At 65.3% G+C, this 55,758-nt stretch carries 58 protein-coding genes (2 of these 58 running past the window's edge); 37 read left to right on the top strand and 21 right to left on the bottom strand.

Features of this window, described 5'->3' with window-relative positions:
* The 3 genes in view from IC762_RS14510 to IC762_RS14520 are tightly spaced (at most 44 nt apart) and all read left to right on the top strand, a layout consistent with a single transcriptional unit that may run on beyond the window.
* On the top strand, positions 1-1,359 hold the 3' portion of the coding sequence (locus IC762_RS14510; RefSeq protein WP_195789451.1) for a class II 3-deoxy-7-phosphoheptulonate synthase. Its footprint begins 30 nt before the window's first position; the window shows 1,359 of its 1,389 coding nt (coding positions 31-1,389); its start codon lies off the left edge, out of view; it ends in the stop codon at positions 1,357-1,359.
* Between the two features lie 44 nt (positions 1,360-1,403).
* Positions 1,404-1,757 carry a diacylglycerol kinase gene (locus IC762_RS14515; protein ID WP_195789452.1) on the top strand — a complete coding sequence of 118 codons (354 nt, stop codon included), beginning with the start codon at positions 1,404-1,406 and terminating at the stop codon, positions 1,755-1,757.
* 44 nt (positions 1,758-1,801) lie between these two features.
* Complete coding sequence (locus IC762_RS14520) at positions 1,802-3,553, top strand: NAD+ synthase (RefSeq protein WP_195789453.1); 1,752 nt, start codon at positions 1,802-1,804, stop codon at positions 3,551-3,553.
* 18 nt (positions 3,554-3,571) lie between these two features.
* Here IC762_RS14520 and IC762_RS14525 read toward each other — a convergent pair whose 3' ends face one another.
* Positions 3,572-4,738: a DUF2865 domain-containing protein gene (locus tag IC762_RS14525; protein ID WP_195789454.1), complete on the bottom strand. Its 1,167-nt coding sequence runs from the start codon at positions 4,736-4,738 to the stop codon at positions 3,572-3,574.
* A gap of 153 nt (positions 4,739-4,891) precedes the next feature.
* A complete protein-coding gene (locus IC762_RS14530; protein ID WP_195790134.1) occupies positions 4,892-5,200 on the bottom strand; it encodes a hypothetical protein in 309 nt (102 codons plus the stop codon).
* Positions 5,201-5,495: 295 nt separating this feature from the next.
* On the opposite strand from IC762_RS14530, the gene cysS reads away from it, so the two are divergent.
* The 4 genes from cysS to IC762_RS14550 all read left to right on the top strand — a co-directional run bounded on the left by cysS (position 5,496) and on the right by IC762_RS14550 (position 9,475).
* Entirely contained in the window at positions 5,496-6,896 is a 1,401-nt protein-coding gene (gene cysS / locus IC762_RS14535; protein ID WP_195789455.1) for a cysteine--tRNA ligase, read from the top strand.
* Positions 6,893-7,399: a GNAT family N-acetyltransferase gene (locus IC762_RS14540; RefSeq protein ID WP_195789456.1), complete on the top strand. Its 507-nt coding sequence runs from the start codon at positions 6,893-6,895 to the stop codon at positions 7,397-7,399. Before cysS ends, IC762_RS14540 begins: the two co-directional genes overlap by 4 nt.
* Positions 7,396-8,994, top strand: a complete 1,599-nt coding sequence (cimA, locus tag IC762_RS14545) for a citramalate synthase (protein ID WP_195789457.1) — start codon at positions 7,396-7,398, stop codon at positions 8,992-8,994. The genes IC762_RS14540 and cimA overlap by 4 nt, the downstream gene beginning before the upstream one ends.
* A 103-nt stretch (positions 8,995-9,097) precedes the next feature.
* A complete protein-coding gene (locus tag IC762_RS14550) occupies positions 9,098-9,475 on the top strand; it encodes a VOC family protein (RefSeq protein WP_195789458.1) in 378 nt (125 codons plus the stop codon).
* Between the two features lie 214 nt (positions 9,476-9,689).
* Here the strand turns inward: IC762_RS14550 and IC762_RS14555 are convergent, their stop codons facing one another.
* On the bottom strand, positions 9,690-10,295 hold the full coding sequence (locus tag IC762_RS14555; protein ID WP_195789459.1) for a TIGR00730 family Rossman fold protein: 606 nt from the start codon (positions 10,293-10,295) through the stop codon (positions 9,690-9,692).
* Positions 10,296-10,508: 213 nt separating this feature from the next.
* On the opposite strand from IC762_RS14555, the gene IC762_RS14560 reads away from it, so the two are divergent.
* From IC762_RS14560 to IC762_RS14575, 4 genes are all read left to right on the top strand, one after another.
* Complete coding sequence (locus tag IC762_RS14560) at positions 10,509-12,497, top strand: ABCB family ABC transporter ATP-binding protein/permease (RefSeq protein ID WP_246801567.1); 1,989 nt, start codon at positions 10,509-10,511, stop codon at positions 12,495-12,497.
* Between the two features lie 52 nt (positions 12,498-12,549).
* Positions 12,550-13,248: a phosphatidylserine decarboxylase gene (locus IC762_RS14565; protein WP_195789460.1), complete on the top strand. Its 699-nt coding sequence runs from the start codon at positions 12,550-12,552 to the stop codon at positions 13,246-13,248.
* A gap of 216 nt (positions 13,249-13,464) precedes the next feature.
* Positions 13,465-14,352 (top strand): CDP-diacylglycerol--serine O-phosphatidyltransferase, encoded by an 888-nt coding sequence (gene pssA, locus IC762_RS14570; protein WP_195789461.1) that lies wholly within the window; start codon positions 13,465-13,467, stop codon positions 14,350-14,352.
* 324 nt (positions 14,353-14,676) lie between these two features.
* Positions 14,677-15,396, top strand: a complete 720-nt coding sequence (locus IC762_RS14575) for an RraA family protein (RefSeq protein WP_195789462.1) — start codon at positions 14,677-14,679, stop codon at positions 15,394-15,396.
* A gap of 139 nt (positions 15,397-15,535) precedes the next feature.
* Here IC762_RS14575 and IC762_RS14580 read toward each other — a convergent pair whose 3' ends face one another.
* The 4 genes from IC762_RS14580 to IC762_RS14595 form a co-directional block, all read right to left on the bottom strand.
* The gene (locus tag IC762_RS14580) at positions 15,536-16,159 is read right to left on the bottom strand and encodes a TerC family protein (RefSeq protein ID WP_195789463.1); all 624 of its coding nucleotides are present in this window, start codon (positions 16,157-16,159) and stop codon (positions 15,536-15,538) included.
* A gap of 279 nt (positions 16,160-16,438) precedes the next feature.
* A complete protein-coding gene (locus tag IC762_RS14585) occupies positions 16,439-16,633 on the bottom strand; it encodes a hypothetical protein (protein WP_195789464.1) in 195 nt (64 codons plus the stop codon).
* On the bottom strand, positions 16,630-17,874 hold the full coding sequence (locus IC762_RS14590; protein WP_210338447.1) for a radical SAM/SPASM domain-containing protein: 1,245 nt from the start codon (positions 17,872-17,874) through the stop codon (positions 16,630-16,632). Before IC762_RS14590 ends, IC762_RS14585 begins: the two co-directional genes overlap by 4 nt.
* 71 nt (positions 17,875-17,945) lie before the next feature.
* Entirely contained in the window at positions 17,946-18,146 is a 201-nt protein-coding gene (locus IC762_RS14595; protein WP_195789465.1) for a hypothetical protein, read from the bottom strand.
* Positions 18,147-18,381: 235 nt separating this feature from the next.
* Between IC762_RS14595 and IC762_RS14600 the strand changes: the two genes are divergently transcribed.
* Positions 18,382-19,206, top strand: coding sequence for an SDR family NAD(P)-dependent oxidoreductase (locus tag IC762_RS14600; RefSeq protein WP_195789466.1), 825 nt, complete (start codon positions 18,382-18,384; stop codon positions 19,204-19,206).
* Positions 19,207-19,309: 103 nt separating this feature from the next.
* Here IC762_RS14600 and IC762_RS14605 read toward each other — a convergent pair whose 3' ends face one another.
* From IC762_RS14605 to IC762_RS14615, 3 genes are all read right to left on the bottom strand, one after another.
* Entirely contained in the window at positions 19,310-19,900 is a 591-nt protein-coding gene (locus IC762_RS14605) for a DUF2889 domain-containing protein (protein ID WP_195789467.1), read from the bottom strand.
* Positions 19,901-19,994: 94 nt separating this feature from the next.
* A complete protein-coding gene (locus tag IC762_RS14610; protein WP_195789468.1) occupies positions 19,995-21,551 on the bottom strand; it encodes a long-chain-fatty-acid--CoA ligase in 1,557 nt (518 codons plus the stop codon).
* Positions 21,481-22,263: a TetR/AcrR family transcriptional regulator gene (locus IC762_RS14615; protein ID WP_195789469.1), complete on the bottom strand. Its 783-nt coding sequence runs from the start codon at positions 22,261-22,263 to the stop codon at positions 21,481-21,483. Before IC762_RS14615 ends, IC762_RS14610 begins: the two co-directional genes overlap by 71 nt.
* A 96-nt stretch (positions 22,264-22,359) precedes the next feature.
* Between IC762_RS14615 and IC762_RS14620 the strand changes: the two genes are divergently transcribed.
* From IC762_RS14620 to IC762_RS14640, 5 genes are read left to right on the top strand one after another with little or no spacing between them, the layout of a single operon-like run.
* Positions 22,360-23,544 carry a lipid-transfer protein gene (locus IC762_RS14620; RefSeq protein ID WP_195789470.1) on the top strand — a complete coding sequence of 395 codons (1,185 nt, stop codon included), beginning with the start codon at positions 22,360-22,362 and terminating at the stop codon, positions 23,542-23,544.
* Positions 23,545-23,553: 9 nt separating this feature from the next.
* Complete coding sequence (locus tag IC762_RS14625; protein ID WP_195789471.1) at positions 23,554-23,985, top strand: MaoC family dehydratase N-terminal domain-containing protein; 432 nt, start codon at positions 23,554-23,556, stop codon at positions 23,983-23,985.
* Positions 23,982-24,389: a MaoC family dehydratase gene (locus IC762_RS14630; RefSeq protein ID WP_195789472.1), complete on the top strand. Its 408-nt coding sequence runs from the start codon at positions 23,982-23,984 to the stop codon at positions 24,387-24,389. The genes IC762_RS14625 and IC762_RS14630 overlap by 4 nt, the downstream gene beginning before the upstream one ends.
* Before the next feature lie 9 nt (positions 24,390-24,398).
* Complete coding sequence (locus tag IC762_RS14635) at positions 24,399-25,226, top strand: SDR family NAD(P)-dependent oxidoreductase (protein WP_195789473.1); 828 nt, start codon at positions 24,399-24,401, stop codon at positions 25,224-25,226.
* A gap of 13 nt (positions 25,227-25,239) precedes the next feature.
* Positions 25,240-26,385 carry an acyl-CoA dehydrogenase family protein gene (locus IC762_RS14640; RefSeq protein WP_195789474.1) on the top strand — a complete coding sequence of 382 codons (1,146 nt, stop codon included), beginning with the start codon at positions 25,240-25,242 and terminating at the stop codon, positions 26,383-26,385.
* A 91-nt stretch (positions 26,386-26,476) separates the two neighbouring features.
* Here the strand turns inward: IC762_RS14640 and IC762_RS14645 are convergent, their stop codons facing one another.
* From IC762_RS14645 to IC762_RS14655, 3 genes are read right to left on the bottom strand one after another with little or no spacing between them, the layout of a single operon-like run.
* Positions 26,477-27,247: an amino acid ABC transporter ATP-binding protein gene (locus IC762_RS14645; RefSeq protein ID WP_283816358.1), complete on the bottom strand. Its 771-nt coding sequence runs from the start codon at positions 27,245-27,247 to the stop codon at positions 26,477-26,479.
* Positions 27,244-27,906 (bottom strand): amino acid ABC transporter permease, encoded by a 663-nt coding sequence (locus IC762_RS14650; RefSeq protein ID WP_195789475.1) that lies wholly within the window; start codon positions 27,904-27,906, stop codon positions 27,244-27,246. The genes IC762_RS14645 and IC762_RS14650 overlap by 4 nt, the downstream gene beginning before the upstream one ends.
* Before the next feature lie 11 nt (positions 27,907-27,917).
* Positions 27,918-28,757 carry a transporter substrate-binding domain-containing protein gene (locus IC762_RS14655; RefSeq protein ID WP_195789476.1) on the bottom strand — a complete coding sequence of 280 codons (840 nt, stop codon included), beginning with the start codon at positions 28,755-28,757 and terminating at the stop codon, positions 27,918-27,920.
* Between the two features lie 303 nt (positions 28,758-29,060).
* Here IC762_RS14655 and IC762_RS14660 point away from each other — a divergent pair, with 303 nt between their 5' ends.
* Genes IC762_RS14660 through IC762_RS14690 form a run of 7 tightly spaced genes read left to right on the top strand, consistent with a single transcriptional unit; the run spans position 29,061 to position 36,031 of the window.
* Complete coding sequence (locus IC762_RS14660) at positions 29,061-29,978, top strand: NAD(P)-dependent oxidoreductase (protein ID WP_195789477.1); 918 nt, start codon at positions 29,061-29,063, stop codon at positions 29,976-29,978.
* Between the two features lie 27 nt (positions 29,979-30,005).
* Entirely contained in the window at positions 30,006-30,359 is a 354-nt protein-coding gene (locus tag IC762_RS14665) for a RidA family protein (protein WP_195789478.1), read from the top strand.
* Between the two features lie 20 nt (positions 30,360-30,379).
* Positions 30,380-31,600, top strand: coding sequence for a pyridoxal phosphate-dependent aminotransferase (locus IC762_RS14670; RefSeq protein ID WP_195789479.1), 1,221 nt, complete (start codon positions 30,380-30,382; stop codon positions 31,598-31,600).
* A complete protein-coding gene (locus IC762_RS14675; protein ID WP_195789480.1) occupies positions 31,597-33,261 on the top strand; it encodes a thiamine pyrophosphate-binding protein in 1,665 nt (554 codons plus the stop codon). The genes IC762_RS14670 and IC762_RS14675 overlap by 4 nt, the downstream gene beginning before the upstream one ends.
* A complete protein-coding gene (locus IC762_RS14680; protein WP_195789481.1) occupies positions 33,261-34,529 on the top strand; it encodes an NAD(P)/FAD-dependent oxidoreductase in 1,269 nt (422 codons plus the stop codon). Before IC762_RS14675 ends, IC762_RS14680 begins: the two co-directional genes overlap by 1 nt.
* 10 nt (positions 34,530-34,539) lie before the next feature.
* Entirely contained in the window at positions 34,540-35,283 is a 744-nt protein-coding gene (locus tag IC762_RS14685) for an aspartate/glutamate racemase family protein (protein WP_195789482.1), read from the top strand.
* A 58-nt stretch (positions 35,284-35,341) separates the two neighbouring features.
* Positions 35,342-36,031: a GntR family transcriptional regulator gene (locus IC762_RS14690; protein ID WP_195789483.1), complete on the top strand. Its 690-nt coding sequence runs from the start codon at positions 35,342-35,344 to the stop codon at positions 36,029-36,031.
* A gap of 108 nt (positions 36,032-36,139) precedes the next feature.
* On the opposite strand, the gene IC762_RS14695 is transcribed toward IC762_RS14690, so the two are convergent.
* From IC762_RS14695 to IC762_RS14720, 6 genes are all read right to left on the bottom strand, one after another.
* Positions 36,140-36,373, bottom strand: coding sequence for a hypothetical protein (locus IC762_RS14695; RefSeq protein ID WP_195789484.1), 234 nt, complete (start codon positions 36,371-36,373; stop codon positions 36,140-36,142).
* A gap of 290 nt (positions 36,374-36,663) precedes the next feature.
* Entirely contained in the window at positions 36,664-36,852 is a 189-nt protein-coding gene (locus tag IC762_RS14700; protein WP_195789485.1) for a hypothetical protein, read from the bottom strand.
* A gap of 132 nt (positions 36,853-36,984) precedes the next feature.
* A complete protein-coding gene (locus IC762_RS14705; protein ID WP_195789486.1) occupies positions 36,985-37,971 on the bottom strand; it encodes an SGNH/GDSL hydrolase family protein in 987 nt (328 codons plus the stop codon).
* Positions 37,971-39,806, bottom strand: coding sequence for a carbamoyltransferase family protein (locus IC762_RS14710; protein ID WP_195789487.1), 1,836 nt, complete (start codon positions 39,804-39,806; stop codon positions 37,971-37,973). Before IC762_RS14710 ends, IC762_RS14705 begins: the two co-directional genes overlap by 1 nt.
* A 112-nt stretch (positions 39,807-39,918) precedes the next feature.
* Entirely contained in the window at positions 39,919-40,068 is a 150-nt protein-coding gene (locus IC762_RS14715; protein ID WP_195789488.1) for a DUF5989 family protein, read from the bottom strand.
* Between the two features lie 24 nt (positions 40,069-40,092).
* Positions 40,093-40,515 carry an SxtJ family membrane protein gene (locus tag IC762_RS14720; RefSeq protein WP_195789489.1) on the bottom strand — a complete coding sequence of 141 codons (423 nt, stop codon included), beginning with the start codon at positions 40,513-40,515 and terminating at the stop codon, positions 40,093-40,095.
* Between the two features lie 318 nt (positions 40,516-40,833).
* Here IC762_RS14720 and IC762_RS14725 point away from each other — a divergent pair, with 318 nt between their 5' ends.
* The 6 genes from IC762_RS14725 to IC762_RS14750 all read left to right on the top strand — a co-directional run bounded on the left by IC762_RS14725 (position 40,834) and on the right by IC762_RS14750 (position 45,314).
* A complete protein-coding gene (locus IC762_RS14725; protein ID WP_195789490.1) occupies positions 40,834-41,007 on the top strand; it encodes a hypothetical protein in 174 nt (57 codons plus the stop codon).
* A 100-nt stretch (positions 41,008-41,107) separates the two neighbouring features.
* Complete coding sequence (locus tag IC762_RS14730) at positions 41,108-41,389, top strand: hypothetical protein (protein WP_195789491.1); 282 nt, start codon at positions 41,108-41,110, stop codon at positions 41,387-41,389.
* A 364-nt stretch (positions 41,390-41,753) separates the two neighbouring features.
* Positions 41,754-42,572, top strand: coding sequence for a chromate resistance protein ChrB domain-containing protein (locus IC762_RS14735; protein WP_195790138.1), 819 nt, complete (start codon positions 41,754-41,756; stop codon positions 42,570-42,572).
* Complete coding sequence (gene chrA, locus IC762_RS14740) at positions 42,569-43,960, top strand: chromate efflux transporter (protein WP_195790139.1); 1,392 nt, start codon at positions 42,569-42,571, stop codon at positions 43,958-43,960. Before IC762_RS14735 ends, chrA begins: the two co-directional genes overlap by 4 nt.
* 13 nt (positions 43,961-43,973) lie before the next feature.
* On the top strand, positions 43,974-44,315 hold the full coding sequence (locus tag IC762_RS14745; protein WP_195789492.1) for a hypothetical protein: 342 nt from the start codon (positions 43,974-43,976) through the stop codon (positions 44,313-44,315).
* A gap of 54 nt (positions 44,316-44,369) precedes the next feature.
* Positions 44,370-45,314: a DUF1259 domain-containing protein gene (locus IC762_RS14750; RefSeq protein ID WP_195789493.1), complete on the top strand. Its 945-nt coding sequence runs from the start codon at positions 44,370-44,372 to the stop codon at positions 45,312-45,314.
* Positions 45,315-45,429: 115 nt separating this feature from the next.
* Here IC762_RS14750 and IC762_RS14755 read toward each other — a convergent pair whose 3' ends face one another.
* Positions 45,430-46,407 carry an NADPH:quinone oxidoreductase family protein gene (locus IC762_RS14755; RefSeq protein ID WP_195789494.1) on the bottom strand — a complete coding sequence of 326 codons (978 nt, stop codon included), beginning with the start codon at positions 46,405-46,407 and terminating at the stop codon, positions 45,430-45,432.
* A 275-nt stretch (positions 46,408-46,682) separates the two neighbouring features.
* On the opposite strand from IC762_RS14755, the gene IC762_RS14760 reads away from it, so the two are divergent.
* From IC762_RS14760 to IC762_RS14790, 7 genes are all read left to right on the top strand, one after another.
* On the top strand, positions 46,683-47,456 hold the full coding sequence (locus tag IC762_RS14760) for a motility protein A (RefSeq protein ID WP_195789495.1): 774 nt from the start codon (positions 46,683-46,685) through the stop codon (positions 47,454-47,456).
* Positions 47,457-47,489: 33 nt separating this feature from the next.
* Positions 47,490-48,320, top strand: coding sequence for an OmpA/MotB family protein (locus IC762_RS14765; RefSeq protein WP_195789496.1), 831 nt, complete (start codon positions 47,490-47,492; stop codon positions 48,318-48,320).
* 113 nt (positions 48,321-48,433) lie between these two features.
* Positions 48,434-50,344 (top strand): potassium transporter Kup, encoded by a 1,911-nt coding sequence (locus IC762_RS14770; protein WP_195789497.1) that lies wholly within the window; start codon positions 48,434-48,436, stop codon positions 50,342-50,344.
* 154 nt (positions 50,345-50,498) lie between these two features.
* Positions 50,499-52,424: a potassium transporter Kup gene (locus IC762_RS14775; protein ID WP_195789498.1), complete on the top strand. Its 1,926-nt coding sequence runs from the start codon at positions 50,499-50,501 to the stop codon at positions 52,422-52,424.
* Between the two features lie 121 nt (positions 52,425-52,545).
* Entirely contained in the window at positions 52,546-52,875 is a 330-nt protein-coding gene (locus tag IC762_RS14780) for a rhodanese-like domain-containing protein (RefSeq protein WP_195789499.1), read from the top strand.
* An 8-nt stretch (positions 52,876-52,883) separates the two neighbouring features.
* Positions 52,884-54,053 (top strand): aminotransferase, encoded by a 1,170-nt coding sequence (locus IC762_RS14785; protein ID WP_195789500.1) that lies wholly within the window; start codon positions 52,884-52,886, stop codon positions 54,051-54,053.
* Between the two features lie 6 nt (positions 54,054-54,059).
* Complete coding sequence (locus IC762_RS14790; protein WP_195789501.1) at positions 54,060-55,169, top strand: polyamine ABC transporter substrate-binding protein; 1,110 nt, start codon at positions 54,060-54,062, stop codon at positions 55,167-55,169.
* Between the two features lie 120 nt (positions 55,170-55,289).
* Here IC762_RS14790 and IC762_RS14795 read toward each other — a convergent pair whose 3' ends face one another.
* A protein-coding gene (locus IC762_RS14795; protein ID WP_195789502.1) for a lipid A biosynthesis lauroyl acyltransferase crosses the window boundary here: on the bottom strand, positions 55,290-55,758 show its 3' portion. It continues 467 nt past the right edge of the window; the window shows 469 of its 936 coding nt (coding positions 468-936); its start codon lies off the right edge, out of view — the gene reads right to left on this strand; it ends in the stop codon at positions 55,290-55,292.

Below are 55,758 nucleotides of genomic sequence, written 5' to 3' on the forward strand. Positions count from 1 at the left end.
CGCGCCAAGAAGGTGCTGCAGGTGCCCGACTATCCCGATGCCAAGGCATTGGCCGATGTCGAGGCGCAGCTCGCGACCTTCCCGCCGCTGGTGTTCGCGGGTGAGGCGCGCAATCTGAGGAAGGCGCTGGCGCGGGTGGCCGCGGGCGAAGCCTTCCTGCTGCAGGGCGGCGACTGCGCCGAGAGCTTTGCCGAGCACGGCGCCAACAACATCCGCGACTTCTTCCGTGTGCTGCTGCAGATGGCTGTGGTCATGACCTATGCCGGCGCGCTGCCGGTGGTGAAGGTCGGCCGCATCGCAGGCCAGTTCGCCAAGCCGCGCTCGTCGCCGACCGAGAAGCAGGACGGCGTCGAGCTGCCGAGTTATCGCGGCGACATCGTCAACGACATCGCCTTCACGCCGGAAGCGCGCATCCCCGATCCGCAGCGCCAGCTGATGGCCTATCGGCAGTCGGCGGCGACGCTGAACCTGCTGCGCGCATTCGCGACCGGCGGCTTCGCCAATCTCGGCAGCGTGCATCAATGGATGCTCGGCTTCCTGAAGGACTCGCCGCAGTCCCGCCGCTACCGGGAGCTCGCCGACCGCATCTCGGATGCGCTGAACTTCATGCGCGCCTGCGGCCTCGATCTCGAGAGCCATCCCGAACTGCGCGCCACCGATTTCTACACCAGCCACGAGGCGCTGCTGCTCGGCTACGAGCAGGCGATGACGCGGATCGATTCCACCACCGGGGACTGGTACGCGACCTCGGGCCACATGATCTGGATCGGCGACCGCACCCGCCAGCTCGACCACGGCCATGTCGAATATTTCCGCGGCATCAAGAACCCGATCGGCCTGAAATGCGGCCCGTCGCTCAAACCCGACGAGCTGTTGAAGCTGATCGACGTGCTCAGCCCCGACAACGAGCCGGGGCGGCTGACCCTGATCAACCGTTTCGGCGCCGACAAGGTCGCCGATCATCTGCCCGGCCTGATCCGCGCGGTGCAGCGGGAAGGGCGTCAGGTGGTGTGGTCGTGCGATCCGATGCACGGCAACACCATCACCTCGACCTCGGGCTACAAGACCCGGCCGTTCGACCGCGTGCTGTCCGAGGTGAAGTCGTTCTTCCAGGTCCATGCCGCCGAGGGCACGCATGCCGGCGGCGTGCATCTGGAGATGACGGGACAGGACGTCACCGAATGCATCGGCGGCGCGCGCGCCATCACCGACGAGGATCTCAACGACCGCTATCACACGGTCTGCGATCCCAGATTGAACGCCGAACAGTCGATCGACATGGCCTTCCTGATCGCCGAGCTCCTCAAGCAGGAGCGCGCCGGCAAGGTCAAACCGATGCCGGCCGCCGCGGGACTTTGATTTGGGGCAATGACCTTGAAGGTTGTGACTTTGGGGGTTGTGACTTGCTGAGGTTCTGGCGAGCCACCATCAACTCGCGCAACGGGTTGGCCTTCGCCATCCGCTCGGAGCAGGCGATCCGCGAGGAGGTGGTGGCGCTGGTGCTGTCGCTGCCGCTGGCTTGGCTGGTCGGCGCCACCGTGATGCGGCGGGTCGAGCTGGTCGCCACCGTCGTGCTGGTGCTGGTGATCGAGCTGCTCAACACCGCGATCGAGAAGCTCGCCGATCGCCTCACCACGGACCACGATCCGCAGATCGGGCGGGTCAAGGACATGGGCTCGGCCGCCGTCGGCGTCGCGCTGGTCATGGCCGGGCTGTTCTGGCTGTTCGCCCTTGCTGAGCGCATGGGCGCGTTCTGATCCCGCCGATTGAAAGTCGCTCTTGCGAGGAACAACATAAAGATATGAGCGAACAACAGATCAAGATCACGCTGGCGCAACTCAATCCGATGGTCGGCGACGTCACCGGCAACGCCGCCAAGGCGCGCGCCGCGCGCGACAAGGCGAAGGCCGATGGCGCCGACCTCGTGGTGCTCTCGGAATTGTTCATCGCCGGCTATCCGCCGGAGGATCTGGTGCTGAAGCCGGCGTTCCAGTCGGCCTGCCGGGCCGAGATCGAGCAGCTGGCGCGCGAGACCGCCGATGGCGGACCGGCTGTGCTGATCGGCACGCCCTGGGTCGAGGACGGCAAGCTCTACAATGCCTGCGCGCTGCTCGACGGCGGCCGTATCGCGGCGTTGCGCTTCAAGGCCAATCTGCCGAACTATGGCGTGTTCGACGAGAAGCGGCTGTTCGCGCGGGGCCCGGCGCCGGGTCCGGTGACGGTGCGCGGCGTCCGCATCGGGGTGCCGATCTGCGAGGACATCTGGCTCGAGGAATCCGAGGACTACGAGAACGTCGTCGAGTGCCTGGCCGAGACCGGCGCCGAGATTTTGGTGGTGCCGAACGGCTCGCCCTACGCACGCGACAAGGGCGATCTCCGGCTGTCGATCGTGGTGGCGCGCGTCACGGAGAGCGGGCTGCCGCTCGCCTATCTCAACGAGGTCGGCGGCCAGGACGAGCTGATCTTCGACGGTGCCTCGTTCGTGCTGAATGCCGATCTCTCGGTCGCGGCGCAGCTTCCGGCGTTCGAGGAGAACATCACGACGCTGGTGTGGCGCAAGACCGCCGACGGCTGGCGCTGCAACGGGCCGATCACGCCGCTGCTCGAGGGCGACAAGGCGGATTACGCCGCCTGCGTGCTCGGCCTGCGTGACTATGTCCGCAAGAACGGTTTTCCCGGCGTGCTGCTCGGCATCTCCGGCGGCATCGACTCGGCGCTGTGCGCGGCGATCGCGGTCGATGCGCTCGGCGCCGACAAGGTGCGCGGCGTGATGCTGCCGTTCCGTTACACCGCGCAGGTCTCGCTCGACGACGCCGCCAAGCTCGCGGCCGAGCTCGGCATCCGTTACGAGGTGCTGCCGATTGCCGATGCCGTGAACGGGTTCGAGAAGATCCTGGCGCCGGTATTCGCCGGGCTCGAGCGCGACATCACGGAAGAGAATTTGCAGGCGCGCGCCCGCGGCACGCTCTTGATGGCGATCTCCAACAAGACCGGCGCGATGGTCGTGACCACGGGCAACAAGTCGGAAATGTCGGTCGGCTACGCCACGCTCTACGGCGACATGAATGGCGGCTTCAACCCGATCAAGGACATCTACAAGACCGAGGTGTTCCGCCTGTCGAGCTTGCGCAACGCGTGGAAGCCGGATGGCGCGCTCGGGCCGTCGGGCGAGGTGATTCCATCAAACATCATCACCCGGCCGCCGACCGCGGAATTGCGCGAGAACCAGACCGACCAGGATTCGCTGCCGCCCTATGAGGTGCTGGATGCGATCCTCGAACGTCTGGTCGAGCGCGAGGAGCCGCTCGCCGGCATCATTGCCGCCGGCTTCGACCGCGACGTCGTGGCCCGCATCGACCGCCTGCTCAACATCGCCGAATACAAGCGCCGGCAGGCCGCGCCGGGAGTGAAGGTCACGCGCAAGAATTTCGGCCGCGACCGCCGCTACCCGATCACCAACCGCTTTCGCGATTTCGGCAAGGCGCTGCCGGCGCCCGACGACGCACTGCTGGCGCGCAGCTCGCGCGCATCGGCGGAGGCGTTCGAGGGGTGAACCCTCAAGGGGTGAACCCTATTGCGGCGGCGGCTGCTTCGGTGGAATGAAGGTCGGGCCGACCGTGCGGATGCCGTCGCCGTGCGGCGCGGCCGGGTCGGCAGGAGCGGGCTGCTGGGCCGCCGCAGCCGGCGCGCCCTTCTTGCCGGCGGCGGATTTGGTCGCCTGCTGCTGGGCGCGCTGCTGCATCTTCTTGGCGCTCTCCTCGGTGACGATGATGTCGCCCTGTTGCGCGGCGGATGCCTGATCGTCCACCGCCTTCAGCGCTTCCGCCCAGGTCTGGCCGGCCGGCTTGCAGGAGCAGGACGGATTGAACTCGGTGCGGTATTTGAACGCGGTCGGCAGCGAGGTGTAGGGCTGGCCGCCGATCGACACCGCCTGGTTGATGTCCTCGCCGGGATTGCGATAGGTGAACAGCGAGGCCTCGGCGCCGGGGCACTGCGCCTTGCAGACCTGCTCGTCGGCGCCGAAGCGCGCCTGCGAGGTTGCGAACGAGACCGGGAAATAGGCGCCGTCGCAGGTGCGGACGCAGACGGTGCGGAAGGTGCCGGACGGCGCGCCATACTCGGCGCCGGGTGGCGGCAATTGCTGGTCGGGCGAGCCGTTACCACCGCCACCGAACAGGTTCTCGATGAAATTGCCGGGACCGCGCGGGGGCTGGGCCGCGGCGGCGTATTGCGGGCCGCAATTGTTCTGCGCCAGTGCGGTCAGCACCGAGCGGCGCTGGCCCTCGCGGTCGGCGCCGCCGAGCCCGCCCGAGCGCAACCGCTCCAGATTGGCGGTCATCTGGTCGAGATTGGCGCGCATCTGCTGGATCTGGTTGTTGACCGGACCGCACTGTGCCGAATTGTTGTTGAACAGCGAGAAGAAGCCGGAACTGTCGCAGCCCATGCGCCGCGCCTGCGAAATGACGCGGTCGAGTTCGGCCTGCTGCCTCGAGGCGGAATCCTGATAGCGGCGGATCTGATCGTCGCGGGCGGGATCGCCGGTGCCGCCGCCGCGATCGATCACCGCCAATTGTCCCTCGAGCCGGCTGCAGACCGGATTGGCCTGCGCCTGCGGCGGCGGGCCGGGCGGGCCCGGGGGCATCTGCGCGGATGCTTCAGATGCCGTCAGGGCCGCGCCGGCAACCACGGCGCAGGTCAGAAACCAGCGGGCAAAACCAAGATCGGGGGTACGGGGCATATCCAGCCATCAAAACGACGCCGCGCAGCGATCAACGCCGAATGCGCGCGGCCAAGGCTGCCTGCAATAGCCGGTTCTCAGGGCAGCGTCACGTCGTTTCCGGGGCACCGATGTGGCAAAAATCCCCGGTGCGGCCAGCGGTTTGGCGCGATTTCAGCGCTGGCAGGTGATGGCGACGTATTCGCCGCAGCCGTTCCCGCTGCATTTCTCGTGCGCCGCGCGCGGAACCGCGCCGGTGATCTCGTCGGGATCGACGCGGCGGTAATTGCTGGCCTGCGCAAAATCGCGTGACTGGCAATAGGCACGGGCGGCGGAGGCGCCGCATTTGTCGCCGCGCGCCAGGCACTGGTCGATGCCGTAGCCATCGGCCTGGTTGGCGATGATGAAGACCCGGCTGTCGGCGAACGCGGCCGACGGAGCGAGGAGGATCGTGCAGGCAATCAATGCTGAAATGGACCGCATGGGGCACCGATGAAAATTGCGGGAATCTGCAAGCACACCGGATACGCCCAAATCCTTAATAATGATTAACCATGAGGGATTTGATGCGAATTTTGCCGTCGATCGCGTGGAAACGCCCGCCAAACGGGCTCTTGACGCAATGGAGGTGCCGTGAGAGAGGTGGAACCATGAACGGCCACCTCGCCATCTGCAGCATTTGCCGCGAGATTATGAGCTAGCGATTCGCTGGCTGAGGCCGTCTTTTCTCAATCGCACTGAGATCATCGGACGCCCAGCCGGCAGGGATGGATGATCCATGGATTTGCGCCTTTACGATACGTTGACCCGGGAGAAGCGGCCGTTCGCGCCGCTCGATGCCGACAATGTCCGCATGTATGCCTGCGGACCGACGGTCTACGACTTCGCCCATATCGGCAACGGCCGCGCCGCCGTCGTGTTCGACGTGCTGTTCCGCGTGCTGCGCCATCGCTATGGCGAGGGTCACGTGACCTATGTCCGCAACATCACCGACGTCGACGACAAGATCAACGTCCGTGCCGCGCGCGACTATCCCGGCATGCCGCTGAACGAGGCGATCCGCAAGGTCACCGAGCTGACCTACCAGCAATACCAGGACGACGTCACCGCGCTGGGCTGCTTGCCGCCCACGATACAGCCGCGCGCGACCGAGCATATCCCGGAGATGCGTGCGATCATCGAGAGGCTGGTTGCCGGCGGCTTCGCCTATGTCGCCGAGGACCACGTGCTGTTCTCGCCGCAGGCGATGAACGCGGCCAATTCGGCGCTGCCGCGCTACGGCGCGCTGTCGAAGCGTTCGCTCGACGAGATGATCGCCGGTGCCCGCGTCGATGTCGCGCCCTACAAGCGCGACAATACCGACTTCGTGCTGTGGAAGCCGTCGAAGCCCGGCGAGCCATCATGGCCGTCGCCGGCGGGCATCACCGTCGAGGGCCGGCCCGGCTGGCACATCGAGTGCTCGGCGATGGCCTGGAAGCATCTCGGCGAAAAATTCGACATCCATGGTGGCGGCATCGATCTCGTGTTCCCGCATCACGAGAACGAACTCGCACAGACCTGCTGCGCGTTCGATTCCGACCGCATGGCGAACGTGTGGATGCATAACGGCTTCCTGCAGATCGAGAGCGAGAAGATGTCGAAGTCGCTCGGCAACTTCTTCACGATCCGCGATCTGCTGGCCGAGTGGCCGGGCGAGGTGCTGCGGCTTGCGATGTTGAAGACGCATTATCGCTCGCCGCTGGACTGGACTGAGCGAAGCGCGGAGGAAAGCGCCAAGACGCTCGACGACTGGTACGCCGTCGCGGCCGATGCTGAATCTGGTCCGCCATCGCTGGCGATGGTCGAGGCGCTATACGACGACCTCAACACTGCGCAGGCGATGGCCGTCCTGCATGGCTTGCGCAATTCGGCCGCGAGCAGCGAGCAGAGCCGCAAGGAGTTTGCCGGCTCGTTGCGGCTGCTCGGCTTGCTGTCGGAAAGCGCCACCGCGTGGAAAGGCCGCAAGCAGCAGGCGAGCGGCGTCGATGCCGGCGCGGTCGACGCGTTGATCGCCGAACGCACCGCGGCCCGCGGGCGCAAGGACTTCAAGGAATCCGATCGCATCCGCGACCAGCTTGCTGCGATGGGCGTCGTGATCAAGGACTCCAAGGAAGGCACCAGCTGGGAGGTCGCGCGATGAGCCGCTCCGCCCCCGCACTGCGTCCGTACCTCGCAGAAGACGCGCCGCTGCTGGCCGCGATCTTCGCGGCGTCGATCATGGACCTGACCGGTGACGACTACAGCGAGGCGCAGCAGGAAGCCTGGGCGATGGCCGCCGAGGATGAGGCCGCGTTCGGCAAGAAGCTCGCCGGCCAGCTGACACTGATCGCCACCTTGCAGGGCGCCCCTGTTGGATTCGCCTCGCTGAAGGGCACCGATCACATCGACATGCTCTATGTGCATCCGAGCGCGGTTGGGCAGGGCGCAGGCAGCGCGCTGTGCGATGCGCTGGAGAAGATCGCGGGCGCCCGCGGCGCCAAGGCGCTCAAGGTCGATGCCAGCGACTCCGCGCTCGAGTTCTTCCGCAAGCGCGGCTATGTCGCGCAACAGCGGAACACGGTCACGGTTGGCGACGAATGGCTCGCCAACACCACGATGCAGAAGACCCTCAACGGCGCAGCGACGCCAGGAGGCCACGCATGAGCCGCGAACGCCTCTATCTGTTCGACACCACGCTGCGCGACGGCGCGCAGACCAACGGCGTGGACTTCACGCTGCAGGACAAGCAGGTGATCGCCAGGATGCTGGACGAGCTCGGCATCGACTATGTCGAGGGCGGCTATCCCGGCGCCAATCCGACCGACAGCGAGTTCTTCTCTGAGAAGCCCGCGTTCGACCACGCGCGCTTCACCGCCTTCGGCATGACGCGGCGGCCCGGCCGTTCGGCGTCGAACGATCCCGGCCTTGCCGGCATCCTGGAAGCCAAGGCGGACGCGATCTGCTTCGTCGCAAAATCGTCCGCCTACCAGGTCCGCGTCGCACTCGAGACCACCAACGAGGAAAACCTCGCCTCGATCCGCGACAGCGTCGTGGCCGCGAAGGCGCTGGGCCGCGAGGTGATGGTCGACTGCGAGCATTTCTTCGACGGCTACAAGGAGGACCGCGACTACGCGCTGGCCTGCGCGAAGGCGGCCTACGAGTCGGGCGCGCGCTGGGTGGTGCTGTGCGACACCAATGGCGGCACCATGCCGCATGAGGTCGAGACCATCGTCGGCGATGTCGTCACGCATGTGCCGGGCCCCAATGTCGGGATCCACGCCCATAACGACACCGAGCAGGCGGTGGCCAATTCGCTGGCCGCCGTTCGCGCCGGTGCGCGGCAGATCCAGGGCACGCTCAATGGCCTCGGCGAACGCTGCGGCAACGCCAATCTCTGCTCGCTGATCCCGACCTTGCGGCTGAAGGGCGAATTCTCCGAGAAGTTCGAGATCGGCGTCACTGCGGAGAAGATGGCGACCCTGATGAAGGTGTCGCGCACGCTCGACGACATGCTCAACCGCGCGCCCAATCGGCATGCGGCTTATGTCGGCGAAAGCGCCTTCGTCACCAAGACCGGCATCCATGCCTCCGCTGTCATGAAGGACCCGCACACTTACGAGCATGTGTTGCCGGAGATGGTCGGCAACCACCGCAAGGTGCTGGTGTCCGACCAGGCCGGCCGCTCCAACGTGATGGCCGAGCTCGACCGTGCCGGCATCGCCTACGAGAAAAGCGATCCCAGGCTGACGCGTCTGGTCGAGGAATTGAAGGAGCGCGAGGCCATGGGCTTCGCCTATGAATCCGCCAACGCCTCGTTCGAGCTCTTGGCGCGGCGTACGCTCGGCAAGGTGCCGGAATATTTCAAGGTCGAGCAGTTCGACGTCAATGTCGAGCAGCGCTACAACGCCAACGGCCAGCGCGTCACGGTCGCGCTCGCGGTGGTGAAGGTCGACGTCGCCGGCGAGCGGCTGATCTCTGCCGCCGAGGGCAACGGCCCGGTCAATGCGCTCGACGTCGCGCTGCGCAAGGATCTCGGCAAGTACCAGAAATACATCGACGGCCTGAAGCTGATCGACTACCGCGTGCGTATCCTCAATGGCGGCTCCGAAGCGGTGACGCGCGTGCTGATCGAGAGCGAGGACGAGACCGGTGAGAGCTGGACCACGGTCGGCGTCTCGCCCAACATCATCGACGCCTCGTTCCAGGCGCTGATGGATTCGCTGATCTACAAGCTGGTGAAATCGGGCGCGCCGGTTTGAGTTAAGTTTGTCATTCCGGGGCGGTCCGTAGGACCGAACCCGGAATCTCGAGATTCCGGGTTCGATGCTTCGCATCGCCCCGGAATGACAGCTTGGGGGAGCCATGATCGACCACGTCTCCATCGGCGTCCGCGATCTCGACCGCGCCGCGCGCTTCTACGAGCCGGTGCTGGCTGCGCTCGGCCTGACCCGCGTCGTCACGCGTCCGGCGACGATCGGTTTCGGCAAGGCCTATCCCGAATTCTGGCTCAATCTGCGCGCCGCGATGCCGCCCGTGCCGCATCAGAGCGGCAGCCACGTCTGCCTGCGCGCCAGGACCACCGCCGAGGTCGATGCCTTCCATGCCGCGGCGCTCACCGCAGGTGGCCGCTCCGACGGCGCCCCCGGCCTGCGCCCGCACGACCGCGTGCGCTACTATGCGGCGTTCATCCTCGATCTCGACGGCAACCGGATCGAGGCCGTGACGTTTCCAAGCGAGTGATGCCGACGTGATCCGCCACCCTGAGGCTGTTGTGAGAGGCTTGTCCTGATCCACCGCTGTCATCGCCCGGCCTGTGCGCAATTGCGCACATGGACCAGGCGACCAGTACGCCGCGGCCTATCGGCTCTAGCACTGGCGCCTCTGGAATACTGGATCACCCGCATGCGCGGGTGATGACACCGAGCAAGGTGGAGCTGTCAGCGCGCGTGAGACGTCACAGCCGCCGCGCGACTTCCGGCGCGAGCTCCTTGGCGGCGTCCGGCGTGCGTGCCACCGCGGAGCGCAGCCGCGGCAGGATGTCCTCGACGCGGTCGGCCATCAGCACGTTGATCGGAAGCGTCGGGCGGATGAATTCGGTTGCGCGCATGTGGTTCAACAGCGAGAGCAGGGGCTCCCAGAAGTTGTCGATGTTGGCGAGCAGGATCGGCTTGTGGTGACGGCCGAGCTGCTGCCAGGTCAATTGCTCGACCAGCTCTTCCAGCGTGCCGATGCCGCCGGGCAGCGCCACGAAGGCATCCGAACGCTCGAACATCAGCCGCTTGCGCTCGTGCATGTCGGGCGTGACGATCATCTCCTGCACCGAGGTCAGCGCGTTCTCGCGCGCCCGCAGGAATTCCGGGATGATGCCGGTGACGGAGCCACCATGGTCGAGCGTGGATTTGGCCACCGCGCCCATCAGGCCGATCGAGCCGCCGCCATAGACCAGGCGCACGTTGTTCTCGGCAAAGCTCTTGCCCAGCGCGATGGCAGCCTCAACGAAGCGTGGATTGTTACCGGGGCCGGAGCCGCAATAGACACAGACGGTTTTGATTTGGTTCATGCGATCCTTGTGGCACTGCAGCGTAAACAGCGTCAAGACTCCGATATGGGGATGGAAAGTCAAAAAATCCCGTAAATTCCCCCGAATCGCGAACAATTTTCGTCACAAGCCTGTACGCCGCAATCAAACGATCTATATGACGGGCAATATGGCAAACCGTGGAAAAGATGTGACGGCGGGCCCGCGCGCCGCCCCGGCAGGAGCAGGCTCCTGATGGCGCCGCCGCAGCAGGACGCATCAGCGGTGAAGCCGCCCAAGCCCACCATATCCGCCGCCGAGAAGGCGACGCTGTTCGGCACGCTGGTCCATCTCTGGCCCTACATCTGGCCGGGTGATCGCGCCGACCTGAAGATGCGCGTGGTCTGGTCGGTGGTGCTGCTGCTGTTCGCGAAGCTTGCGACGCTGTCGGTGCCATTCACCTTCAAATGGGCCGTCGATGCGCTGAACGGCACGGGCTCGGCGCCGGTCGCATCCTCGAACTGGATGGTGTGGCTGATTGCATCGCCGGTGCTGATGACGATCAGCTACGGCGCGGTGCGCGTCCTGATGGCGGTGCTGACGCAATGGCGCGACGGCATCTTCGCCCGCGTCGCCATGCACGCGGTGCGGCGGCTCGCCACCATCACCTTCGTGCACATGCACGAATTGTCGCTGCGCTTCCATCTCGAGCGCAAGACCGGCGGTCTGACCCGCGTCCTCGAACGCGGCCGCACCGGGATCGAGACCATCGTGCGGATGGTGATCCTGCAGCTGATGCCGACCATCGTCGAGGTGACGTTGCTGGCCGGCGTGCTGCTCTGGCAATTCGACTGGCGCTACGTGCTGGCGGTGCTGACGACCGTCGTCGTCTTCATGTACTTCACCTATATCGCGACCCAGTGGCGGATCGAGATCCGCCGCAAGATGAACGATTCCGACACCGAGGCGAACACCAAGGCGATCGACTCGCTGCTCAACTACGAGACGGTGAAATATTTCAGCGCCGAGGCGCGCGAGGCGAAGCGCTATGACCGCTCGATGGAGCGTTACGAGCAGGCCAGCGTCAACACTTACACTTCGCTGGCGCTGCTCAATACCGGGCAGGCGGTGATCTTCACCGCGGGATTGACCGCGACCATGCTGATGTGCGCGTTCGGCATCCGCAACGGCAGCCACACCGTCGGCGATTTCGTGCTGATCAACTCGATGATGATTCAGCTCTACCAGCCGCTGAATTTCATGGGCATGGTCTATCGCGAGATCAAGCAGGCGATCATCGACATCGAGAAGATGTTCGAGGTGCTGGAGCGCGATGCCGAGGTGAAGGACAGTCCAGGCGCAAGACCGCTGGTGGTGTCCGCGGGCAGCGTGCGCTTCGAGGATGTCCGCTTCGCCTACGAGCCGGATAGGCCGATCCTCAAGGGCCTCAGCTTCGAGGTGCCGGCCGGCAAGACGGTCGCGATCGTCGGTCCCTCCGGCGCCGGCAAGTCGACGATCTCGCGGCTGCTGTTCCGGCTCTACGACGTCTCCAGCGGCAGCATTCTCATCGACGGCCAGGACATCAAGGCGGTGACGCAGGACTCGCTGCGCGCGGCGATCGGCATGGTGCCGCAGGACACCGTGCTGTTCAACGACACCATCCGCTACAACATCCGCTATGGCCGCTGGGATGCCGACGACGACGAGGTCGAGGAGGCGGCGCGGCTGGCCCAGATCGACGGCTTCATCCGGATGTCGCCGCAAGGCTATGGGACCCAGGTCGGCGAGCGCGGCCTGAAACTCTCCGGCGGCGAGAAGCAGCGCGTCGCGATCGCGCGCACCGTGCTGAAGGCGCCGCCGATCCTGGTGCTGGACGAGGCAACCTCGGCGCTCGACAGCCACACCGAGGCCGAGATCCAGGATGCGCTGGAGCGGGTCTCGCGCAACCGCACCTCGCTGGTGATCGCGCATCGGCTCTCGACCATCGTCGGCGCCGACGAGATCATCGTGCTGGACCAGGGCAGGATTGTCGAGCGCGGCACCCATGCCCGGCTGCTGGCCGCCGACGGCCTCTATGCCAGCATGTGGAACCGGCAGCGCGAGGCCGAGGCTGCGCGCGAAAAGCTCGCGCAGGTCGGCGACAAGGACACGGCGCCGAATCGCCTGCCGCCAGCGGTCGCGGAGGCCGCCGAGGATTCCGACCCCGTTGCGGACGAGAAGCCCTTGCCGACCGCCGCGGAATAGTCGATTGAGGGCGTCTTCCGCCCGAGGGGCGGGGAAACGCAAGCGAGCCTTGATGTCGATCGCGAATTCCATCCGTGCGCAGATCCCGCCGATCCACCCGGAGGGCTATCCCTTCATCGGCGGCTTTGCGCTGGCGAGCCTGATCCTGTTCTGGATCTGGACCCCGCTGGGCTGGCTCGGCACCATCCTCACCGTCTGGTGCGCCCTGTTCTTCCGCGATCCGGTGCGGGTGACGCCGGTGCGCGACGGCATCGTGGTGTCGCCGGCCGACGGCCGCGTCTCGATGGTGGTGCAGGCGCTGCCGCCCGCCGAACTCGGCCTCGGCGACCGGCCGCTGCCGCGGATCTCGGTGTTCATGAGCGTGTTCAACTGCCACGTGAACCGCGCTCCCGTCGCCGGCCGCATCGACCGCATCGCCTATCGGCCCGGCGCGTTCATCAATGCCGAGCTCGACAAGGCGAGCGAGGACAATGAGCGCAACTCGCTGGTGATCTCGAATCCGAACGGCCGCATCGGCGTGGTGCAGATCGCGGGCCTGGTGGCGCGGCGCATCGTCTGCTTCGTCAAGGAAGGGCAGTCGATCGGCGCCGGCGAACGCTTCGGCCTGATCCGCTTCGGCTCGCGGCTCGACGTCTATCTCCCTGAAGGCACCAAGGCGATGGTCTCCGAAGGCCAGACCGCGGTTGCCGGCGAGACGATTCTTGCCGACTTCCGCGAGGTCGATCCCGGCCGCACCTACCGCGCCGATTAAGAGCTGGCCCAGTTTTCCGTCATGGCCGGGCTTGTCCCGGCCATCCACGGCTTGTTTGCGCAACTGACGCGAAGACGTGGATGCCCGGCACAAGGCCGGGCATGACGAGTCGGGGATAACGCCTGCGACACGGTTAACTCTGTTTCGCCAGCCCGATCAGCCGGTTCCGGCCATGATGGCGGAGCAGGGCGGCGCTTGCTATATTAGCGGGCCATGATGCCATCAGATCACGACGCGCCCGAGTATCGCCTCTCGACCGAGTATCGCCGCCGTCGGTTCCGCCCGATCCCGGTGCGCATGCTCGTGCCGAACATGATCACCCTGCTGGCGATCTGCGCCGGCCTGACCGCGATCCGGCTGTCGACCGAAAACCGGATGGAGCTTGCGGTCGCCGCGATCGTGTTCGCCGCGATCCTCGACGGCATCGACGGTCGCGTCGCGCGCATGATCAAGGGCCAGTCGAAATTCGGCGCCGAGCTCGACAGCCTCGCCGATTTCGTCAACTTCGGCGTTGCGCCGGGCCTGATCCTGTATTTCTGGCAACTGCACGAATTGAACAATGGCGGCTGGATCGCCGCGATGGTGTTCGCGATCTCAGGCGGGTTGCGCCTTGCGCGCTTCAACGCCTCGATCGACGACCCGAACAAGCCGCCCTTCGCCGCCAACTATTTCACCGGCGTGCCGGCGCCGGCCGGCGCCATCACGGTGCTGCTGCCGGTCTATCTGGCTTTCCTGGGCGTGCCGATGCCGCCGGCGACGCTGACCGCGTTCTACACGCTCCTGATCGCCTTCCTGATGGTGTCGCGGCTGCCGGTGTTTTCCGGCAAGACCGTGAAGATGCGCGTGCCGCCGGAGATGGTGCTGCCGGTGTTCGTCGCGGTGGTGTTCTTTGTCGCGCTCCTGATCGGCTATCCCTGGCATATCCTCTCGGCCGGCTCGGTGCTCTATCTGATCAGCCTGCCCTGGGGCTGGAAGACCTATCGCGACCAGCAGCGTAACCTCACCGCGCAGACGGCAGCTACGGAGACACCTGCGCCGGCGCCAAGCTTCACGCCGCCGGCCGCGAGCCCTGACGAGGATGATCGTCCGACGCATTTGCACTGACGCAGCCTGACCCGCAATCCCGAGAGGACGAGGCCATATCCTCATCCACCGCTGTCATCGCCCGCGTATGCGGGCGATCCAGTATTCCAGAGGCCGTTGTGCTTGAGCCGATGGTCCGCGGCGTACTGGGTCGCCCGGTCAAGCCGGGCGATGACAGCGGTGGATAAGGAATCGCCTCACATCCTCTCTGGCGGACGGTGATAGAGTTGCGTTCACACCTCCCCCAAATATCAGCCATGAGCGTGCCTTGGTTGGGTTCGCCCCCGATCTCGGCTATAGCGTGAAGCCGGCCCGCGAAACGCCAAGAACCAGGAGAGAAACGCCGTGACGACTTCAGCTTCCGCCCCGCTGCCTGCATCCGTCCTCGAAGCGTTGGCGCGCTATGACACGCCGACGATCTGCAATGCGATGGAGGTCGTGGCGCCGGAGCGCCGGCTGATCGGCTACACCGTGAAGCCGCTGGTGTGCCCGTTCCCGACGCTGCCGCCGATCGTCGGCTATGCCCGCACGGTCGCGATCCGCTCGGTGCTGAAGTCCGGCCTGTCGGCCGAGGAGCAGTCGAAGCGCCGCATCGAATACTACGAATATGTCGGCACCGGCTTCGGCCCGCGCATCTCCGTCATCCAGGACATCGACGGCCCCGACGTCGGCTACGGCGCGTTCTGGGGCGAGGTGCAGAGCAACGTGCACAAGGCGCTCGGCTGCCTCGGCGTCATCACCGACGGCTCGATCCGCGACATCCCGCAATGGGCGCCGGGCTTCCAGGCGCTGGCCGGCTCGATCGGCCCGTCGCACGCCTGGGTGCATGCCGAAAGCTTCGGCGGCGAAGTCCGCGTCGCCGGCATGACGGTTCGCTCCGACGACCTGATCCATGCCGATAGCCACGGCGCGATCGTGATCCCTTACGACATCGCGCCCAAGCTTCCTGAAGCGGCCGAGCTCTGCGGCCGTCGCGAGACGCCGATCCTGGAGATCGCGCGCTCGAAGGATTTCTCGCTCGAGAAGCTGAAGGAGGCGCTGAAGCGCTCGGCGGAGATCCACTGAGGCTTGCTCGACATACCTCTCCCCGTTGGGGAGAGGTCGATTTGCGCAGCAAATCGGGTGAGGGGCCGCAACTCCACCGGCAGACCGTAATCCCTCACCCGGCGCTACGCGCCGACCTCTCCCAAGGGAGAGGTGAAGATCAACCCGGCGCGACCTTGGCGATTTCGGCGGCGCCGCGCGCCGTCATGTCGATGGCAACATAGAGGATCACGGCGAGGCCGAGATAGGCGATCCAGCGCTGGGTCTGCAGCAGCCGTGCGAGGAAGCTGGCGGCTGCGCCCATCATCGCGATCGAGAGCGCGAGCCCGAACACCAGCACGATCGGCTGCTCGCGCGCCGCGCCGGCCACCGCCAGCACATTGTCGAGCGACATCGAGACGTCGGCGACGACGATCTGGCTGGTGGCCTGCCACAGCGTCTTGCGCGGCGCCGTCGCGCCATCTGCTGCGCCGGGTTCGCCCGCCGCCTCACGTGCCGAGGCGCGCAGCTCGCGCCACATCTTCCAGCAGACCCAGAACAGCAGGATGCCACCGGCCAGAAGCAGGCCGACAATCTGCATCAACTGTGTCGTGAGAACCGCGAACAGGATACGCAGCAAGGTCGCCGCGCCAATGCCGATCAGGATCGCCTTGCCGCGTTGGTGCTTTGGCAGCCCTGCGGCGGCAAGGCCGATCACCACGGCGTTGTCGCCAGCCAGCACGAGATCGATGACGACAACCTGCAGCAAAGCGCTGAGAGCGTCGAGCGAGAACAATTCGGACACGGAAGGCTCCCCTTGCGCTGTGGGGAGTGGGGTCCCGTTCGACGACGCTGGCTGCCGCGGTCTGGCAGAAGCGGTTTCGTCATGGCGCGCACATCCGCGCCGCGGGTCGAAGCAGGGCCACTCCAACTTGAGTTCCAGTCCGACATCGCAGCCGCATGGCTGCCAGAGGGGCCCGGCCTGGGGATTTACGTCGTGCAGGATATCAGACGCCGTCCACGGTGACGCGCGACGCGGCGCCGCGCGACTGCAAGCCGCGCGACGAGGCGCGCACTTGCCGGTTCAATCGGCGGCGTCGCGCAGCCGGTCGATCCGCTGCATCGCCTCGATCGCGAGATAGCCACCGTCGCGGTAGCGATCGCCGATCTGCCGCGCATCGCCGCTGCAATGCGGACAGACGGCAGTGCCTTCGAACACATAACGAAGGCACTGGCGGCACAGCACCAGCGGCGGCGCGGCCTTGCTCTTCGCAGTCACGTGCAGCTGTCTCCAGCCGGGATCGGTTCTTCGATCAGCGCGAAACGCCCCGTGGCGAACGAGGTGGCCGGCGCATCCTCGACCTTGACGATGCGCTCGCGCAGGCCGCGTTCGGCCAGCGTCAGCACGCGGTGATGGCAATAGGGATTGTTGCCGCGCCGGCCGAGCAGGGAATCCGCCGTCCAGGTGCAGCCGCCGCGGCAGGCTTCGGCGTAATAGCAGTCGCGGCAGAAACCCCAGAGATCGTCGGTGCCACGGCCGCGGTTGAACTGCAGCGCCGGATGCGTTGCCCACAATTCGGCGATCGAGCTGGTCCTGATGTCGCCGGCGCCGTAGCGGTCGGTGGCGAGCGACGGGCATCCCTTCACCGTGCCGTCGGCCTCCAGCCCGATCACGTTCTGCCCGGCGGGGCAGCCGCTGTAATAGCCACGGTCCGGACCGCGCCACAGCACCTCGTCGGGGCCGAAATAGCCGACATTGTTGCCGGGCAACAGCACCAGATCGCGCTCGCGCCCCCTCCGATGCAAGTCCGCCAGCAGCGGCATCAGGGTGGCGAGATCATAAGGCTGCAAAAGGATGTCGTCGTGATCGACGGCGTTGCCCATCGCGACCGTGAGCTGCACCTGCCAGTATTTGGCGCCGGCATCGATGATGACGTCCATCACGTCGGGCAGATCGGGCATCGCGGCCGAGGTGATCTGGGTGTTGACGCTTGCGGTCAATCCGATGCGGCGGCAATCGTCGAGCACGCGCAGCGCCTCGCGATACGATCCGCGCACGCCGCGCAGCCGGTCGTGCAGCGGCTCGAGCCCGTCGATGGAGACGCCGAGGCCGAGCAGGCCGGCATCGGCCGCCGCGCTGATCATGTCGTACGAGAATTTATAGCCGCCGCTCTGCATCGTGCAGTCGATGCCGTGGTCGCGGATCGCGCGGATGATTGTTAGCCAGTCCTTGCGGATAAAAGCCTCGCCGCCGATGATCGAGATCTCGCGGGTGCCGAGCTCGGCGAGCTGGCGGATGACGTCGATGCACTCGTCGGTGCTCAATTCACCGGCGCGCTTGTGCCCGGCGCGCGAGCCGCAATGGATGCATTTCAGGTTGCAGGCCAGCGTCAGCTCCCACACCACATACACCGGTATGCAGTCGAGCTGGTCGCTGAGCGACAGCCGCCGTCGCGGCCCATCGTCGGAGGTCTGGTCCATGGTTCGCCTGTGCTGCATCGCCATCAGCGCCGCGCGCATGATGGAGCGTCGAGGCGCAACGACGACGCGCCTCGACGGTTACCTTGGGTCGCCTTGTGAGTGCGATGGCGCTAGCCGCCCTTCGCCGCGATCGCACTGTCGAGCTCCTTCAGCGCGGCCTTGAGATCGTCGGCGTCGGAGCCGTGATGATCCTTCAGCATATCATGGCCCACGGCCTTGTAGGCCTTCATCAGGTTGACGTCGTGATGCTTGCACTTGTCGCGAATGATGACGCCGTAGAGCGGACGAATTGTGCCGGAAGAGGCTGCCATTGCATGTCTCCAAATCAGTTGGTTTTCAATTGGCGGAGGTGATCGCAAACGGGCGGTCACCGGCTTTGGTTCGTCCCCGTCGGCGATCCTGCGACCGGGTATCTGGGATTGCAACTTAAAAGTTAGTGATGGAACATTGCAGTCTGTGCGGTCGTCACGCCGCGGCCGGCCGGTGGCAATCGCTGTGTGACGTATTATGTTTGGCGACGGCGCAGCGAGAACGAGGACACTTGCGATGAACATGGCGGGCAAGACGGTGCTGATCACCGGTTCCACCGATGGCGTCGGCCGCTATGTCGCGCTCAAGCTCGCGTCCGCCGGCGCGCGGGTGCTGATCCACGGCCGCGACACCAAGCGGGCGCAGGCGCTGGCCGACGAGATCAAGCGGACGTCCGGGCGCGAGCCGATGTTCTACCAGGCCGATCTCGCCTCGCTTGCCGAGGTACGCGAGTTCGCGCAATTGGTGCTCGACGATCAGGAGCGGCTCGACGTCTTCGTCAGCAACGCCGGCATCGGCTCGCAGAACGAGGGCCCGGCGCGGCAGGCGAGCCCGGATGGCCATGAGCTGCGCTTTGCGGTGAACTATCTCGCCGGCTTCCTGCTGGCGCACCTGCTGCTGCCGCGGCTGAAGGCGAGCCGGCCGGCGCGCATCGTCAATGTCGCCTCGATCGGCCAGCATCCGATCGATTTTGACGACGTGATGATCACGAAGAACTACAGCGGCGGCCGCGCCTATGGGCAGAGCAAGCTGTCGCAGATCATGTTCACGATCGATCTCGCCGAACAGCTCGCGGGCTCCGGCGTCACCGTCAACGCGCTGCACCCGGCGACCTACATGAACACCACGATGGTGCGCGCCAGCGGCGCGACGCCGATGTCGACGGTGGAGCAGGGCGGTGACGCGATCCTGCGGCTGGTGCAGGGCGACGATGTTGCCGACAGCAGCGGGCGGTTCTTCGACGGCAAGCGCGAAACCCGCGCCCATCCGCAGGCCTACGATGATGGGGCAAGGAAGAAGCTGCGCGCGTTGAGCATGAAGCTGGCGGGATTGTCGGGTTAGATCGTAGGGTGGGCAAAGGAGCGTAGCGACGTGCCCACCATCAAGTGAGGTGCTTGCGATGGTGGGCACGCTTTCGCTTTGCCCACCCTACGAAGCTTCGACGCTACGTGTCCTGCTTTTCGACCGGCTTCGCGAACTGCGGAAACATCTCCGCCACAACCGGCCCATCCAGTCGCCACGAATAGCAGCCGCCGACGAAGAACGGCGGCTCCTTGGCCTCGCGCTGCCGATCCAGCGAGCCGCGGCCCTGCGGGTCCTTGCCGGACGAGACGGTCTGGAACAGCGTCGTCACCGCCGGGCCGAGCAGCTCGGCGAGATGCGTGCAGGTCTCGAGCTTGCCGATCTTGCGCCTCACTGTCTCGCGCCAGCCTTTGCCGATGCGCTCACCGACCAGCCGCTGCAAGATGCCTTCGACGTCGAGGCAGGACGGGTAGGGCGTCGACGCCATGGTGGTGCCGGTCTCGCGGATCGTAAAGCTGTCGTCGACGGCAAGCCGCAGGCGGATGTCGTGCACGGGATCATCGGGCTGCTGCAGGCCGCGATGGCGGTCCTGCCGCGCATAGGGTTTGGTGTCGACGAGGCGTGCCTCGACCTCCCAGAGACCGTCGTCACGGAGATAGCCCAGGCATTCGACGGAGCGGCGGTGCATCAGGCGGCGCGGTTTGCCATCGGCATTGGTATCGGGTGCGGGCATCGGGACTCGCTGGATTGGATTTTGAAACGATCCAATCGGCCGCGTGCTTCGATGTCAACGCCCGCTGCTGGGATCGCGCCATGCCGTGCACGCCTCAGCTCACCCGCCGCTCCCGGTTCTCCCAATACGGCCGGCGCAATTCGCGCTTGAGGATCTTGCCGGCGCCGGAGAGCGGCAGCGGCGTGGCCGATATGTCGACGCTGCGCGGGCATTTGTAACCGGCGATCAACGTCCTGCAGTGGTCCATCAGCTCTTCCGGCGCGGCGCTGGCGCCGCTCTTCATCACCACGACGGCGTGAACCTGCTCGCCCCAGCGATCGCTCGGAATCCCAATCACGGCGCATTGCGCCACCGCCGGATGCTGCGCCAGCGCGTTCTCGACCTCGGCCGAATAGACGTTCTCGCCACCGGAGATGATCATGTCCTTGACGCGGTCGACGACATAGACGAAGCCGTCTTCGTCCATGTAGCCGCCGTCACCGGTGTGCATCCAGCCGTCGATCACGGCGCGCGCGGTTTCCTCCGGTCGCTCCCAATAGCCCATCATCACCATGTCGCCGCGTACCGCGATCTCGCCGACGGTGCCTGATGGCACCAATTTGTCCTCCGCATCGACGATTTTCACCTCGCTGCCGAGCGCGGCGCGGCCGGCGCCGCGATGCCGCCCCTTGGCACGGCCGTCGCCGATATGCTCCTTCCAGTGCAGGATCGTCGCGATCGGCGACAGCTCAGTCATGCCGTAAGCTTGGGTGAACTCGATGTGCGGCAGTGCCTTCATGCCGCGCGTCAGCACGGCGTCAGAGATGACGGACGCGCCGTAGGTGATCCGCTTCAACGACGACAGGTCGTATTGGCCGAGCGTCGGATGATCGACGAACATCTGGATCATGGTCGGCACCAGCAGCACGTCGGTGACGCGCTCCTTTTGCATCGCGGCCGCGACGCCATCGGGCGTGAAGCTCTGGATCACGACGTTGGCGCCGCCCGACAGCAGCACCGAATACATCGCCGCGCCGTTGGCGAGGTGGAACATCGGCGCTGCGTGCAGATAGATCGTGCTCGCCGGCCACAGCCCTTCGCCCAGCGCGGTCAGCGCATTGGCCATCAGATTGCCGTGGCTCAGCATCACGCCCTTGGAGCGCCCGGTGGTGCCGCCGGTATAGAAGATGCCGGCGAGATCGTCGCGGCCACGCATCGCGTCCGCAACCGGCGCGTTGCGTGCGATCAGCGCCTCGTAATTCTCCATCTGCTCCGGCGTTGCGCCCTCGTCGGCATAGACCAGTTTCAGGTCGGGAATGGCTTTTGCGAGATCGGCGCCAACCGACGCAAACGCCCTGTCGACGAACAGGATGTTGGCGCGGCAATCGCGCATCGCGTCCTCGTTCTCGATCGGAGACCAGCGGATGTTGAGCGGCACGATCACCGTGCCGGCCCAGCCGACTGCGAGATAGAGCTCGAGATAGCGGTCGGAGTTCAGTGACAGCACCGCGACGCGGTCACCATCTCCGGCGCCCAGGCCCCGGATTGCGGCGGCGAGGCGAGCGACGCGGTCGCCGACCTCGCCCCAGTTGCGCCGCCGCTCACCGCAGACGACCGCGAGCCCGTTTGGATTGACCTGCAGCGCGCGCCGCAGTCCGTGCGTGATGTTCACTCCCGTCCTCCCTTGGTGCGTTTCCCGTGCGAGGCGGTTTGTCCACCTTCTTGCGCGTTGTTGACTTGTCCATCGAAGTCCTGGCGATGCCTTCGGTGAGGCGGATCGCGAATTCCTCCGCCACGGCCTTGCCGGTCATGGCCCCGCCGGGCTGGAACCAGTGCCCGATCCAGTTCAGCGAGCCCGCGATCGCAAACGCCGACAGCTTCGGGTCGCACGGCTTGATTGAACCGTCCGCGATCCCTTGCGCGATATAGTCGCGGAAGGCGCGGTCGATCCGCCGCTTCGCGCTCTGCACGATCTTGCGGTTGTCGTCGCTGAGATCGCGGAGGTCGAAGCGCACCAGGCTCTTGCCGTAGTCCTCGGTCATCAGCTCGGCATAGCGAATGGTGAGCTTGCGGAGCTTGTCCAGCCCGGTGCCGCCGCTGCCCGAGGTCTCGGCAATGCATTCGTCGACCAGCTCGTTGCCGATCGCCCAGCATTCGAACAGGATTTCGTCCTTGCCGCGGAAATAGTTGTAGAGCGCCGGCTTGGTGATGTTCAGCCGTTTTGCCACCTCGTTCAGCGTGGCCCGGTGGTAGCCCTGTTCCAGGAACAACGCGACCGCCGTGCGCAGTACCGCCTCGCGCTTCTCGTCGCGGGCGCGGCGCCGGCTTTCGAACGGCAGCCAGGGCGAAAGGCCGGAGGAAGAGGGGATGTGTCCGTCGTCCATGTCGTGAAGCCGGTGCCGCATTGACTCAGCGCGAAGGCCCGTATATTACCCATGGGTAATAAATAGTCCAGTGGGTAATTTTCGGGAGGACACGCGATGACGTCACGCGCCTATGTTGCCGGGGTCGGCATGATCCCGTTCGTCAAGCCCGGCGCCAATGCGCCGTATCACGTGATGGGCGCCGAGGCCGCCAAGCTCGCGCTGACTGACGCCGGCGTCGACTACGGCCGTGTGCAGCAGGCCTATGTCGGCTACGTCTACGGCGATTCCACCTGCGGCCAGCGCGCGCTCTATGCCGTCGGCATGACCGGCATCCCGATCGTCAACGTCAACAACAACTGCTCGACCGGCTCGACCGCGCTGTTCCTGGCGCGGCAGGCGATCGAGTCCGGTGCCGCCGATTGCGTGATGGCGCTCGGCTTCGAGCAGATGAAGCCCGGCGCATTAGGGGCCGTGTTCACCGATCGCCCCAGCGCGTTCGACGATTTCGACGCCGCTGCCGACAAACTCGTCGACGCGCCCGGCGTGCCGCTGGCGCTGCGCTATTTCGGCGGCGCGGGTCTCAGCCACATGAAGAAGTACGGCACGCCGCTGTCGGCCTTCGCCAAGGTCCGCGCGAAGGCGAGCCGCCATGCCAGGAACAATCCGCTGGCGCTGTTCCGGGAAGAGGTCAGCGCCGACGACGTCCTGAACGACCAGGTGATCTGGCCCGGCGTGATGACGCGGCTGATGGCGTGTCCGCCGACCTGCGGCGGCGCCGCCGCGATCCTGGTCTCGGAGAAGTTCGCCGAGCAGCACGGGCTCAACAAGCAGGTCCGCATCGCCGCGCAGGCGATGACGACGGATACGCCGTCGACCTTCGGCGCGAACGACATGATGCAGGTGGTCGGCTACGACATGGGCCGCGATGCCGCGAAGAAGGTGTATGAGGCGGCCGGCATCGGCCCGGAGGATCTCGACGTCGTCGAGTTGCACGACTGCTTTGCCCAGAACGAGCTGATCACTTATGAGGGGCTCGGCCTGTGCGCCCAGGGTGAGGCTGCGCGCTTCATCGACGATGGCGACAACACCTATGGTGGCAAGGTCGTCACCAATCCCTCCGGTGGACTGCTCTCGAAGGGCCATCCGCTCGGCGCCACCGGGCTGGCGCAATGCTACGAGCTGACGCGGCAGTTGCGCGGCTCGGCGGCGGCAACCCAGGTGGAGGGCGCGCGGCTCGGCTTGCAGCACAATCTCGGCCTCGGCGGCGCCTGCGTCGTCACGCTTTACGAACGCGCCTGAGGCCGGGCCATGGTCGATCAATCCGCCGTCGGGCGCGCGTTCACGCCCGTGACCGCGCGCGTCGAGCCGGGGAGGCTGCGGTTCTTCCTCGACACGCTGGGCGAAAAGAATCCGGTCTATCGCGACGACGCGGCGGCGCCGGTGCCGCCGACCTATCTGTTCTGCCTTGAGATGATGGACGCCGCCGAACCGTTCGAATTCCTCAACGCGCTCGGCATCGATCTGGCCCGCGTGCTGCATGGCGAGCAGCGCTTCGACTATCACGCGCCTGTCGTCGTCGGCGACGTCCTGACTTTCAAGCCGCGCGTCTCCGGCGTGACCGACAAGAAGGGCGGCGCGATGACGCTGGTCGTCATCGAGACTGCGGTCACGAACCAGAACGGCGTTCACGTCGCCGACACCTCGCGCACGGTGGTGGTGCGCAATGGGGGTTCATCATGAGTGTGGGCAATCCATCGGTCGGCGATCGCCTGGTGCACAAGGAGTTCCCGCCGATCACCCGCCATCGCCTCGCGCTGTATTGCGGCGCCTCCGGCGATCACAATCCGATCCATGTCGACATCGATTTTGCCAAAGCGGCCGGCTTTCCCGACGTGTTTTCTCACGGCATGCTTGTCATGGGCTATCTCGGCCAGGCGCTGACCGATGCCATCGCGCCGTCGCGCATCCGGTCGTTCTCGACGCGTTTCGCGGCGATCACGCAACTGGGCGCGAAGCTGACCTGCGAGGGCACGGTGACGGAGCTGCTGGAGCAGGGCGGTGAGAGGCGCGCCAAGCTCGCGCTGACGACGAGTGATCAGAACGGCGAGGTGAAACTCGCCCGCGAGGCGATCATCGCGCTTTAAGGAGAGAACATGTCGAAACTGCAGGGCAAAGTCGCGCTCGTCTCCGGTTCGGGCCGCGGCATCGGGCGGGCGATTGCGCTGAAGCTGGCGAGCGAAGGCGCCAGGGTCGTGATCAACGATCTCGACGCCGAGCCTGGCAACTCCGTCGCGGCCGAGATCAAGGCCGCCGGCGGCGAGGCAATCGCGGTCAATGGCAGTGTCAGTGATCCCGGCTTCGCCGATGGCTTCGTCGGTGCCGCCATCGAGCGGTTCGGCGGCCTCGACATCATCGTCAACAATGCCGGCTATACGTGGGATTCCACGATCCAGAAGATGACCGACGAGCAGTTCCAGGCGATGCTTGACGTCCATCTCGTGGCTCCCTTCCGCATCCTGCGGGCCGCGTCGGAGCCGATCCGGGTGATGGCGAAGAAGGAAGCAGAGGCGGGGCGCGAGGTGTTCCGAAAAGTCGTCAACATCTCCTCGATCGCCGGCCTCTACGGCAACGCCGGACAGGCGAGCTATTCCTCGGCAAAAGCATCGCTGATCGGACTGACGCGGACGATGTGCAAGGAGTGGGGCCGCTACAAGGTCAACGTCAATTGCGTCGCCTTCGGCCTGATCAACACCCGCCTGACCCAGCCGATCGAGGCGCAGCAGACCACCATCGACGTCGCCGGCCGCGACATCAAGGTCGGCGTGCAGCCGCAGATGCTGGAGGCGATGGGCCGGATGATCCCGCTCGGACGCGGCGGCACGCCGGAGGAGGCGGCGGATGCGGTCTATCTGTTCTGCAGCCCGGAATCGAACTACATCAGCGGGCAGGTGATCGTCGCTGGCGGCGGTCTACTCATCTAATCTTGAGGGCAAGATGCAATACCGATCGTCCTGGATGACCGAGGAGCTCGACACCTTCCGCGACCAGTTCCGCAAATTCCTCGCCAAGGACCTTGGGCCGCACGCGGAAAAATGGCGCGAGCAGAAGCTGGTCGATCGCTCGGCCTGGCGCGCGCTCGGCGAGATGGGCGCGCTGCTGCCGAGCGTGCCCGAGGCCTATGGCGGTCTCGGTACCACGTTCGCGTATGACGCTGCCGTGCTCGACGACCTCGAGAGCACGGTGCCGGAATTGACCACCGGCGTCTCCGTGCACAGCGCGATCGTCGCGCACTACATCCTCAACTACGGCTCGGAGGAGCAGAAGAAGCGCTGGCTGCCGAAGATGGCCTCAGGCGAGATGGTCGGCGCGATCGCGATGACCGAGCCCGGCACCGGCTCCGATCTGCAAGCCATCAAGACCAAGGCGAAGAAGCAGGGCAATTCCTACGTCATCAACGGCCAGAAGACGTTTATCACCAACGGTCAAGCCGCCGACCTCGTCATCGTGGTGGCCCGCACAGGCGCGGTCGGCGCCAAGGGCATCTCGTTGATCGTGGTAGAGACCGACGGCGCCGAGGGCTATCGGCGCGGCCGCAACCTCGACAAGATCGGGCTGCACGCGTCGGACACGTCGGAACTGTTCTTCGACAATGTCACGGTGCCGCCGGAAAACCTGCTCGGGCAGGAGGAGGGCAACGGCTTCGCGCAGTTGATGCAGCAACTGCCGCAGGAGCGGCTAGCGCTTGCGATCGGCGCGGTCGCCTCGATGGAGCGCGCGGTAAAGATCACCGCCGACTATACCAAGGAGCGCACCGCGTTCGGCAAGCCGCTGCTCGAATTCCAGAACACCGCGTTCAAGCTCGCCGAGCGCAAGACCGAAGCAATGATCGCCCGCGTGTTCGTCGACTGGTGCGTCGAACGCCTCGTTGCGGGCGACCTCGACACCGTCACGGCGTCGATGGCGAAATGGTGGTGCTCGCAGAAGCAGGTCGAAACCGCCGACGAATGCCTGCAGCTTTTCGGCGGCTACGGCTACATGCAGGAATATCCGATCTCGCGGATGTTCATCGATGCAAGGATCCAGAAGATCTACGGCGGGACCAACGAGATCATGAAGCTCTTGATCGCGCGGTCGTTGTAGCTGTCGTCGTTCCGGGGCGATGCGCAGCATCGAACCCGGAACCTCGAGATTCCGGGTTCACGCTTCGCGTGCCCCGGGATGACGACAACGTTCACCCCGTCCCGTGAAACCGGCTGAGAAACGCCTTCAGCCGCTCGCTCTTCGGCGCGCGGATGATCTCTTCCGCGGTGCCGGTCTCGGCCATGATGCCGTCGTTCATGAAGCCGACCCGGCTCGAAACGTCGGCGGCGAAGGCCATTTCGTGCGTCACCAGCACCATGGTCATGCCTTCGGCCGCGAGGCTGCGGATCACGGCGAGGACTTCGCCGACCAGCTCCGGATCGAGCGCCGAGGTCGGCTCGTCGAACAGCATCACGTCGGGCTTCATGGCGAGCGCACGCGCGATTGCGACGCGCTGCTTCTGGCCGCCGGACAGCCGGCTCGGATAGGCATCCGCCTTGTCGGCGAGGCCGACCTTGGCGAGCAGATCGCGGCCGAGTGCTTCGGCCTCCGCTTTCGCCATGCCCTTCACCTGCACCGGGCCTTCGGTGAGGTTGCCAAGCACGGTTTTGTGCGGAAACAGGTTGAAGTGCTGGAACACCATGCCGACGTTCTGGCGCAGCGCCGCGAGTTTTGCATCGTCGGGCGCGCGCAGGCCGCTGCCGAACGTGAAGCGATGCGTGCCGATCGCGAGCTCGCCCTGCTGCGGCATCTCCAGCAAATTGAGGCAGCGCAGGAAGGTCGACTTGCCGCTTCCGCTGGCGCCGATCAAGGTCACCACCTCGCCGCGGGCAACCGACAGCGCGGCGCCCTTCAGCACGTGGTTGTCGCCGAATGATTTGTGGATGTTCTGCGCTACCAGCATCGCGCTATCAGAGCTCATCGATGCGCTCCGAGCTTGAGCTCGACCTGATCGGCGATCAAGGTGAGCGGGAACAGCACGACGAAATACATCACGGCAATCGTGGTGTAGACCTCGAGCGGCCGATAGCTCGCCGCCGTGATCACGGTGCCCTGATAGAGCAGGTCGCCGACCGCGACCACCGAGACCAGCGAGGTGTTCTTCAACTGCATGATGGTCTGGTTGATGAAGGAGGGGATCATCACCTGGATCGCCTGCGGCAGCACGATGCGGCGAAAGATCTTGCCGCGCCGCATGCCGATGGCGCGGCCGGCTTCCCACTGGCCTTTATCGACCGCCTCGATGCCGCCGCGAAAGATTTCCGCATAGAACGAGCCGGCATAGAGCGACAGTGCGATGAAGCAGGCCATCGCCGGCGACATGTCGACGCCGATCAGCACGGGCAGGGCGTAATAGACCCAGACCAGCTGCACCAGCAGCGGCGTGCAGCGGAACACCTCGATGTAGAAGCGCAGCGGCATCGAGATCCAGCGCGGCGAATTGGTGCGCAGGATGCCGACCGTGAGCCCGATCAGGAGGCCCGCGGCGACCGTGACCACCGTGTAGATCACTGTGACCAGCAGCCCCTGCCAGATCAGGGGCCAATAGGGCTTGAGCGCCGCGAAATCCCAGACGTACATCGGCTGAAACGTCAGAACTGCACTTCGGCCGGGATGTCGTCCGGCGCCAGCCCGACGGCCTCGAATCCCTTCAACATCCATTCGCGGGTCTGGCCGAGCGAGCGGTTGTAATCGGCCCAGGCGCTGAGGAAGTCCCTGTAGCGGCGGTCGGCCTCGGCGCGGATGCCCATGTTGGTCGGCAAGGTCAGCAGCGGCTTCGGGATCGCGAGTTCGCCGAGATTGGGATTCTTCTTCAAGGTCGAGACCGCGAGCACGGCGAGCGAGACGTTGCAGTCGGCGCGGCCGGTCGCGACCGCAAGGATCGCCTCGTCGCGGTTCTTGAAGCCGAGGATGTTGGCCTTCGGGCAGTAGCGGCGCGCGATCGTCTCGTGCGTCGAGCCGATATCGACCGCGATCTTGACCTCGGGCTTGTTGAGGTCGGACCAGTTCTGCGGCTTGGCAAAGCCCTTCTTGGTGATGACGGTGAAGGAGTGCACCAGGATGGGGGTCGAGAAGTCGATCACCAGCGCGCGCTCCGGCGTCGGGTTCACGGCAAAGGCGAGGTCGACCTTGCCGCCTTGCAGATCGAGGATCTGGTTGCCCCAGGTGGATTCCAGCGTCTCGACCTTGGCGCTGAGTTTTGAGGCGATGTCGTTGGCCATGTCGATGCAGGCGCCCGACCATTGGCCCGAGGCGAGGTCCTTATGGAAGTAGGGCTCCTGGCCGACGATGACGGCGACGCGCAGCACGCCGCTCTTCTTGATGCGCTCGAGCGTGGACTCCGGCGCGGTGTCGGCCCTGGCCGAGGCGGACGTTGCGATCGCGGCGGCGCCCGCCAGTGCAACGGTGGTCAGTGCGTCCCTGCGATTCATCGTCGTTCCTTCTCTTCGTGAGGTCGGTTGCGCTGGACTATTTCTGTATTCAGGATAAAATGCAAGTTAGTATTTTGGATTGCTGGTCATTTGTGCGGCAGAGGCACAAGATGCTCGATCTGGCGGCAGTCCACTGGCTCGGGCTCGCGAAAATGTCCACCTGAAGGGGTTGCCAACCGTGTTCAATCCTGAATACAATACTGAACGCAGTCAAGGGGCGCGCCTTCGGGGCAATCCGTCGCGCCGCCGGCGCCGCTTGCGGTCGCCGTCCGCTGCCCGGTTCACCATTGGAAGGAGAGGCCTGTGCGCGCTTTATTCGTCGATGCCAACGATACGCTGGCGGAGGTCACCGACAGACTGCTGCGCGCGCAAAACCTGCCGGTCGGCATCAACCGCAACGCGGGCATCAAGCCGGACGACCTGCCCGGCCTGCTCGGCGATGCCGAGATCATGATCGTCGACCACACGGCGGTGCCGACTGCGATCGCGGCCCAATGCAAAGGCCTCAAGCACGTCGTGTTCCTCGGCACCGGCGCGCGCAGCTACATGAATCCCGACGAACTCGGCCAGCACAGCATCACCGTGCACACCATCAAGGGCTATGGCGACACGGCGGTGGCCGAATGTGCGTTCGGCCTGATGTGGGCTTCCGCCAAGAGCTTCGGCGAGATGGATCGCGGCATGCGCGACGGCCAATGGCTGCGCCGCGATGCGCTGCAGCTCACCGGCAAGACGCTCGGCCTGATCGGGTTCGGCGGCATCGCCGCGGAGGCGGCGCGGCTTGCGCTCGGCTGCGGCATGAAGGTGCTGGCCTGGAACAGGACCGCGAAGACCCATCCGGGCGTCGAGTTCGTCTCGCTGGAGCGGCTGCTCGCAGACAGCCATGTCGTCTCGCTGCATCTGCTGCTCAACGACGACACCAAGGGTTTTCTCTCTCGTGAGCGGATCGCGGCGATGCGGCCCGGCGCGATCCTGATCAACACCGCGCGCGGCGCGCTGGTCGACGAGGCCGCGATGGTCGAGGCGCTGCGCTCCGGTCATCTCGCGCATGCCGGCCTCGATGTCTTCACCGTCGAGCCGTTGCCGGCCGGCCATGTGCTGTCGACGCTGCCCAACGTGACCCTGTCGGCGCATTCGGCGTTCCGCACCCCGGAGGCGAGCGACAATCTGATCGGCGCGGCCCTCGATCATTGCGCCCGCATCATCGCGACCGGCCGCTGACAGTTTTGAAATTGGAAGGACGACACCATGTCTGACATCACCCGTATCGACCAGAACGCCCGCCGCAGCCGCGCCAGTGTGTTCGGTGATCTCGTCTTCCTCGCCGGCCAGGTCGCCGATACCAAGACCGCCGACATCACCCAGCAGACCAAGGAAGCGCTCGCCAAGGTCGACGACATGCTGGCGCAGGCCGGCACCGACAAGTCGCGGCTGCTCAGCGTCCAGGTCTGGCTCAAGACCATGGACGATTTCAACGCGATGAATGCGGTCTATGATTCCTGGGTCGTGCCGGGCAATGCGCCGACGCGGGCCTGCGGCAAGGTCGAACTCGCCGATCCCGGCTATCGCATCGAGGTGATCGCGATCGCCGCGCGCGCGTAGCCCTTGCATCGGAGCGCGCCGTGACCGTCCACGACAACAGCTTTCGTCCCGCCCGGCGCATCGGCGCGATCGGCGTCTCCGAAATCCTCAAGATCGGTGCTGTCGCGCAGCGGCTGAAGCAGGAAGGGCGCCCGGTGATCGTGCTCGGCGCCGGCGAGCCCGATTTCGATACGCCTGACCATGTCAAGGCCGCCGCGGAACAGGCGATCCGCGGCGGCCAGACCAAATACACCATCCTCGACGGCACCATGGAGCTGAAGGCTGCGATCGCGGCAAAATTCCGCCGCGAGAACGGCCTCGACTATGCGAGCGATGAGATTACCGCCGGTGCCGGCGCCAAGCAGGTGATCCACAACGCGTTCATGGCGACGCTTAGCCCCGGCGACGAGGTGATCCTCGCCGCGCCGTATTGGACGAGCTACGCCGACATGGTGAAGATCGCCGACGGCGTGCCGGTCGACGTGCCGTGCCGCGAGGAGAACGGTTTTCGGCTCGATGCCGCCGACCTCGAAGCCGCGATCACGCCGCGCACCCGCTGGCTGTTGCTGAACTCGCCGTCGAATCCAACCGGCGCGGCCTATTCGGCGGCGCAGCTCAGGCCGATCCTAGACGTCTTGATGCGCCATCCGCATGTCTGGCTGATGGCCGACGATATCTATGAACACCTCACCTATGACGGCATGCCCTTCGTCACGGCGGCGGCGCTCGAACCCGGCCTGAAGTCGCGCACCCTCACGGTCAATGGCGTCTCGAAAGCTTATGCGATGACCGGCTGGCGCGTCGGCTATGGCGGCGGTCCGCGCGAGCTGATCGCGGCGATGGCGGTGGTGCAGAGCCAGAGCACGACCAATCCGTCCTCGGTGAGCCAGGCGGCTGCGATCGCCGCGCTCACAGGGCCGCAGGAGGTTCTGATCGAGCGCCGCGACGCCTTCCAGCGCCGCCGCGACCTTGTCGTCGACAAGCTCAATGCGATCGATGACGTGAGTTGCCGCCGGCCGGAAGGCGCGTTCTATACCTTTGCCAATTGTGCGGGTCTGATCGGGCGCCGCGCGCATGACGGCATGCAAATCGACAGTGACAGCGCGTTCTGCCGCTATTTGCTGGAGCGCCATGACGTCGCCGTGGTCCCCGGTAGCTGCTTCGGCCTTGCGCCCTATTTCCGTCTATCCTACGCAACCTCGGACCAAAATCTGCGCGACGCGCTCGGACGCATCGCCAAAGCCTGCAGGGAGCTGTCATGACCAAATCCAACGCCCGCACCGGAGGCCAGATCCTGATCGACCAGCTGGTCGCGCAGGGGGTGGAACGCGTCACCTGCGTCCCGGGCGAGAGCTATCTTGCCGCGCTCGACGCGCTGCATGACAGCCCGATCGACGTCGTGATCTGCCGCGCCGAGGGCGGCGCGGCGATGATGGCGGAGGCCTATGGCAAGCTCACCGGGCGTCCCGGCATCTGCTTCGTGACCCGCGGCCCGGGCTCGACCAATGCCGCGCATGGTGTCCACATCGCAATGCAGGACTCGACGCCGATGATCCTGTTCGTCGGCCAGGTCGATACCGGCATGCGCGAGCGCGAGGCGTTCCAGGAGCTCGACTACAAGGCGGTGTTCGGCACCATGGCGAAATGGGCGGTCGAGATCGACCGTCCCGACCGCATTCCGGAACTGGTCGCGCGCGCCTTCCGCGTCGCGTTGCAGGGCCGCCCAGGGCCGGTGGTGATTTCGCTGCCCGAGAACATGCTGACGGAAACCGCAGCGGTCGCCGACGCGCCGAAGGTCGAGCCCGCGGCGAGCTGGCCAGCGCCATCGGATCTCGAACGCCTCGGCGCGATGCTGGCGAGCGCCAAGGCGCCGATCGTCGTGCTCGGCGGCTCCGCCTGGACCGCTGACGCTGCCAAGGGCATCGCGCGCTTTGCCGAGCGCTTCGATCTGCCGGTCACCACCTCGTTCCGCCGCGCCTCGCTGTTCGACGCGGACCACTCGCATTATGCCGGCGACCTCGGCATCGGGCCGAGCCCGAAATTGAAGGACCGCATCACCGGTGCCGACGTGATCCTGTTGATCGGCGGTCGCATGTCGGAAATGCCGTCGGGGTCCTACACGCTGCTCGACATTCCCACACCGCAGCAGAAGCTGATCCACGTGCATCCGGGCTCCGAAGAGCTCGGCCGCGTCTACCAGCCGGCGCTGGCGATCCAGGCGACACCCGCGGCGTTCGCTGCCGCGGTCGAGACCATGAAGCCGGCGAGCACGCCGGCCTGGAAGGGCGAGGCGGCGAAGGCGCATGCGGATTATCTCGCCTGGACCGAGAAGCCGCGCGAGCTGCCGGGCAATGTCCAGTACGGCCAGATCGTCACCTGGCTGCGCGATCGGCTGCCGAAGGACGCCATCGTCTGCAACGGCGCCGGCAATTATGCCGGCTGGATTCACCGCCACCACCGCTTCCACACGTTCGCCGCCCAGCTGGCACCGACCTCGGGCTCGATGGGCTATGGCGTGCCGGCGGCTGTCATGGCCAAGCGGCAGCATCCCGACCGCGTCGTCGTCGCGTTCGCCGGCGACGGCTGCTTCCTGATGAACGGGCAGGAGTTCGCCACCGCCGTGCAGTATGACGCGCCGCTGATCGTCGTCGTGGTCGACAATGCGCAATACGGCACCATCCGCATGCATCAGGAGCGCGACTATCCCGGCCGCGTCGTCGGCACCCAGCTCAAGAATCCGGATTTTGCGCTGTACGCAAAAGCCTTCGGCGGCCATGGCGAACGGATCGAGCGCACCGAAGATTTCGCGCCGGCCTTCGAACGTGCGCTTGCCTCCGGCAAGCCGTCGATCCTGCACTGCCTGCTCGACCAGCGCGCGCTGTCGGTTGGCAAGGACTTTGTGCCCGAGGAGGCCAAGCGCTGATGTCTGCCACGGGCCGCCATGTTGCGATCATCGGCGCCGGCGCGGTCGGCGTGATCTCGGCCATCGAGGCGCTGCGCGCTGGCCATCGCGTCACGCTGATCGATCCCGGCGCGCCCGGTGGCGAGCAGGCGGCGAGCTACGGCAATGCCGGCTGGCTGTCGTCGCATTCGGTGATCCCGCCGGCCGAGCCCGGCACCTGGAAGAAGGTGCCCGGCTATCTCCTGGACCCACTCGGACCGCTGGCGATCCGCTGGTCCTATCTGCCGAAGGCGCTGCCCTGGCTGGTCAAGTATCTGCTGGCGAGCTGGACCGAGCCGCAGGTCGAGGCGACCGCACGTGCACTGCGCGATCTCCTCAAGGACGCACCGCTGTTGCACAAGCAACTCGCGGAGGAGGCCGGCGTCCCCGAACTGATCGAACGCCGCGGCGTGATGCATGTGTTTCCCTCGCGCGCGCCGTTCGACGGCGATCTCGGCTGGCGCATCCGCAAGCGCGTCGGCATCGAGTGGCTGGAGCTCGACGAGGACGAGATGCGCCAGCGCGAGCCTGATCTGCACCCGCGCTACAAGTTCGGCGTCGTGGTGGAAGAGGCCGGTCGCTGCCGTGATCCCGGCAGCTATGTCGCCGCACTCGCCGCGCATGCGGTCGCCAATGGCGCCGAGCGCGTCGCGGCCAAGGCCATCGGCCTCAAGCTCCAGGGCAACAAGCTCACGGCCGTCATCACCGAGAGCGGCGAGATCGCCTGTGATGCCGCGGTCGTCGCCGCCGGCGCGCGGTCAAAACAGCTCACGGCCTCGATCGGCGATCCGCTGCCGCTGGAGACCGAGCGCGGCTATCACGTCATGATCGAGAACCCGGAATGCGGTCCGCGCAACTCGATGATGGCCTCCGACGCCAAGATGGTGGTGAACTGGACCGACAAGGGCCTGCGCGCCGCCGGCACCGTCGAGATCGCAGGCCTGGACGCCGAGCCGAACTGGAAGCGCGCCGAGATCCTGCGCAACAATCTGCTCAGCATGTTCCCGAAGCTGCCGAAGAACATCCCGGCGTCGCGCATCAAGACGTGGTTCGGCCATCGCCCGAGCATGCCCGACGGCCGCCCGTGCATCGGCTATGCGCGCGCCACCAACGACGTCGTCTATGCGTTCGGCCACGGCCATATCGGCCTGGTCGGCTCGGCCCGCACCGGCCGGCTGGTCGCACAGCTCCTGAGCGGCAAGACGCCGGAAATCCCGCTTGCGCCTTTCGCACCGTCCCGTTTCCTCTGAGACCTCACGCATGACCTATCCTGCAAACTCCTCCTCCCGTATCGCCCGCGGCGGCAAGGCGCTCTATGGCGCGCCGCTCGGCATTTTGATGCTGGAGGCACGCTTCCCGCGCATTCCCGGCGACATGGGCAACGGCACCACCTGGCCGTTCCCGGTGCTGTATCGCGTCGTCAGCGGCGCGTCGCCGGAGAAGGTGGTGCTCAACGGCGCGGCCGGCCTGCTGCCCGACTTCATCGAGGCCGCCAAGGATCTGGTGCGGCTCGGCGCCGAGGCGATCACCACCAATTGCGGCTTCCTCGCGCTGTTCCAGAAGGAGCTGGCGGCCGCGGTCGGCGTGCCGGTTGCGACCTCATCGCTGATGCAGGTGCCGTGGGTGCAGGCGACGTTGCCGCCGGGCAAGCGCGTCGGCCTCGTCACGGTGTCGGGCTCGACATTGTCGCCGGCGCATCTGGAAGGCGCCGGCGTGCCGCTCGATACACCGCTGGTCGGCACCGAGAACGGCAAGGAATTCTTCCGCGTCCTGATCAAGGCCGAGAAGGACGACATGGACGTGGCGCAGGCCGAACGCGACGTGGTCGAGGCCGGCAAACAGCTGGTCGCGCGCCATCCTGATGTCGGCGCCATCGTGCTCGAATGCACCAACATGCCGCCCTATGCGGCAGCCTTGCAGGCCGAGGTCGGGCTGCCGGTCTACGACATCTACTCGATGATCACCTGGTTTCACGCGGGGCTCAGGCCGCGCGCCTTTGGGTGATAGTATCGGGGTGTGATCGCGATTCCCTTCAACCGTAGTGACCCAAGCGGGTAGCAACTTGGACATCAGCTCAGACAGCATCGTCGACCGGGTCTATGAGCAGCTCAAGGCGATGGCGATCAGCTACGAGTTCAAGCCAGGCGAGCGGCTGAACGAGGGCGAGCTGGCGAAGCGCCTCGGCGTCAGCCGCACGCCGCTGCGCGAGGCGCTGAACCGGCTGAACACCGAGGGCTTCCTGCGCTTCACACCCGGCAAGGGCTTCTTCTGCCGCGAGCTCGACGCGCACGAGATCTTCGATCTCTACGAGCTGCGCAAGTCGCTCGAGATCGCCTCGGTGCGGCTTGCGATCACCCGCGCGCGCGACGAAGACATCGATGCGCTGCTGGCCTTTCTGCACGCGACGGGTCCCGATCCCGGCGAGCGCTCCTCGGTCGAGCTGGTCGAGCTCGACGAGACCTTCCACGAGCGGCTGATGGGGATGTCCGGCAATGCCGAGATGCTGCGCGTGCTGCGCAACGTCAATGCGCGCATCCGTTTCGTACGCTGGATCGACATGGACCGGATCAACCGCTCCAACACCCAGGCCGAGCATCGCGCCGTGGTCGAGGGCCTGAAGGCGCGCGACGAGGAACGCTGCGTGTCGGTACTGGAGAAGCATATCGACCGCCGGCTCGATCGCATCACCTCGGCGATCAAGGAAGGCTACGCCCAGATCTACATGCCGGCGGCGCGCGCCGGCAACGATTGATGCGGATGGCTAGAGCTCCGTTCCGATGGAATCGGAACGGAGCTCTAGGTTTTTTGTTTTGACGCGTTTTCTTTACGCGAACCGGTATCCACTTCGCTCGAAAACGCTCTAGTCATCACCGGCCCAGGCGCTGATCGCGGCCGGTGCGATCACGCGGCGGGGCGTGTGCGGGTTGATGGTTCCGGCGCTTACGTCTTGGGTCCGCTCGAGCAAGGTGCGCGCGAACGTCTTGGCGTCCGCCTCGCTCGTGAAGGTGCGGGTCTGGCGTGCGAAGCGGTGGTGTCCGACGTCGGGATCCCTCAGGGCGAACGAGACGTACCAGATGGCGCTCTCGTTCTTCATCGCGTCGTCTCCGGCGGGGGACCGCCGGCGCGATCTGACGATTGTCGAGCAAGCGGATATGCAACAGGGACCAAGATGAAACGCCTTGAGATGCAACAGATGCCTGCAACATGCGGCATGCAGTATCCCACTGATGGAGAACGACACGACGAGTCCGGCACGATTCACCGGAGCTGTAGCATGTTATCGCTCAACCGGCAGGTGCAACGACAATGCGCCGGCGCTGCTCAGGTTCCATCCAAAAAGATCGCTCGAACAAAGAGGTAAAGCACGATGAATCTCATCGCGCTTCAGGTGGCCTGGCCTTCCTTGCCCGCGGCGGCGATGGCTTTCTCGACTTCGGCCGCGAGCCCTGCGAGGTGTTCGGCGAGCTTGGTGAACAGCTCGCGCTTTTTGAGGTCGGTGGCGAGATCGCGGATCAATGCGCACTCCGCGGCATCGGTGCGGAGCTTCTCGAGATGCGACAACATGTCCTGCATTTTTGCCACCCCCAGCGCCCTTTCCCGGAACGGTAGGCGGCGCGGAACCCGGCAACAATAACCTATGATAACTCTTGGCCCAGCCGGCGGAGCCGCCAGGCCCTGGCAGCGCCGAATGCCGGCCACCTGATTTCACTCCCCGGTCAGGTGGTTGGCCGACAGCAGGCCGAACATCCGCTCGGCGACGAATTTCTGGCCCGCCGGTGTCCAGTGGTTGCCGACATGGGCACCGGGATAGGCCTCCGCGCCGTCAAAGGTCACGAAGGGAATGTGCTGATCCTGGAGATGGCGAACCAGCGCGGGATCGGTGTTCTGCAAGCCGACCAGGAATTTGGCCCCGTTCGCCTCGACGAATTCCCTGATCTTGTCGATCAGCTGCTCCGTCGGGTCCGGCACGAACAGCACCGGATGCATCAGCTTCAGGTAGGCGGCATCGGCGAGCCGGACCAGCCAGACGTGGCGCACCCACCAGTCTTCCTTGATGGCCTGTAGCCGCGACTTCGGCACCGGCACGCCCTGCAGCACTAGCGCGCCATCGGGCGTAGTCGCGAAATACGGCTTCTGATAATCCTCGTAGCGGATGTTGGTGCTGTTGTCCTTGCGGTCGTTGTCGGTGCAGAAGATCAGCACGATGGCGGCCGGCTTCACCTGCGGCCACAGCCGCCTCAACAGCAGGTATTCCTGGTCGGTGCCGTAGCCCGAGACGCCGGCGGCGAGGATCTTATAGGCCGGGATGCGCGGCTTGAGCAGGTCGGTGAAGCGTTGGTCGGCCTCGACATCGAGGCCCCAGACGAAGGAATCTCCGAGGAACATGATGGTCGGCTTGCTGTCGAGGACGAATTCCTCGTCGCGCAGGCCGAGGCCGTTGTGGCGGACATGGATGGTGCGGGCGTTGGTGACGTCGGGGCTCGGCCCCGGCACCGGCACCCAGCCGAGCTCGGAATCGTAACGGTAGCTCAGCGAGCGTTCGGTAATGCCCTCGCGCAGCTCGCGGAAGTCGGCGACCCGCAGGATGATCTCCAGCGCTGCCAAGGTGACGATGGTCACGATCGCGATGGCGCCAAGCGAGTGCCAGACGCTGGTCGGTTTGACGGGACCATGATCGTCGGCGGGCACCATCAGTCGAGCTCGAAGGCGTTCTTGTAGTCGAGCTTCAGCGCGGCCGGCTGGTCCTCTTTGTCGAGAAAACAATTGCCGACGACGAGCGTCTCGATGTCCGATCCCATGAAGCAGCGGAACGCATCCTCCGGCGTGCAGACGATCGGCTCGCCGCGGACGTTGAAGCTGGTGTTGACCAGCACCGGGCAGCCGGTCGCGGCCTTGAAGGCCGTCAGCAGCTCGTGAAACCGCGCGTTGGTGTCGGGATGGACGGTCTGGATCCGCGCCGAATAGTCGACATGGGTGACGGCCGGAATCTGCGAGCGCGGGATGTTGAGGCGGTCGATGCCGAACAGCGCGCGGTCTTCGGGCCTGACCGGCAGGCGGCGCCGCTCCAGCACGTCGGCGACGAGCTGCATGTAGGGGCTGTCGCGGTCGAGCGCGAACCAGTCGGCGACGTCCTCGCGCAGCACCGCCGGTGCGAAGGGACGAAAACTCTCGCGAAACTTGACGCGGAGATTGAGCGAGCTCTGCATGGTCGGCGAGCGCGGATCGCCGAGGATCGAACGGGCGCCGAGCGCGCGCGGCCCGAACTCCATCCGGCCCTGAAACCAGCCGACCGCCTTCTCTGCGACCAGCGCCTTGACCGTGCGCTGGATCAGCGCCGTGTCGTCGAGCTCGGTGAACACGGCGCCGGCGGCGCGCAGGCGGTCCCTGATCTCGGATGGCGCAAAAGACGGTCCGAGATAGCCGCCTTGCATCGCATCGTGGTTGGCCGCGACCCGCGGTCGGCCGGCAAATTGATGATAGGCCGCAAGAGCTGCGCCGACCGCGCCGCCGGCATCGCCCGCGGCCGGCTGCACCCAGAGCTGCTTGAACGCGCCATCGCGCAGGATCTTGCCGTTGGCGACGCAGTTGAGCGCGACGCCGCCGGCGAGGCAGAGATTGTCCGAGCGTTGCTCGCGGGCCAGGCTGCGCGTCAGCCGCAGCACGATTTCCTCGGTGACGTGCTGAAGCGAGGCCGCGAGATCCATATGTCGCTGCTCCAGCAGTTCCGTGGATGGATCGCGTGGCTTGCCGCCGAACAGCGCATCGAACCGGCCATTGGTCATGGTCAGCCCGGTGCAATAGTCGAAATAGGAGAGGTCGAGCCGGAACGTGCCGTCGTCCTTGAGATCGATCAGATGGTCGAGGATCACCCGTGCGTATTTCGGCTCGCCATAGGGCGCGAGCCCCATCACCTTGTACTCGCCTGAATTGACCTTGAAGCCGAGGTGATAGGTGAAGGCGGAGTAGAGCAATCCGATCGAATGCGGGAAGTTGATCTCGCGCCCGAGCTCGAGCGTGTTGTCGCGGCCGTAGCCGGCCGATGTCGTGGTCCATTCGCCGACGCCGTCGAGCGTCAGGATCGCGGCCTCCGTGAACGGCGAGGCGAAGAAGGCCGACGCCGCGTGGCTCTGGTGGTGATCGGCGAACAAGAGCTTCGCCTCCCAGTCGACCGTGCCGTCGATGTCGCGCAGTGCGTCGCGCAGCACACCCTTCTGAAACAGCTTCTGCTTGAGCCAGACCGGCATCGCCTTGCGGAACGACTGGAAGCCGCGCGGCGCGAAGGCGAGGTAGGTTTCCAGCAGCCGTTCGAACTTCAGGAACGGCTTTTCGTAGAACACGACGTGGTCGATGTCGCCGGCTGCGATCTTCGCCTCGGCCAGGCAGTAGTGGATGGCGTTCGCCGGAAAGGCGGGGTCATGCTTGCGCCGCGTGAAACGCTCCTCCTGCGCCGCGGCCACGATCCTGCCGTCGACCAGCAGCGCCGCCGCGCTGTCGTGATAGAACGCCGAGATGCCGAGGATGTGCAACGCCGGTCCCCTAAACCGCGATGAGATTGGGTTGAAACGTCATCGCGCTTTAGCTCCTTGTTTTGAGCATGATCTTTTCGGAAAACCGCGTCACACTTTTCCGGATCATGCTCTAGAACAGCGTGTAGACGAACGGCGCCAGCGCCGATCCCTTGGTCAGCACCAACAGTCCGCCGAGCATGAGCATCACGGCAAAGATCGGGATCAGCCAGAACTTACGGCGGGCTCGAATGAACGCAAATAATTCGCGCAGGAATGACATCGTGCCTCTGAAATTGACGGAACTTCAAAACTGCTGACGCATGGACTCCGACGGTGGCCGCGGATCGGACCGCGGCAGCCAATAGGTTCGCAACGAAACGTCGCGGGCAAGACAAAGGAAATCCTTGCCGAACAGGCGCATGACGAGCCCGATCGGCAGGATCGCGCCGAAGAAAAGAATGGCCATGACCACGGGATTGACCACGCGGTACATCAGGAGGCCGAGCTTCAGCCAGGCGCGGTTGGCGAGTGAAAGCGATTGCGGCCGCCACAGCGTGAGCCCGGCGAACACGGCCGCGACGCCGATCCAGATCGGCGCGTGCGAAGAACCCTTGTACCATCCGAGGAGGCCGATCACGGCACAGACCGCCGCCATCGTGCCCCCGAAATTGCGGTTGCTCGGCCCGACCACGATCTCGTCGTCACGTACCGGTTCCAATAGCTGCATCGGCCTGTCTTGGTCGGTTGGGCTTGGGCGGTTTGGACTAGGGCGGTTTGGATTTGGACGGTTTGGACTTGGGCGTTGGATTTCGGCGTTCGGACTAGGTTTGAACGATTTCTACTAAGCGCATTCGCCATTCGCCAGCAATATCTGGCAGTGGGGTCTCGCGCCTTCCCGGCGTGCCGTCTGCCGGCGGCGATGCGCCGGGCGGGTTATCGGGAAACTGGCGCAGAATCATTTAACGTGTTAATATTCGCGCGCTCAACCCAACTGGCAACCGCGCTCGAAGCGCGTAAGACAAAAGCCTGCTGAACGGAGCCTCCGATGCTCGCACGGCCGTCTGACGAGGAAGCGTTGAAGCTCGCTGTTGCATTCTTCTGCATCCTGGATCCCGACAAACGCGCTCAGGTCCTGGCGTTGGCAGAGAAGCTGGCCAAGGAGGAAAAGGTCGTCGACGATCACGTGCATTTCGCCCTGATCGACCCGACGCTTTCCTAGAGCGTTTCGAGCGAAGTGGATACCGGTTCGCGTGAAGAAAGCGCCTCAAAACAAGAATCCAGAACACGCGCCAGCCGGCTGCCCGTGAACGCTACTCGGAATGCCGTCGGACGATGATCGGCCGCGCGGACGGGCGGGCAAAACCGACGTCCGCAATCCAGGCGCTGCCTGGCGCCGCAATGCGCTCGCCGGACTGCATCGCCTGCTGAGCGCGCGGCTCGTGCCGATCTGCGCGGAGATTGACGGCTCCAGGACCAGTCTGACGAACGGTCTGGTCCGGCCTGTGCAGGAAGGCGAGGCGAAGCATGATGGCTGTCTCGGACCGGCCCAACACCTGTGCGATCTGGCGGGTGTGAAATCTGGCCCCGCGCATCCTCAATAATTGCTTGTCGTCATCCTCGGACCAACGCGCATTCTTTCGGCTCTGCAAAGTTGTCCTCCATTGCCAACAGGGGGAGGGTTGTCGATTCGGGCCGCTTCCCGAATTGGCTTTTTTGTCGCAGCGCGGAGGAGGGATGGTGCATCATCCTATCAGCCGCTGAGACTCATGGTCGACGAGTTCCATGCGCGCGGAGGATCGGATGAACCATTCGTGACGGCTTGTTCCGCGACGTCGCCGATGCTGTCGGCACAGACCGGTTGACAGGCGAAGCACCAGGGCTTTAATTCGGAGCCACGGGGATGTGCGATCTCCCCGCGAGGCGACATGCCCAAGAATCGCGTCCTTTACTCACCAAGGGCGCAGCATGTCATCATATACCTCGATCTCACCTGAAAAATTGTCTCGGCTGATCGGCACGGCGACCCCGCCGACCCTCATCGATGTGCGCATCGAGGAGGATTTTTCCGCCGATCCGCGCTTGATCCCGGGCGCGATGCGCCGTTCGCATCTCGCTATCCATGACTGGGCCTCGGGCATGACCGGCAAGTCCGTGGTCGTGATCTGCCAAAAGGGCCAGAAACTCAGTGAAGGCACCGCGGCGTGGCTGCGCTGCGGCAATGTCGCGGCGGAGGTCTTGGAGGGTGGTCACCTCGGCTGGACCGAGGCAAAGCTCCCAACCGTTCCGGCTGACAAAATCCCCAAGCGCGACGGGCGCGGCCGCACCGTCTGGGTGACGCGCGCGCGGCCGAAGATCGACCGCATAGCCTGCCCATGGCTGATCCGCCGTTTTGTTGATCCCACCGCGGTCTTTTTGTTTGTCTCACCATCCGAGGTCGAAGCGGTCGCCGAGCGATTTCAGGCGACTTCGTTCGATATCGAGAACGTATTCTGGAGCCATCGCGGCGAACTCTGCACTTTCGATGTGATGGTCAAGGAGTTCGGCCTGTCGACGCCAGCACTCGAGCGGCTTGCGACCATGGTGCGGGCCGCCGACACCGCACGGCTCGATTTGTCCCCGGAGGCGCCCGGGCTGCTCGCGGCTTCGCTCGGTCTTTCGCGGATGTTTGACGATGACCTCGAGCAGTTGAGCGCCGGGCTGCTGCTTTATGACGCCTTCTATCGCTGGTGCCGCGACGCGACCAGGGAAACCCACAACTGGCCGACCAACAAGGTGAAGCCATGACCGATCTTGCGGAGAGCGGTCGGGCCGGCGCGCAAGCGCCGGCTCATGGCATCACCTTTAACGAGGCGCTGCTGGTCTGGATGCGTGTCGCCATCCTGAGCTTCGGCGGACCCGCCGGCCAGATCGCGGTGATGCATCGCATCCTCGTCGAGGAGAAGAACTGGATCTCCGAAGGGCGCTTCCTGCACGCGCTCAATTACTGCATGCTGCTGCCGGGACCCGAGGCCCAGCAGCTCGCCACCTATATCGGCTGGCTGCTGCACCGTACGGCAGGCGGCATCGTGGCGGGAGGATTGTTCATCCTGCCCGGTATCTTCGCCATTATGGGGCTGAGCTACATCTATGCGGCCTATGGCAATGTCGGCTTCGTCGAGGCCCTGTTCTTCGGCCTGAAGGCGGCGGTTCTCGCCATCGTGATCCAGGCGGTGGTCCGGGTCGGAAAGCGCGCACTCCGCAATCCCGTCATGATCGCGCTGGCGGCGACAGCCTTTGTCGCGATCTTCTTCTTCGGCGCGCCATTTCCGCTCATCATCATTGTTGCAGGCGTGTTCGGTTTCGTCGGGGCTCGGCTGGGCAGGCCCGAGTTCGCGGCGGTCGAACACGGAGGAAAGAGTTCGGCGGCGATCGATAGCCTGCTGGGCGAGGCCGTGCCTGATCACGTCAAGCCGAGCAGCTCACGTACCGTTCGTGTCGCCGCCGTCTGGCTCGCGCTCTGGCTCGTCCCTGTCCTGGCACTCCTCCTTGCTCTGGGGCCGAATGATGTCTTCAGCCAAATCGCGATCTTCTTCTCCAAAATGGCGATGGTGACGTTCGGCGGCGCCTACGCCGTGCTGGCGTATGTCGCGCAGCAGGCCGCCGAATATTATCGCTGGGTGAGTCCGCGGGAGATGCTCGATGGGCTCGGCATGGCGGAGACCACGCCCGGACCCCTGATCATGGTGGTCCAGTTTGTGGGCTTCATGGCCGCGTTCCGCGAGGCAAGCGGATTGCCGCCGATGCTCGCCGCTACGCTGGGCGGCTTGCTCGCGACCTGGGTCACCTTCACGCCATGCTTTCTTTGGATCTTCGTCGGCGCGCCCTACATCGAGGCGCTGCGCGGCAACAAGGCGTTGGCAGGGGCACTCACCGCCATCACCGCCGCAGTCGTCGGCGTGATCCTCAATCTGTCGATCTGGTTCGCGCTGCACACGTTGTTCAGGCAGACCTTTCCGGTCCACGGCGCAGGCCTATCGTTCGATGCGCCCGTGATGAGCAGCATCGATCCATTTGCGTTCACGCTATCGCTCGCGGCGGCCGTGGCGATCTTCCGGTTCAACATCGCGATGCTCGTGGTGCTCGCTGCGTCCTGCATCGCGGGCGTCCTGCTGCGTCTGGCAGGCATCATCTAGGGAGACAGCAACCATGGCGAGAATGATCTTGGCTGCCGCGACAGCCTATCTGCTATCGGGTTTCGCGGTGGCTGCGCCAGCGGATCGGGGCGAGGATGCTACTGCGGCAGGCACAGCGGTCTTGCTGGCTCCAGCCCCCGTGCGTCCGCCCGCGACCCAGATGCTGCGTGGCGTTGTCGACAGCGTCGATCAAGGCAGCGACACCATCAACATCCGGCTGTCATCGGATGCGATCGAGCGGTTCAAGGTTCAAGACGGCTTGATTTTCAATGCCGTCCGTTTCGGAGACCTCGTCGAAATTTCGGTGCGGAGCATTGCGGGCATCAAGACCATCGTCGAACTCTCGAAGGAATAAGTCGGCGCAAGAGCGGCAAAAGTCCAGACCTCTAGGTTTTAGTGGAGCGGTTCAATGCGAAAAGTGATCCCAGTCCTCGCCGGCATCGGTGCCTGCCTTCTCGCCACCGGCGGAAGCGCGCAGAAGATCGACTGGCAAATCTTCGCCGAGCCTTTCGTGACGTCAGCCCATGCGCAGGACGTCGACTGGCAGAAGGTCGATGACACCTTGGGCCGCAAGGCCGCGGTCGCAGGCGACGTGCACCGCTACGGATTTCCGCGGACCGATCTCGCCGTGACGCTCGACGGGGTGACCATCAAACCGGCCCTGGCGCTCGGCGGCTGGGTCGCATTCAAGCCGATGCATGGCGGCATCATGGCGATGGGCGATCTGGTGCTCCTGGAATCAGAGATCAACCCGGTCATGGCGAAAATGATCGCCAACGGACTGGAGATCACCGCGGTTCACAACCATCTCCTCGGCGCAACGCCGGCGACGTTCTACATGCACGTGGCCGGTCACGGCGACCCGGTTCGGATCGCGTCCGCGATCCGCGACGCGCTCGCCGAAAGCAAGACGCCTCTTGCGGTCGCGGCATCGACGGCGTCCCCGCCAGCTGTCGATCTCGACACCGTCCAGCTTGACCAGATCATTGGCGTCAAGGGGCAGGCCAATGGCGGCGTCTATCAGTTCAACGTTCCGCGCCGCGATCCGATCACCGAGGGCGGCATGCCGCTGACCCCGGTCGGGCCGATGGGCGTTGCCATCGGCATCAATTTCCAGCCCACGGGTGGCGGCAAGGCGGCGATCACCGGCGACTTCGTGCTGACCGGCGAGGAGGTCAACCCGGTGATCATGGCACTGCGGACCCATGGCATCGCGGTGACCGCGCTGCACAGCCACATGCTGGACGAGCAGCCGCGGCTGTTCTTCATGCATTTCTGGGCCAACGATGATGCCGTGATGCTCGCCAAAGGCTTGCGCGCTGCGCTCGACAAGACGGCAAGCACGAAAGGCTGACGTTTCGTAAGAGGTGGGACTAGGGCTCAGCAGGTTATTTGGCGAGCGGTGCAGCAAAACTCACTGCCGTCCCTGCGCGCACACCGAGGGTGACGTGACGGCAGCGCCACAAACCCTACACGATCCGCACCACCATCTTGCCGAGCGCGGCGCGCGTTTGCATGGTCTTGAACGCCGCGCGGAAATCCTCGAAGGCGAACACCTTGCCGACGACAGGCGAAAGCCTGCCGTCATTCAGCCACGCCGACAATTGCGCCGTCACGCGCGCCAGCGCCTCCGGCTCGCGGCGGGCGATCTGGGCGGCGTCGACGCCGATCAGGAGGCCGCCCTTGAGCAGCGGCAGGTTGAACGGCAGAGCGGGGATGGTGCCAGCGGCAAAGCCGACCACGAGATGACGGCCATTCCACGCGATCGAGCGGAACGCCTGCAACGACACCTCGCCGCCGACCGGATCGAAGATCACGTCGGCGCCATGGCCGTCGGTCGATTGCTTCAGCGCGTCGCGCCAATCGGGCTCGGTGTAGTCGATCACGGCGTCGGCGCCGAAGCTTGCGGCGTAGTCGCGCTTCGCCTCGGTCGAGGCGGCGGCGATGACGCGGGCGCCGAGCAGCTTGCCGACCTGGATCGCGGCAATCCCGGTGCCGCCGGCAGCGCCCAGCACCAGCAGCTGCTCGCCGGCGCGGAGCGCGCCGCGTTCGCCGAGCGCGTACAGCGCGGTGAGGTAGTTGGTGCGGAAGGCGGCGGCCGCCTCCATCGACAGCCGGTCCGGCATGAGCTCGACGGCTGCCGCCGGCACGGTGACATACTCCGCGAGCCCGCCCGAGCGCGCCGCGCCCATCACCCGCGTTCCCGGCGCGATGCCGACGACATCATTGCCCACCGCGTCGACCACGCCGGCAAACTCAGCGCCTGGCGTGAAGGGGAGGGGATCCTTGGTCTGGTAGCGGCCCTCGACCTTCAGCCCATCGACAAAGCCGATGCTTGCCGCGTGCACCCGTATCCGGACCTCGCCGGGCGCGGGTTCGGGCATCGCGATGTCCTTCAGCCCGATCTGATCGATGGACGCATATTGCTCGACGACAACCGCCTTCATCCTGCTCTGCTCGCTGGTTCGTTTCCCCTCAATCAAGCTATCCCACGTCCGGTGTTCTACGGGGAGGCCTTTTGCGCATTCGGCGGCGGCGGTCGCAGTGGAAAGCCAGCATCTTCAACGACATCGCGAGGAACGGGGCGTTTACCCATTGTTATCCCTACCAAATTCGGTAACGCGTCCTTAATCGCATTAACGTTAGGGTTTTGCCACGCGGTCCGCCTTGGGCCGCGCGCCGTCCAGGACGGACCGGTGTTGCGTACGCGTTGGAGTCTCCCATGGATATCATGACGGGCGCTGGGCTGGTTGCCGGCTTCGCCGTTATCGCGGTGATGATGCTGTTGGGCGGCGACCTGCACATGTTCATTTCCGAACATGCCATGATCATCATCTTCGGCGGTTCGATCGCGGCGACCATGATCCGCTTTCCGCTCGGCGTGATGCTGCACGGCCTGCCGCTCGGCGCCAAGTTCGCCTTCACGATGAGCCGGCTGTCGGCGCGGGATCTCGTCGACGAGCTCGCCCGCATCGCCGAGATCGCCCGCAAGCAGGGTCCGGTCGGGCTGGAAAAGGTCGAGACCACCGAGCCGTTCCTCGCCAAGGGCATCCGCTACGTCGCCGACGGCTACGACCTCGAATTCATCCGCGACAATCTCGAGCGCGACCGCGACAATTTCCTGATGCATCTCGACGAGGGCAGCAAGATCTACCGCGCGATCGGCGACTGCGCGCCGGCGTTCGGCATGATCGGCACGCTGATCGGCATGGTGCAGATGTTCGCCAACATGACCGATCCCTCCAAGCTCGGCCCGTTCATGGCGACCGCGCTGCTGGCGACGCTGTACGGCGCGCTGGTCGCCAATCTGTTCTGCCTGCCGATCGCCGACAAGCTGCACGGCAAGCTGCTCGACGAGGAAACCAACCGCACGCTGATCATCGACGGCATTCTGATGATCCGCGACTCCAAGAGCCCGGCGCTGGTACGCGAGATGTTGCTGGCCTACCTGCCGGAGAAGCATCGCCACGAGGAAGGCGAGCCGGTCCCGGCCTGACGGCTCGGATCAGGCGCTCCCGGGAAAGCAGCGATGGCCAAGAAAAAGCGCGGCGATGCACATGGCGGCGGTCACGGCTGGTTCGTGACCTTCGCCGACCTGATGGGCCTGATGATGAGCTTCTTCGTGATGCTCGTCGCGTTCTCCACCATGGACAACAACAAGCTGAAGATCGTCGCAGGCTCGATGCGCGATGCCTTCGGCGTGCAGACCAATGTACGCTATTCCGGCATCGTCGAATCCGACGGCCTGCCGACCCGGCCGAAGCTGAAGAATGTCGACCACATCTCGCCGGAGGAATCCTCGGCCAATCCGACGCCGGACGAGAAGGAGCGCAGCCAGATCAACGGCGCGCGGCTGAAGATCGACCGCGAATTCGCGCTCGCCTCCGCCTCGTTGCGGCAGGCGCTGCAGGACATGCCGGAGCTGACGGAAATCTCCAAGAACATCATGTTCGAGGAGACCAAGGAGGGCTTGAACCTTGAGATCGTCGACCAGGACGGCCGCTCGATGTTCGCCGACGGCTCCAAGGAGCCGTATGACCGCACCCGCCGGCTGATCCAGAAGCTTGCGGCGCCCTTGAAGGCGACGCCGCTGCGGGTCGCGATCGTGGGGCATACCGCCGCAGGCTTCGTGCCGGCGCGCAGCGATTATGATGCCTTCGACCTCTCCGCCGACCGCGCCAATGCGGTCCGGCAGATCCTGGAGCGGGAAGGGCTGCCGTCCTCGCACATCTTCGCGGTCTCAGGCAAAGCCGACGGCCAGCCGCTGTTTCCGGACGATCCGACCTTGCCGGCGAATCGTCGCGTGACCATCACGTTGATGCGGGAAAATCCGCCATTGCCGCCGGATCTGAAGCCGTAGCAATGGGTTACTGGACCACGGTGGGAGTGACCTTGTGCTCGGTTGACAGGTGAGGCGGAAGCGTCGATCACCGCGCGGATCAAAATCAACCGATCGAGCGTTCCACCCTCGCCATGGCTGCCAGCGTCACAACCAGCGAAGCCCAGGAGGGACAGGGCCAGGGGCAAGCGACCTCGGGCTTCTGGGCCCTGATGCTTGGCAGCATCGGCGTGGTGTTCGGCGACATCGGAACCTCGCCGCTCTACGCCTTCCGCGAGGCGGTCGGCGGCGCCGCGCACGGCCAGCCGGTCACACGGATCATGGTGCTGGGCGTGCTCAGCCTGATCCTGTGGGCGCTGTTCACCGTCGTCACCGCGAAATACGTGCTGCTGCTGCTCCGTGCCGACAACAATGGCGAGGGCGGCACGCTCTCGCTGATGGCGCTCGGCCAGCGCGCGATCGGCCGCCGCAGCTGGCCGCTGTTGGTGCTCGGCGTGGTCGGCGCCTCGATGTTCATCGGCGATTCCATGATCACGCCGGCGATCTCGGTGTTGTCGGCGGTCGAAGGCCTCAAGCTCGCCACGCCGCATCTCGAGCATTATGTCGTGCCGCTGACGATCCTGATCCTCGTGATCCTGTTCTCGGTGCAGAGCCACGGCACGGCCCGCGTCGCCTCTGCCTTCGGGCCGGTGATGGTGCTGTGGTTCGGCACCCTGGCGGCGATGGGGATCGTCCACATCAAGGATGATCCGTCGGTGCTGGCGGCGATCAACCCCTATTACGCGCTCCAGTTCCTGCTGACTCACGGCACCATCGGCCTGGTGACGCTCGGCGCCGTATTCCTTGCCGTGACCGGGGGCGAGGCGCTTTACGCCGATCTCGGGCATTTCGGCCGCAAGCCGATCCAGTCCGGCTGGCTGTTCTTCGTGCTGCCTTCGCTGCTGCTGAACTATTTCGGCCAGGGTGCGCTGGTGCTGTCCGATCCGTCCGCGATCGAGAATTCGTTCTACCGCATGGTGCCCGAGGTGCTGCTGCTGCCGCTGGTCGGGCTTGCCACGCTGGCGACCGTGATCGCAAGCCAGGCCGTGATCACCGGCGCCTATTCGCTGATCCGCCAGGCGGTGCAGCTCGGGCTGTTGCCCCGCTTCGAGGTCCGCTACACCTCCGAGAGCCACGCCGGCCAGGTCTATCTGCCGCGGGTCAACCGGCTGCTGCTGATCGGCGTGCTGCTGCTGGTGCTGCTCTTCCGTACCTCGAGCGGGCTCGCCTCGGCCTACGGCATCGCGGTCTCCACCACCATGGTCGCCGATGGCATCATGGGCTTCATCGTGATCTGGAAACTATGGAATTGGCGCGCGGCCTCCGCGGCAGCCCTGATCCTGCCCTTCGTGATCATCGACACCACCTTCTTCAGCGCCAATCTGCTGAAATTGTTCGAGGGCGCCTGGGTGCCGCTGTTGTTCGGTGCCGTGGTCGCGATCATGATCTGGACCTGGCGGCGCGGCGCGGCGATCCTGATCGCCAAGACCCGGCGCATCGAGGTGCCGCTGCGCGATCTGATCCAGAGCCTCGAGAAGCGGCCGCCGCACATCGTCAAGGGCACTGCGGTGTTCCTGACCAGCGACCCCAGCTTCGTGCCGACTGCGCTCTTGCACAATCTCAAGCACAACAAGGTGTTGCACGAGCACAACGTGATCCTGACCATCGAGACCGCGCCGACGCCGCGGGTCGATCTGTCCGAGCGCGTCTCGATCGAGAAGATCAGCGACAAGTTCACCGCGGTGCGGCTGCGCTTCGGCTACATGGAATCGCCGAACGTGCCAAAGGCGCTCGCGGTCGCGCGGAAGCTCGGCTGGCAGTTCGACATCATGGCGACCTCGTTCTTCGTGTCGCGTCGCTCGCTGAAGCCGTCGGCCCAGTCCGGGATGCCGCAATGGCAGGACCATCTATTCATCGCGATGAGCCGGTCCGCCAACGACGCCACCGACTATTTCCAGATCCCGACCGGCCGGGTGGTTGAAGTGGGTACCCAGGTAACTATCTGACGGAACGCAGGATTCTGGAGTTGAAAAACTGTGACCTATGCGTGATATGCATAGCCGGGACCTGAATCCATGCTAACCTATGCATTCCTGCCGGGAGTATAGGCCTGCAACCCGGCATTGTGCGATGCGGTAGAAGGCAGAGGCGCAACTTTCCATGTCATCCGAGAGTGCGATCACCGCGGCGGAAACGCCCGCGGCCAACGGGCATGGCGAAGCGCATTCGACCGCCGGCTTCAAGGCGCTGATGCTCGGCAGCATCGGTGTCGTCTATGGCGACATCGGCACCAGCCCGCTCTACGCGTTGCGCGAGGCCGTCGTTGCCGCGAGCGGCGGCGAGGCGGGGGTCACCACGCATGCGGTGCTCGGCGTGCTCTCGCTGATCCTGTGGGCGCTGATCATCGTCGTGACGCTGAAATACGTCGTGATCCTCTTGCGTGCCGACAACAACGGCGAGGGCGGCACGCTGGCGCTGATGGCGCTGGCGCAGCGCGCGGCGGCCAAGGGCGCCGGCGCGATCGTGATGCTCGGCATCGTCAGCGGCGCGCTGTTCTACGGCGACGCCGTAATCACACCGGCGCTCTCGGTGCTGTCGGCGGTCGAGGGCATCAAGCTCGTCACCGCGACCTTCGATCCCTATGTCGTGCCGCTCACGGTGGTGATCCTGGTGATCCTGTTCTCGGTGCAGTCGCGCGGCACCGCCAGCGTCGCCACCTTCTTCGGCCCCGTGATGTGCGTCTGGTTCGCGGTGATCGCGATCGCCGCGTTGCCGCAGATCGCGCGGCATCCCGAGGTGCTGTACGCGCTGAACCCGATCCATGCGGTGCTGTTCATGCTCAATCACGGCGTGGTCGGCTTCATCACCCTCGGCGCGGTGTTTCTCGCGGTCACTGGCGCGGAGGCGCTCTATGCCGATCTCGGCCATTTCGGCAAGCGCCCGATCCAGACCGCCTGGCTGTTCATCGTGCTGCCGTCGCTGGCGCTGAACTATCTCGGGCAGGGGGCGCTCGTCATCGGCAATCCCAAGGGCATCGAGAACCCGTTCTTCCTGATGTTCCCGGATTGGGCGCTGATCCCGATGGTCGCGCTGGCGACGGTCGCGACCGTGATCGCGAGCCAGGCCGTGATCACCGGGGCCTATTCGCTGACGCGCCAGGCGATCCAGCTCGGCCTGCTGCCGCGGTTCGAGATCCGCCATACGTCGGAAGCGCATTCCGGCCAGATCTACATGCCGCGCATCAACCGCTTCCTGTTCATCGCGGTCATCGTGCTGGTCTTGATGTTCCGCTCGTCGAGCGCGCTGGCTTCGGCCTACGGCATTTCCGTGACCGGCACCATGGTGGTGACGGCGATGATGGGCTTTGTGGTGATCTGGCGGGTCTGGCGCTGGTCGCCGCTCGCGGCCGGCGCGCTGATCGCGCCGTTCCTGTTCCTTGATCTCACCTTCCTGACGGCCAACCTGCTCAAGGTGTTCGAGGGCGGCTGGGTGCCGCTCGCGCTCGGCGCTGCCATGATCGTCGTGATGTACACTTGGCGGCACGGCAGCCGGCTATTGTTCGAGAAGTCGCGCAAGCTGGAATTCCCGCTCGACGATCTCGTGCGGATGCTGGAGAAGCGGCCGCCGCAGCGGGTCTCCGGCACCGCGGTGTTCCTGACCAGCGATCCCGTCAGCGCGCCGACTGCGCTGATGCACAGCCTCAAGCACTACAAGGTGCTGCACGAGAAGAACGTCATCCTCACCATCGAGACCGCGCCGACGCCGCGCATCGACCCGTCCGAGCGGGTGCGGATGGAGCAGTTGAGCGAGACCTTCTCCAAGGTGACGCTGAAGTTCGGCTTCATGGAGCAGCCGAACGTGCCGAAGACGCTGGCGATCGCCCGCAAGCTCGGCTGGCAGTTCGATATCATGTCGACCTCGTTCTTCCTGTCCCGCCGGGCGCTGAAGCCGGCGGCGCATTCCGGCATGCCGCGCTGGCAGGACCATCTGTTCATCGCGCTGAGTCGGTCGTCGAACGACGCCACCGATTATTTCCAGATTCCGACCGGGCGGGTGGTCGAGGTCGGCACGCAGGTGACGATCTAAAGCTTTCGCGCAGGGCCGTAACCCGTTTCGGAGCCTTGATTTTCTCCGCGCGAGAGGCGACTTTGCGGCCAGACCGGGCGAGGCGCGAAGCCTGCCAAGCTGATGTCGGGAGGATTTTTCCGTGGCGGACCACCAGGTGCAAGATTTGTTTCCGGACGAGGTGTCGAAGGGAATAGCCGACGGCCGCTATCTCCTGGTCGACGTGCGCGAACCCAATGAAGTCGCCGTCGAGGCTTATCCCGATAGCGTCGTGGTGCCGCTGTCGACCTTCGATCCATCGGCGATCCCCGATCCGCAGGGCAAGCAGGTGGTGTTCGCCTGCCGCTCCGGCAAGCGTTCGGTGACGGCCTCGCTGGCCGCGCAGGCCGCGGGCCTGCCCTACGACAAGCACCTCGCCGGCGGCATCATCGGCTGGAAGGCGGCGGGACTGCCGACCAAGACGGGCGGCTGATCCCTGCCATGATCTCGATGAACAAGGTCTTCGCGGACCTGCCCGTCACCATCTTCGAGGCGATGTCGCAGGCCGCGCGCGACAACGACGCCATCAATCTCGGACAGGGTTTTCCCGACGATCCCGGACCGGAGGACATCCGCCGCGCCGCCGCGGACGCCTCGGTCAACGGCTACAACCAGTATCCGTCGATGATGGGCATCCCGGAACTGCGCCAGGCGATCGCCGCGCATTACGGCCGCTGGCACGGGCTCAAGCTCGATCCGATGACCGAGGTGATGGTGACCTCCGGCGGCACCGAGGCGTTGACCTCGGCGATCCTTGCCGTGGTCGAGCCCGGCGACGAAGTGATCGTGTTCCAGCCGGTCTATGATTCCTATCTGCCGATCATCCGCCAGGCCGGCGGCATTCCGCGCCTGCTGCGGCTCGAGCCGCCGCACTGGCGGCTCAACGAGGACATGCTGCGCAGCGCCTTCAATCACAAGACCAAGGCGGTGCTGTTCAACAACCCGCTCAATCCGGCGGCGGTGGTCTATCCGCGCGAAGACCTCGAACTGCTGGCGCGGTTCTGCCAGGAATTCGACAGCATCGCGATCTGCGACGAGGTCTGGGAGCACGTCACCTTCGACGGCCGCGAGCACATCCCGCTGATCACGATCCCCGGCATGCGCGACCGCACCATCAAGGTCGGCAGCGCCGGCAAGATCTTCTCGCTCACGGGATGGAAGATCGGCTTCGTCTGCGCCGCCCCGCCGCTGCTGCGCGTCGCCGCCAAGGTGCATCAATTCCTCACCTTCACGACGGCGCCGAACCTGCAGGCCGCCGTCGCCTACGGCCTCAACAAGCCGGACGACTACTTCCTGACCATGCGCACGGAAATGGCGCGCAGCCGCGACCGCCTGACCAGGGGGCTCGAGAGCCTCGGCTTCCCGGTGCTGAAGTCGCAGGGCACCTACTTCCTCACGGTGGACCTGTCGCCGCTCGGGCTCAACGAGACCGACGCCGAGTTCTGCTGGAGAATTGTAAGGGATTACAAGGTCGCGGCTATTCCCGTGTCGGCGTTCTACGAGCAGGATGCGGTGACGTCGGTCGTCCGCTTCTGTTTCGCCAAGAAGGACGCGACGCTCGATCGTGCGCTGGAGCGCCTGTCGGACGCCGTCCACCGCCGCAAGAGGTAAGCCGGAATGGGAAAGCAGGGCCGCCGTCTCGTCGACTTCGTCGGCACGCTCGCTGCGGTCCTGCTGTTCTCCACGTCCAGCCGCGCGCAGGAGCGCACGGTCAATTTCTACAACTGGTCGAACTACATGGCGCCGGGAGTCCTGGAGGACTTCACCAAGGAGACCGGCATCAAGGTGGTCTACGACACGTTCGACGCCAACGAGACGCTGGAGACGCGGCTGCTCGCCGGCAAGTCGGGCTACGACGTCGTGGTGCCCACGGGCTATTTCCTGCAGCGCCAGATCACAGCGAAGGTGTTCCTGAAGCTCGACAAGGCGAAGCTGCCGAACCTTGCCAATGCCTGGCCGGTGGTGACGAAGGAGCTTGCGACCTACGACCCCGGCAACACCTACGGGGCCAACTACATGTGGGGCACCACCGGCATCGGCTACAACGTCAAGATGGCGCAGCAGATCCTGGGGCCCGATGCGAAGATCGACAGCTGGGACATGGTGTTCAAGCCGGAGAACCTCGCCAAGTTCAAGGATTGCGGCATCCATATGCTGGATTCCGCCGACGACATCCTGCCGGCGGCGCTGAGCTATCTCGGGCTCGACCCGAACTCGACCAAGCAGGCCGATTTGGAGAAGGCCGCCGATCTCGTCATCAAGATCCGGCCCTATGTGCGCAAATTCCATTCGTCCGAATATCTCAGCGCGCTGGCCACAGGCGAGATTTGCTTCGTGGTCGGCTGGTCCGGCGACATCATGCAGGCGCGCAGCCGTGCGGCGGAGGCCAAGACCGGGGTCGATATCGGCTACACCATCCCGAAAGAGGGCGCGCAGATGTTCTTCGACAATCTCGCGATCCCCGCGGATGCCAAGAACGTCAATGAGGCGTACGAGCTGATCAACTACCTCTACCGCCCCGACGTCGCGGCGAAGAACTCGAACTTCCTGTCCTACGCCAACGGCAATCTGGCGAGCCAGAAGCTCGTCGATCCGAAGATCCTCGACGACAAGAACATCTATCCCGACGAAGCCATGCAGAAGAAGCTGTTCGTGATCACCGCGCGCGACCCCGCCACGCAGCGGATCATCAACCGGCTATGGACGCGGGTGAAGACGGGGAAGTGACGCGAAGCGTCGCCACCGTCATTGCGAGCGCAGCGAAGCAATCCATCCCACCACACATGCTCAAGCATGGATTGCTTCGTCGCTTCGCTCCTCGCAATGACGCAGGCAGAACGTCCTTGATCAGCGCCAGCGCCGGTGCAGCCAGAGCCATTGATCCGGATATTCGCGGATCCAGCCTTCGACGACATCGGTCACGGCCTGCATGGTGCCTTGGACGTCGATCTGGCCGGAGGCATCGAACACCGGCTTCACTTCCTCGGAGACTTCGCCGCGGAAACGGCCGTCGGGCAGGCGGATGATTCTTGTGCCGTGGATCGGGCAGTCGATCTGCCGGCGCAGCCGCGCCAGCGTCGGGTTGGCGGTGGTCTTGCGGCCGAAGAAGGTGACGGGAACGCCGTTGGTCAGATACTGGTCGACCAGCATCGCGACATGCTGGCCGTTCTGCAGCGCCTGCGCCAGCTTGAGCGGGGCGTCGCGGCCGGCCGGGACCATGGTGCCCATCTTGACCGCACGGATCCGTTCGATGGCGCGGTCGGCGGCTTCGATGTTGGGCCGGCGGAACAGGATCGCAGCATCGAGCCCGTGCGCC

The sequence above is a fragment of the Bradyrhizobium genosp. L genome (assembly GCF_015624485.1).
Taxonomy (GTDB): domain Bacteria; phylum Pseudomonadota; class Alphaproteobacteria; order Rhizobiales; family Xanthobacteraceae; genus Bradyrhizobium.

Coding starts and splice junctions, on each gene's coding strand:
- IC762_RS14520 (WP_195789453.1), top strand. CDS start 1,802: ATGAGCGAACAACAGATCAAGATCACGCTGGCGCAACTCAATCCGATG.
- IC762_RS14525 (WP_195789454.1), bottom strand. CDS start 4,738: ATGCCCCGTACCCCCGATCTTGGTTTTGCCCGCTGGTTTCTGACCTGC.
- IC762_RS14530 (WP_195790134.1), bottom strand. CDS start 5,200: ATGCGGTCCATTTCAGCATTGATTGCCTGCACGATCCTCCTCGCTCCG.
- cysS (WP_195789455.1), top strand. CDS start 5,496: ATGGATTTGCGCCTTTACGATACGTTGACCCGGGAGAAGCGGCCGTTC.
- IC762_RS14540 (WP_195789456.1), top strand. CDS start 6,893: ATGAGCCGCTCCGCCCCCGCACTGCGTCCGTACCTCGCAGAAGACGCG.
- cimA (WP_195789457.1), top strand. CDS start 7,396: ATGAGCCGCGAACGCCTCTATCTGTTCGACACCACGCTGCGCGACGGC.
- IC762_RS14550 (WP_195789458.1), top strand. CDS start 9,098: ATGATCGACCACGTCTCCATCGGCGTCCGCGATCTCGACCGCGCCGCG.
- IC762_RS14555 (WP_195789459.1), bottom strand. CDS start 10,295: ATGAACCAAATCAAAACCGTCTGTGTCTATTGCGGCTCCGGCCCCGGT.
- IC762_RS14560 (WP_246801567.1), top strand. CDS start 10,509: ATGGCGCCGCCGCAGCAGGACGCATCAGCGGTGAAGCCGCCCAAGCCC.
- IC762_RS14565 (WP_195789460.1), top strand. CDS start 12,550: ATGTCGATCGCGAATTCCATCCGTGCGCAGATCCCGCCGATCCACCCG.
- pssA (WP_195789461.1), top strand. CDS start 13,465: ATGCCATCAGATCACGACGCGCCCGAGTATCGCCTCTCGACCGAGTAT.
- IC762_RS14590 (WP_210338447.1), bottom strand. CDS start 17,874: ATGCGCGCGGCGCTGATGGCGATGCAGCACAGGCGAACCATGGACCAG.
- IC762_RS14595 (WP_195789465.1), bottom strand. CDS start 18,146: ATGGCAGCCTCTTCCGGCACAATTCGTCCGCTCTACGGCGTCATCATT.
- IC762_RS14600 (WP_195789466.1), top strand. CDS start 18,382: ATGAACATGGCGGGCAAGACGGTGCTGATCACCGGTTCCACCGATGGC.
- IC762_RS14605 (WP_195789467.1), bottom strand. CDS start 19,900: ATGCCCGCACCCGATACCAATGCCGATGGCAAACCGCGCCGCCTGATG.
- IC762_RS14615 (WP_195789469.1), bottom strand. CDS start 22,263: ATGGACGACGGACACATCCCCTCTTCCTCCGGCCTTTCGCCCTGGCTG.
- IC762_RS14620 (WP_195789470.1), top strand. CDS start 22,360: ATGACGTCACGCGCCTATGTTGCCGGGGTCGGCATGATCCCGTTCGTC.
- IC762_RS14625 (WP_195789471.1), top strand. CDS start 23,554: ATGGTCGATCAATCCGCCGTCGGGCGCGCGTTCACGCCCGTGACCGCG.
- IC762_RS14630 (WP_195789472.1), top strand. CDS start 23,982: ATGAGTGTGGGCAATCCATCGGTCGGCGATCGCCTGGTGCACAAGGAG.
- IC762_RS14635 (WP_195789473.1), top strand. CDS start 24,399: ATGTCGAAACTGCAGGGCAAAGTCGCGCTCGTCTCCGGTTCGGGCCGC.
- IC762_RS14640 (WP_195789474.1), top strand. CDS start 25,240: ATGCAATACCGATCGTCCTGGATGACCGAGGAGCTCGACACCTTCCGC.
- IC762_RS14645 (WP_283816358.1), bottom strand. CDS start 27,247: ATGAGCTCTGATAGCGCGATGCTGGTAGCGCAGAACATCCACAAATCA.
- IC762_RS14650 (WP_195789475.1), bottom strand. CDS start 27,906: ATGTACGTCTGGGATTTCGCGGCGCTCAAGCCCTATTGGCCCCTGATC.
- IC762_RS14655 (WP_195789476.1), bottom strand. CDS start 28,757: ATGAATCGCAGGGACGCACTGACCACCGTTGCACTGGCGGGCGCCGCC.
- IC762_RS14665 (WP_195789478.1), top strand. CDS start 30,006: ATGTCTGACATCACCCGTATCGACCAGAACGCCCGCCGCAGCCGCGCC.
- IC762_RS14675 (WP_195789480.1), top strand. CDS start 31,597: ATGACCAAATCCAACGCCCGCACCGGAGGCCAGATCCTGATCGACCAG.
- IC762_RS14680 (WP_195789481.1), top strand. CDS start 33,261: ATGTCTGCCACGGGCCGCCATGTTGCGATCATCGGCGCCGGCGCGGTC.
- IC762_RS14685 (WP_195789482.1), top strand. CDS start 34,540: ATGACCTATCCTGCAAACTCCTCCTCCCGTATCGCCCGCGGCGGCAAG.
- IC762_RS14695 (WP_195789484.1), bottom strand. CDS start 36,373: ATGAAGAACGAGAGCGCCATCTGGTACGTCTCGTTCGCCCTGAGGGAT.
- IC762_RS14700 (WP_195789485.1), bottom strand. CDS start 36,852: ATGCAGGACATGTTGTCGCATCTCGAGAAGCTCCGCACCGATGCCGCG.
- IC762_RS14705 (WP_195789486.1), bottom strand. CDS start 37,971: ATGGTGCCCGCCGACGATCATGGTCCCGTCAAACCGACCAGCGTCTGG.
- IC762_RS14715 (WP_195789488.1), bottom strand. CDS start 40,068: ATGTCATTCCTGCGCGAATTATTTGCGTTCATTCGAGCCCGCCGTAAG.
- IC762_RS14720 (WP_195789489.1), bottom strand. CDS start 40,515: ATGCAGCTATTGGAACCGGTACGTGACGACGAGATCGTGGTCGGGCCG.
- IC762_RS14725 (WP_195789490.1), top strand. CDS start 40,834: ATGCTCGCACGGCCGTCTGACGAGGAAGCGTTGAAGCTCGCTGTTGCA.
- IC762_RS14730 (WP_195789491.1), top strand. CDS start 41,108: ATGCCGTCGGACGATGATCGGCCGCGCGGACGGGCGGGCAAAACCGAC.
- IC762_RS14735 (WP_195790138.1), top strand. CDS start 41,754: ATGTCATCATATACCTCGATCTCACCTGAAAAATTGTCTCGGCTGATC.
- chrA (WP_195790139.1), top strand. CDS start 42,569: ATGACCGATCTTGCGGAGAGCGGTCGGGCCGGCGCGCAAGCGCCGGCT.
- IC762_RS14745 (WP_195789492.1), top strand. CDS start 43,974: ATGGCGAGAATGATCTTGGCTGCCGCGACAGCCTATCTGCTATCGGGT.
- IC762_RS14750 (WP_195789493.1), top strand. CDS start 44,370: ATGCGAAAAGTGATCCCAGTCCTCGCCGGCATCGGTGCCTGCCTTCTC.
- IC762_RS14755 (WP_195789494.1), bottom strand. CDS start 46,407: ATGAAGGCGGTTGTCGTCGAGCAATATGCGTCCATCGATCAGATCGGG.
- IC762_RS14760 (WP_195789495.1), top strand. CDS start 46,683: ATGGATATCATGACGGGCGCTGGGCTGGTTGCCGGCTTCGCCGTTATC.
- IC762_RS14765 (WP_195789496.1), top strand. CDS start 47,490: ATGGCCAAGAAAAAGCGCGGCGATGCACATGGCGGCGGTCACGGCTGG.
- IC762_RS14770 (WP_195789497.1), top strand. CDS start 48,434: ATGGCTGCCAGCGTCACAACCAGCGAAGCCCAGGAGGGACAGGGCCAG.
- IC762_RS14775 (WP_195789498.1), top strand. CDS start 50,499: ATGTCATCCGAGAGTGCGATCACCGCGGCGGAAACGCCCGCGGCCAAC.
- IC762_RS14785 (WP_195789500.1), top strand. CDS start 52,884: ATGATCTCGATGAACAAGGTCTTCGCGGACCTGCCCGTCACCATCTTC.
- IC762_RS14790 (WP_195789501.1), top strand. CDS start 54,060: ATGGGAAAGCAGGGCCGCCGTCTCGTCGACTTCGTCGGCACGCTCGCT.